The sequence below is a fragment of the Saccharothrix sp. HUAS TT1 genome, from assembly GCF_040744945.1.
Taxonomy (GTDB): Bacteria; Actinomycetota; Actinomycetes; order Mycobacteriales; family Pseudonocardiaceae; genus Actinosynnema.
This window is the reverse complement of record NZ_CP160453.1, coordinates 3,568,012-3,625,682: the sequence shown is the minus strand read 5'-3', so window position 1 is coordinate 3,625,682 and position 57,671 is coordinate 3,568,012. Positions and strand designations below refer to the sequence as shown.

Annotated in this window: 45 protein-coding genes and 3 pseudogenes (2 of these 48 only partly in view); 25 read left to right on the top strand and 23 right to left on the bottom strand. The window is 73.6% G+C overall.

Annotated elements, in window-relative coordinates; genetic code table 11:
* On the bottom strand, positions 1-92 hold the 5' portion of the coding sequence (fxsA, locus tag AB0F89_RS17755) for an FxSxx-COOH cyclophane-containing RiPP peptide (RefSeq protein WP_367137557.1). 76 nt of this gene lie to the left of the window's left edge; the window shows 92 of its 168 coding nt (coding positions 1-92); the start codon lies at positions 90-92; the stop codon falls past the left edge of the window.
* Positions 93-305: 213 nt separating this feature from the next.
* On the opposite strand from fxsA, the gene AB0F89_RS17750 reads away from it, so the two are divergent.
* The 5 genes from AB0F89_RS17750 to AB0F89_RS17730 all read left to right on the top strand — a co-directional run bounded on the left by AB0F89_RS17750 (position 306) and on the right by AB0F89_RS17730 (position 7,816).
* A complete protein-coding gene (locus tag AB0F89_RS17750) occupies positions 306-1,436 on the top strand; it encodes an FxsB family cyclophane-forming radical SAM/SPASM peptide maturase (RefSeq protein WP_367137555.1) in 1,131 nt (376 codons plus the stop codon).
* On the top strand, positions 1,433-2,575 hold the full coding sequence (locus AB0F89_RS17745; protein ID WP_367137553.1) for an HEXXH motif-containing putative peptide modification protein: 1,143 nt from the start codon (positions 1,433-1,435) through the stop codon (positions 2,573-2,575). Before AB0F89_RS17750 ends, AB0F89_RS17745 begins: the two co-directional genes overlap by 4 nt.
* 241 nt (positions 2,576-2,816) lie before the next feature.
* Positions 2,817-6,245: a TM0106 family RecB-like putative nuclease gene (locus AB0F89_RS17740; RefSeq protein ID WP_367138902.1), complete on the top strand. Its 3,429-nt coding sequence runs from the start codon at positions 2,817-2,819 to the stop codon at positions 6,243-6,245.
* A gap of 74 nt (positions 6,246-6,319) precedes the next feature.
* Positions 6,320-6,865, top strand: coding sequence for a snapalysin family zinc-dependent metalloprotease (locus AB0F89_RS17735; RefSeq protein WP_367137551.1), 546 nt, complete (start codon positions 6,320-6,322; stop codon positions 6,863-6,865).
* A 270-nt stretch (positions 6,866-7,135) separates the two neighbouring features.
* Positions 7,136-7,816, top strand: coding sequence for a hypothetical protein (locus tag AB0F89_RS17730; protein ID WP_367137549.1), 681 nt, complete (start codon positions 7,136-7,138; stop codon positions 7,814-7,816).
* 94 nt (positions 7,817-7,910) lie between these two features.
* On the opposite strand, the gene AB0F89_RS17725 is transcribed toward AB0F89_RS17730, so the two are convergent.
* Entirely contained in the window at positions 7,911-11,168 is a 3,258-nt protein-coding gene (locus AB0F89_RS17725; protein WP_367137547.1) for an NACHT domain-containing NTPase, read from the bottom strand.
* Positions 11,169-11,259: 91 nt separating this feature from the next.
* On the bottom strand, positions 11,260-12,330 hold the full coding sequence (locus AB0F89_RS17720) for an alkene reductase (protein ID WP_367137545.1): 1,071 nt from the start codon (positions 12,328-12,330) through the stop codon (positions 11,260-11,262).
* A gap of 107 nt (positions 12,331-12,437) precedes the next feature.
* On the opposite strand from AB0F89_RS17720, the gene AB0F89_RS17715 reads away from it, so the two are divergent.
* On the top strand, positions 12,438-12,941 hold the full coding sequence (locus tag AB0F89_RS17715; RefSeq protein ID WP_367137543.1) for a MarR family winged helix-turn-helix transcriptional regulator: 504 nt from the start codon (positions 12,438-12,440) through the stop codon (positions 12,939-12,941).
* On the opposite strand, the gene AB0F89_RS17710 is transcribed toward AB0F89_RS17715, so the two are convergent.
* The 6 genes from AB0F89_RS17710 to AB0F89_RS17685 form a co-directional block, all read right to left on the bottom strand.
* Entirely contained in the window at positions 12,925-14,445 is a 1,521-nt protein-coding gene (locus tag AB0F89_RS17710; RefSeq protein ID WP_367137541.1) for a glycoside hydrolase family 13 protein, read from the bottom strand. The two genes, AB0F89_RS17715 and AB0F89_RS17710, sit on opposite strands and share 17 nt — an antisense overlap.
* 24 nt (positions 14,446-14,469) lie before the next feature.
* Positions 14,470-15,309: a carbohydrate ABC transporter permease gene (locus AB0F89_RS17705; RefSeq protein WP_367137539.1), complete on the bottom strand. Its 840-nt coding sequence runs from the start codon at positions 15,307-15,309 to the stop codon at positions 14,470-14,472.
* Positions 15,306-16,175, bottom strand: coding sequence for a carbohydrate ABC transporter permease (locus tag AB0F89_RS17700; RefSeq protein WP_367137537.1), 870 nt, complete (start codon positions 16,173-16,175; stop codon positions 15,306-15,308). The genes AB0F89_RS17705 and AB0F89_RS17700 overlap by 4 nt, the downstream gene beginning before the upstream one ends.
* On the bottom strand, positions 16,175-17,530 hold the full coding sequence (locus AB0F89_RS17695) for an ABC transporter substrate-binding protein (protein WP_367137535.1): 1,356 nt from the start codon (positions 17,528-17,530) through the stop codon (positions 16,175-16,177). The genes AB0F89_RS17700 and AB0F89_RS17695 overlap by 1 nt, the downstream gene beginning before the upstream one ends.
* A 194-nt stretch (positions 17,531-17,724) precedes the next feature.
* Positions 17,725-18,726 carry a LacI family DNA-binding transcriptional regulator gene (locus AB0F89_RS17690; RefSeq protein ID WP_367137533.1) on the bottom strand — a complete coding sequence of 334 codons (1,002 nt, stop codon included), beginning with the start codon at positions 18,724-18,726 and terminating at the stop codon, positions 17,725-17,727.
* Positions 18,723-19,250, bottom strand: a complete 528-nt coding sequence (locus AB0F89_RS17685; protein WP_367137531.1) for a hypothetical protein — start codon at positions 19,248-19,250, stop codon at positions 18,723-18,725. The genes AB0F89_RS17690 and AB0F89_RS17685 overlap by 4 nt, the downstream gene beginning before the upstream one ends.
* Before the next feature lie 80 nt (positions 19,251-19,330).
* On the opposite strand from AB0F89_RS17685, the gene AB0F89_RS17680 reads away from it, so the two are divergent.
* From AB0F89_RS17680 to AB0F89_RS17660, 5 genes are all read left to right on the top strand, one after another.
* Positions 19,331-19,888, top strand: coding sequence for a hypothetical protein (locus tag AB0F89_RS17680; RefSeq protein WP_367137529.1), 558 nt, complete (start codon positions 19,331-19,333; stop codon positions 19,886-19,888).
* A gap of 682 nt (positions 19,889-20,570) precedes the next feature.
* Positions 20,571-23,351: a type 2 lanthipeptide synthetase LanM family protein gene (locus tag AB0F89_RS17675; RefSeq protein WP_367137527.1), complete on the top strand. Its 2,781-nt coding sequence runs from the start codon at positions 20,571-20,573 to the stop codon at positions 23,349-23,351.
* Complete coding sequence (locus AB0F89_RS17670; protein ID WP_367137525.1) at positions 23,348-23,554, top strand: hypothetical protein; 207 nt, start codon at positions 23,348-23,350, stop codon at positions 23,552-23,554. Before AB0F89_RS17675 ends, AB0F89_RS17670 begins: the two co-directional genes overlap by 4 nt.
* Before the next feature lie 85 nt (positions 23,555-23,639).
* The gene (locus tag AB0F89_RS17665; protein WP_367137523.1) at positions 23,640-26,579 is read left to right on the top strand and encodes an AAA family ATPase; all 2,940 of its coding nucleotides are present in this window, start codon (positions 23,640-23,642) and stop codon (positions 26,577-26,579) included.
* A 75-nt stretch (positions 26,580-26,654) separates the two neighbouring features.
* Positions 26,655-27,389: a peptidylprolyl isomerase gene (locus AB0F89_RS17660; protein WP_367137521.1), complete on the top strand. Its 735-nt coding sequence runs from the start codon at positions 26,655-26,657 to the stop codon at positions 27,387-27,389.
* A gap of 17 nt (positions 27,390-27,406) precedes the next feature.
* Here AB0F89_RS17660 and AB0F89_RS17655 read toward each other — a convergent pair whose 3' ends face one another.
* Positions 27,407-28,147, bottom strand: a complete 741-nt coding sequence (locus AB0F89_RS17655; protein WP_367137519.1) for a hypothetical protein — start codon at positions 28,145-28,147, stop codon at positions 27,407-27,409.
* 94 nt (positions 28,148-28,241) lie between these two features.
* Here AB0F89_RS17655 and AB0F89_RS17650 point away from each other — a divergent pair, with 94 nt between their 5' ends.
* Positions 28,242-28,901 carry an MOSC domain-containing protein gene (locus tag AB0F89_RS17650; RefSeq protein ID WP_367137517.1) on the top strand — a complete coding sequence of 220 codons (660 nt, stop codon included), beginning with the start codon at positions 28,242-28,244 and terminating at the stop codon, positions 28,899-28,901.
* A 10-nt stretch (positions 28,902-28,911) separates the two neighbouring features.
* On the opposite strand, the gene AB0F89_RS17645 is transcribed toward AB0F89_RS17650, so the two are convergent.
* Both AB0F89_RS17645 and paaZ read right to left on the bottom strand, forming a co-directional pair.
* Entirely contained in the window at positions 28,912-29,751 is an 840-nt protein-coding gene (locus tag AB0F89_RS17645) for an aldo/keto reductase (protein WP_367137515.1), read from the bottom strand.
* Positions 29,752-29,861: 110 nt separating this feature from the next.
* The gene (gene paaZ / locus AB0F89_RS17640; RefSeq protein WP_367137513.1) at positions 29,862-31,892 is read right to left on the bottom strand and encodes a phenylacetic acid degradation bifunctional protein PaaZ; all 2,031 of its coding nucleotides are present in this window, start codon (positions 31,890-31,892) and stop codon (positions 29,862-29,864) included.
* A gap of 133 nt (positions 31,893-32,025) precedes the next feature.
* Between paaZ and AB0F89_RS17635 the strand changes: the two genes are divergently transcribed.
* Genes AB0F89_RS17635 through AB0F89_RS17625 form a run of 3 tightly spaced genes read left to right on the top strand, consistent with a single transcriptional unit; the run spans position 32,026 to position 35,375 of the window.
* Positions 32,026-33,264, top strand: coding sequence for a family 16 glycosylhydrolase (locus tag AB0F89_RS17635; RefSeq protein WP_367137511.1), 1,239 nt, complete (start codon positions 32,026-32,028; stop codon positions 33,262-33,264).
* 31 nt (positions 33,265-33,295) lie between these two features.
* The gene (locus AB0F89_RS17630; protein WP_367137509.1) at positions 33,296-34,366 is read left to right on the top strand and encodes an acyl-CoA dehydrogenase family protein; all 1,071 of its coding nucleotides are present in this window, start codon (positions 33,296-33,298) and stop codon (positions 34,364-34,366) included.
* Positions 34,367-34,403: 37 nt separating this feature from the next.
* Positions 34,404-35,375 (top strand): MsnO8 family LLM class oxidoreductase, encoded by a 972-nt coding sequence (locus AB0F89_RS17625; protein WP_367137507.1) that lies wholly within the window; start codon positions 34,404-34,406, stop codon positions 35,373-35,375.
* Between the two features lie 41 nt (positions 35,376-35,416).
* Here AB0F89_RS17625 and AB0F89_RS17620 read toward each other — a convergent pair whose 3' ends face one another.
* Both AB0F89_RS17620 and AB0F89_RS17615 read right to left on the bottom strand, forming a co-directional pair.
* Complete coding sequence (locus tag AB0F89_RS17620) at positions 35,417-35,722, bottom strand: chorismate mutase (protein ID WP_367137505.1); 306 nt, start codon at positions 35,720-35,722, stop codon at positions 35,417-35,419.
* A gap of 38 nt (positions 35,723-35,760) precedes the next feature.
* Positions 35,761-36,660 carry a proteasome assembly chaperone family protein gene (locus AB0F89_RS17615; protein WP_367137503.1) on the bottom strand — a complete coding sequence of 300 codons (900 nt, stop codon included), beginning with the start codon at positions 36,658-36,660 and terminating at the stop codon, positions 35,761-35,763.
* Positions 36,661-36,830: 170 nt separating this feature from the next.
* On the opposite strand from AB0F89_RS17615, the gene AB0F89_RS17610 reads away from it, so the two are divergent.
* A complete protein-coding gene (locus AB0F89_RS17610) occupies positions 36,831-38,681 on the top strand; it encodes an ABC transporter ATP-binding protein (RefSeq protein ID WP_367138900.1) in 1,851 nt (616 codons plus the stop codon).
* Between the two features lie 133 nt (positions 38,682-38,814).
* Here AB0F89_RS17610 and AB0F89_RS17605 read toward each other — a convergent pair.
* Positions 38,815-39,132, bottom strand: a pseudogene (locus AB0F89_RS17605) (AMP-binding protein); the annotation flags it as partial.
* Between the two features lie 48 nt (positions 39,133-39,180).
* Between AB0F89_RS17605 and AB0F89_RS17600 the strand changes: the two are divergent.
* Positions 39,181-39,864 carry an aspartate/glutamate racemase family protein gene (locus tag AB0F89_RS17600; protein WP_367137501.1) on the top strand — a complete coding sequence of 228 codons (684 nt, stop codon included), beginning with the start codon at positions 39,181-39,183 and terminating at the stop codon, positions 39,862-39,864.
* Between the two features lie 29 nt (positions 39,865-39,893).
* Here the strand turns inward: AB0F89_RS17600 and AB0F89_RS17595 are convergent, their stop codons facing one another.
* Positions 39,894-40,394: a hypothetical protein gene (locus AB0F89_RS17595; RefSeq protein WP_367137499.1), complete on the bottom strand. Its 501-nt coding sequence runs from the start codon at positions 40,392-40,394 to the stop codon at positions 39,894-39,896.
* A 170-nt stretch (positions 40,395-40,564) separates the two neighbouring features.
* Between AB0F89_RS17595 and AB0F89_RS17590 the strand changes: the two genes are divergently transcribed.
* A complete protein-coding gene (locus AB0F89_RS17590; RefSeq protein WP_367137497.1) occupies positions 40,565-41,107 on the top strand; it encodes a hypothetical protein in 543 nt (180 codons plus the stop codon).
* 52 nt (positions 41,108-41,159) lie between these two features.
* Here the strand turns inward: AB0F89_RS17590 and AB0F89_RS17585 are convergent, their stop codons facing one another.
* Positions 41,160-42,011, bottom strand: a complete 852-nt coding sequence (locus tag AB0F89_RS17585) for a sugar phosphate isomerase/epimerase family protein (RefSeq protein WP_367137495.1) — start codon at positions 42,009-42,011, stop codon at positions 41,160-41,162.
* Positions 42,008-46,465 carry a ThuA domain-containing protein gene (locus AB0F89_RS17580; protein ID WP_367137493.1) on the bottom strand — a complete coding sequence of 1,486 codons (4,458 nt, stop codon included), beginning with the start codon at positions 46,463-46,465 and terminating at the stop codon, positions 42,008-42,010. Before AB0F89_RS17580 ends, AB0F89_RS17585 begins: the two co-directional genes overlap by 4 nt.
* Positions 46,466-47,187: 722 nt before the next feature.
* On the opposite strand from AB0F89_RS17580, the gene AB0F89_RS17575 reads away from it, so the two are divergent.
* Together AB0F89_RS17575 and AB0F89_RS17570 are read left to right on the top strand one after the other, a co-directional pair.
* The gene (locus AB0F89_RS17575) at positions 47,188-47,595 is read left to right on the top strand and encodes a hypothetical protein (RefSeq protein WP_367137491.1); all 408 of its coding nucleotides are present in this window, start codon (positions 47,188-47,190) and stop codon (positions 47,593-47,595) included.
* Between the two features lie 119 nt (positions 47,596-47,714).
* The gene (locus tag AB0F89_RS17570) at positions 47,715-48,305 is read left to right on the top strand and encodes a TetR/AcrR family transcriptional regulator (protein WP_367137489.1); all 591 of its coding nucleotides are present in this window, start codon (positions 47,715-47,717) and stop codon (positions 48,303-48,305) included.
* Positions 48,306-48,308: 3 nt separating this feature from the next.
* On the opposite strand, the gene AB0F89_RS17565 is transcribed toward AB0F89_RS17570, so the two are convergent.
* Together AB0F89_RS17565 and AB0F89_RS17560 are read right to left on the bottom strand one after the other, a co-directional pair.
* The gene (locus tag AB0F89_RS17565) at positions 48,309-49,400 is read right to left on the bottom strand and encodes a Gfo/Idh/MocA family protein (RefSeq protein ID WP_367137487.1); all 1,092 of its coding nucleotides are present in this window, start codon (positions 49,398-49,400) and stop codon (positions 48,309-48,311) included.
* Entirely contained in the window at positions 49,397-50,131 is a 735-nt protein-coding gene (locus tag AB0F89_RS17560; RefSeq protein WP_367137485.1) for a sugar phosphate isomerase/epimerase family protein, read from the bottom strand. Before AB0F89_RS17560 ends, AB0F89_RS17565 begins: the two co-directional genes overlap by 4 nt.
* 142 nt (positions 50,132-50,273) lie before the next feature.
* Here AB0F89_RS17560 and AB0F89_RS17555 point away from each other — a divergent pair, with 142 nt between their 5' ends.
* Together AB0F89_RS17555 and AB0F89_RS17550 are read left to right on the top strand one after the other, a co-directional pair.
* Entirely contained in the window at positions 50,274-51,044 is a 771-nt protein-coding gene (locus tag AB0F89_RS17555; protein WP_367137483.1) for a MerR family transcriptional regulator, read from the top strand.
* A complete protein-coding gene (locus AB0F89_RS17550) occupies positions 51,041-52,243 on the top strand; it encodes an alpha/beta hydrolase (protein WP_367137481.1) in 1,203 nt (400 codons plus the stop codon). The genes AB0F89_RS17555 and AB0F89_RS17550 overlap by 4 nt, the downstream gene beginning before the upstream one ends.
* Here AB0F89_RS17550 and AB0F89_RS17545 read toward each other — a convergent pair.
* The gene (locus tag AB0F89_RS17545; protein ID WP_367137479.1) at positions 52,240-53,433 is read right to left on the bottom strand and encodes an MFS transporter; all 1,194 of its coding nucleotides are present in this window, start codon (positions 53,431-53,433) and stop codon (positions 52,240-52,242) included. The genes AB0F89_RS17550 and AB0F89_RS17545 overlap by 4 nt on opposite strands.
* Before the next feature lie 112 nt (positions 53,434-53,545).
* Between AB0F89_RS17545 and AB0F89_RS17540 the strand changes: the two genes are divergently transcribed.
* A complete protein-coding gene (locus tag AB0F89_RS17540) occupies positions 53,546-54,481 on the top strand; it encodes a LysR family transcriptional regulator (protein ID WP_367137477.1) in 936 nt (311 codons plus the stop codon).
* Positions 54,482-54,559: 78 nt separating this feature from the next.
* On the opposite strand, the pseudogene AB0F89_RS17535 reads toward AB0F89_RS17540, so the two are convergent.
* A pseudogene (locus AB0F89_RS17535) lies at positions 54,560-55,000 on the bottom strand (MarR family transcriptional regulator); the annotation flags it as partial.
* A gap of 123 nt (positions 55,001-55,123) precedes the next feature.
* A pseudogene (locus AB0F89_RS17530) lies at positions 55,124-55,321 on the bottom strand (helix-turn-helix domain-containing protein); the annotation flags it as partial.
* A 221-nt stretch (positions 55,322-55,542) separates the two neighbouring features.
* Between AB0F89_RS17530 and AB0F89_RS17525 the strand changes: the two are divergent.
* Positions 55,543-56,208 (top strand): DUF4097 family beta strand repeat-containing protein, encoded by a 666-nt coding sequence (locus tag AB0F89_RS17525; RefSeq protein ID WP_367137475.1) that lies wholly within the window; start codon positions 55,543-55,545, stop codon positions 56,206-56,208.
* 43 nt (positions 56,209-56,251) lie between these two features.
* Positions 56,252-57,671, top strand: the 5' portion of a protein-coding gene (locus AB0F89_RS17520; RefSeq protein WP_367137473.1) for a DPP IV N-terminal domain-containing protein. It continues 857 nt past the right edge of the window; only the first 1,420 of its 2,277 coding nucleotides appear in the window; it begins with the start codon at positions 56,252-56,254; its stop codon lies beyond the right edge, outside the window.

The window sequence follows — 57,671 nt, the reverse complement described above, 5'->3', positions numbered from 1 at the left end:
CGCAGCGCGGTGTCCGGCAGATCGGCCAACCGGGCCAGGTCAACGCCCGTGACGTCCAGGAGTTCGGACTCCAGGACGGGTTCGGCAGTCATGTCCGACGTACCCCCTAACCGCAGTGCTGCGGGTTTACCGCAGTCGCCTGATTGCCGGCGATGCCGACAGCGCACTTCCCATCGTAGTGAACGACAACGGTTGTGGTGGGGAATCCTCCGATTGGCGGAGGTAGTGGGCGGCGGGCTGTGTTTGATTGCTCCTGGGGGAAAGATTGGCGGTGCGGTGGTGGGAATGTCCGGGGGGTCGGTGGCGTGAACTCGTGGAAAGGGTTGCCGTTCCGCCAGTTCGTGCTCAAGGTGCACAGCCGGTGCAACCTGGCGTGCGACTACTGCTACGTCTACGAACTCGCCGACCAGCGGTGGCGTTCCCGGCCGCGGGTGATGTCGCCCGACGTGGTCGCGCACACCGCCGAACGGGTGGCGGAACACGTTCGCGGGCACGGGTTGGCGGAAGTGGAAGTGGTGCTGCACGGCGGGGAACCGCTGCTCGCCGGCCGGGCCGCGATCGGGTCGTTGGTGTCGCGGTTCCGCTCGGTGGTGCCCGCGGTGGTGCGGTTCACCGTCCAGACCAACGCGACTTTGCTCGACCGCGAATTCCTGGAGCTGTTCTCCGCACTCGGCGTCCGGGTCGGGGTGAGCGTGGACGGCACGCCGGAAGCGCACGACCGGCACCGCGTGCGGCCGGACGGCACCGGGAGTTGGGCGGCGGTGCGGGCGGCGCTGACGTCGTTGCGGTCGTTCCCGGCGGTGTACGGCGGTCTGCTGTGCGTCGTGGACGTGGACGACGACCCGGTGCGCACCTACGAGTCGTTGCTGGAACTCTCACCGCCCGCGGTGGATTTCCTGCTGCCGCACGGCAACTGGTCGGCGCCGCCGCCGGGACGGGTCGCGGGCGCGCCCGCCACGCCGTACGCGGAGTGGCTGATCGCCGTGTTCGACCGCTGGTACGCCGAGCCGCGCACGCGGGTGCGGCTGTTCGAGGAGCTGCTGTCGGTGCTGCTGGGCGGGCGGTCCGGGGTGGAGGGGATCGGGTTGACGCCGTCCGCGCAGGTGGTGGTGGAGACCGACGGTTCGATCGAGGTGTCCGACATCCTGGCGTCCTCCTCCCCCGACGCCTCGGCGACCGGGCTGCACGTGGCGCGCGACCCGTTCGACGCGGCGCTCGACCTGCCGGACGTGCGCGCCGGGCGCTCGGGGTTGGCGGGGCTGTCCGGTGAGTGCCGCCGGTGCCCGGTGGTGTCGGCGTGCGGCGGCGGGCTGCGGGCGCACCGGTTCCGGGAGGGCGCGGGGTTCGACCGGCCGTCGGTGTACTGCCCGGACCTGCTGCGGCTGATCGGGCACGTGCGGTCGCGGGTCGCGGCGGACCTGGCGGCGCTGGCGTGACCGTCGCGCCGTTCCGGGTCCCCGAGGCCGACTTCGCCGCGCTGGCGCGTGGCGGTGGCGGGGCGTCGGCGGTGCGCACGTTGCGGCTGGCGCGGCGCAGCCGGACGTTGCTGCTGATCAGGTCGATCGCCGACGACCCGGCGGCGCGGCCCGCGTTCGCGCTGCTGCGCGAGGTGGCGCGGGTGGCGCCGGGGGCGGTGGACCGGGTGCTGGACCACCCGTCGGTCGGCGCGTGGGCGACGCGGACGGCGTTGGCGATGCGGCGGGGCGAGGACGCGCGGCCGGCGGAGCTGGCGTTCACGGCCGCGGCGGCCGCGGTGCGGGCGGGGGTGGCGGTGGACCTGGAGTTCCCGCCGGCGCCGGTGTTCGCGCTGCCGTCGTTGGGGGTGGTGGTGGGGCCGGGGTTGGCCTACTCGCCGTTGCCGGAGGTCGACCTCGGCGGGTGCGTGCTGCAGCTGGACCTGTGGGCCGGTGGCGGGGTGCCGGACGGGCTGCCGGTGGCGCGGTCGGCCGACGTGGCGGGGTGGCGGGCGGCGCTGCGCGCGGCGTGGGAGCTGCTGAGCCGGGACCACCCGGCGCTCGCGGCAGAGTTCGCCGAGGTCGTGACGGTCGTGACGCCCATGCCGTCGTCGCCTTCGGGCACCAGCAGCGCGACGGTGGCGGACGCGTTCGGCTGCGTGTTCCTGTCGCCGGCGCCGGACGCGGAGACGTTGGCCGTGACGCTCGTGCACGAGGCGCAGCACAGCAAGCTGGTGGCGTTGATGGACCTGTTCGCCCTGGTGGAGCCGGGGCGGGACGGGTTGTTCTACGCGCCGTGGCGGGAGGACCCGCGACCGGCGGCCGGTCTGCTGCACGGCACCTACGCGCACCTCGGCGTGGCCGGGTTCTGGCGGTCGCGCCCCGGTGCGGCGGCCCAGGCGGAGTACGCGCGCTGGCGTTCGGCGGCGTTGATCACGGCGGAGACCCTGTTGGGCAGCGACGCCCTGACGCCGACCGGAGCCCGGTTCGTCACCGAGATGGCCACCGTGCTGCGCGCGTGGTGCGCCGAACCCCTCCCACCGGCCGCGATCGCCGTCGCCGACGCCGAAGCCGCCGCCCACGAGGCCCGCTGGCGAGCCGCCCACGGCTCCCGAACGTAGAACTCACCGCTCCTGAACGTAGGACACGGTGGTCGTGAACGTACGACTCGCGCGGGCTGAACGTAGGACTCTCGCGAGAGTCGTACGTTCAGGGCCCGCGAGTCGAACACTCGGGACCCCCGAGTTCTCCGTTCGGGGGTGGGTGGTGGGGCGCAGTGTGGCGACTCGCCGGGTGTGGTGCGTGGGGTTGGTGGGGTTGGCGGCGATACTGCGCGCCATGCTCACCGCCGACGGCCACCTGGTGCACTCCCCCGCGGACCTGGTGGACCTGCTGGAGTGCGAGCACCGGAGCCGGTTGGCGCTGGCGCTGGCCACGGGGGTGGCCGGGGCGCCGGCGCCGGACGACCGGCCGAGCACGCTCGCCACGCGGCACGGGGTGGCGCACGAGCTGGCGGTGCTGGAGCGGTTCCGCCGCGAGGGCGACGTGGTGGAGATCGCGCAGCCCGCGCCGACGCACGAGGCGTTGACGAAGGCCGCGGCGCAGACGCGGGCCGCCATCGAGGCCGGGGCGCCGGTGATCTACCAGGCGGTCTTCTACGCCGACGGCTTCCACGGGCGCGCGGACTTCCTCGTGGCCACCGGGCGCGGTCACGAGCCGCACGACGCCAAGCTCGCCCGGCATGCCACCCCGGCCGCCGTCGTCCAGCTCACGGCCTACGCCAACGCCCTGGGCCGGCACGCCGGACCCGGCATGCACCTCCTGCTCGGCGACGGCACGACCAGGACGTTCCAGGTCGCCGACTTCCTGCCGCTGGTCCGCGACCTCCAGACCCGGCTCAGGGCCCGCCTCGCCGCACCCGCCCACCTGCCGGAACGCCTGTGGGACGACGAGCGCCCCGCCTGCGCCACCTGCCGGTTCGGCCGGCACTGCGCCACCGGCCGGGAGGCCGACCGCGACCTGTCCCTGGTCGCGGGCATCCGCACCGACCAGCGCCGCAAGCTCGCCGCCGCCGGCCTCGGCACGATCGACGCCCTGGCCAACGCCACCCGCGCCGACCGCCCGGCGACGATGTCCGCGTCGACGTTCACCGGCCTGCGCGCCCAGGCCGCGCTCCAGGTCATCCAGGACGACTCGCGCACCGAGGACGACCCGATCGGCAAGGTCGCCTACGAGGTCGTCGCGCCCGAGGCGCTGGCCGGGCTGCCCGTGCCGAGCCCCGGCGACCTGTTCTTCGACATGGAGGGCGACCCGTTCGCGCTCAACGGCGAGGGCTTGGAGTACCTGTTCGGCGTGGTCGACGGCGACGAGCGGTTCACGCCGTTCTGGGCGCACACCCGGCCGCAGGAGAAGGCGGCGTTCGAGCGGTTCGTCGACTTCGCCACCCGCGCCCTCGAAGAGCACCCCGAAGCGCACGTCTACCACTACGCGCCGTACGAGGTGAACGCGCTCAAGAAGCTCGCCGCCCTGCACGGCACGCGTGAGGACGCCGTCGACCACCTGCTGCGGTCCGGCGCGCTGGTCGACCTCTACGCCGTGGTGCGCAAGGCGCTGCGGGTGTCGCAGCGGTCGTACTCGATCAAGTACCTGGAACCGCTGTACATGCCCGACGCCCGCGCCGGCGAGGTGACCACGGCCGTCTCCAGCATCGAGGCGTACGAGGAGTTCCTGGCGCTGCGCGACGTCGACCCGGCCCGCGCCGAGGACGTGCTCACCGGCATCGCCGACTACAACACCTACGACTGCGTCTCGACGCTGCGGCTGTACCGGTTCCTGCTGGAGGTGCGCCGGGAGGCGGGCATCGAGCCGCACGTGGCCGAGCCGTCGTTCACCGCGGAGATCGAGGACGAGATCGCCGCCCAGCGCCGCGCCGAACGGGCCGAGCGCCTGGCCGCCGTGGTCGACCCGCTGCTGGCGGGCCTGCCGGACAACCCGGCGGACGCGACCGACGACGAGCGGGCGCGGGCGCTGCTGGCCGCCGCCGTCGGCTACCACCGGCGGGAGACCAACCCGGCGTGGTGGGACTTCTTCCGGCAGGTGGCGGCGCCGCTGAGCGAGCTGGAGTCCGACAGCGCGTGCGCGGTGCCGGTGTCGGTGCGGTCGCAGGACTGGGCGATGCCGTCCGGCCGGGTCCGCAAGGCCAAGCGCGAGGTGCGGGTGTGGTGCGACCCGGACCGGCCGCACCCGTTCGCGAAGGGCGACCAGGTCCGGCTGCTGTACCCCGGCACGCCCGCGAACGTGACGCGGGACGCCGTCGTGCTGGCCGAGTCGGCCGAGGACCTGGTGGTGCTGGAGAGCGTCGCGCCCGACGACGTGCACGGCGAGCAGCCCGTGGCGGTGCTGCCGGGCAGCCCGGTCCGGCCGACGCCGAAGGACGAGGCGGTGTACGACCTGGCGCGCGCGGTGGTGGACGGCCTGCCCGAGCTGCCGCCGCACCCCGGCGTCGACCTGGTCCGCCGCACGCCGCCGCGGCTGCGGACCGGCTCGCTGCCCCGCGGTGACGACCTGATCGCCGACGTGATCGCGGCGGTGGACGCGCTGGACGGCTCCACGCTGGCCGTGCAGGGCCCGCCGGGCGCGGGCAAGACCTACCTGGCGGGCCGGCTGATCGCGCACCTGATCCGGGGCGGGCGCAGCGTCGGCGTGACGTCCACCAGCCACAAGGCGGTGGAGAACGTGCTGAGCGCGGCCCTGGCGGCGGGCCGCGAGCTGGGCGTGGCGATCCCGACGGCGAAGCGGGCGAAGGGCGCGCCCGCGAAGGACTGCCCGTGGGAGCAGCCGCGCGACAACCCGGCGCTGGTGCGGTGGCGCGACGACCAGGGCGGCGGGCACCTGGTCGGCGGCACGGCGTGGACGTTCGCCAACGCCGCGCTGCGCGAGCAGCCGTTCGACGTGCTGATCGTGGACGAGGCCGGGCAGTTCGCGCTGGCCGACGCGCTGGCCGTGTCGACGTGCGCGCGCAACCTGGTGCTGCTCGGCGACCCGCAGCAGTTGCCCCAGGTCGTGCAGGGCACCCACCCGGCCGGGGCGGAGGCGTCGGCGCTGGGTCACCTGATCGGCGACGCCGACGTGATCCCGCCGGAGCTGGGCTACTTCCTCGACCAGACGCGGCGGATGCACCCGGCGGTGTGCGCGCCGGTGTCGAACCTGTCGTACGCCGGGCTGCTGCACGCCCACCCCGGCGCCGCCGAGCGCGGGATCGACGGCGTGCCGTCGGGGTTGTACGTCCACTCCGTGCCCCACTCGCACAACACCACGTCGTCCGTCGAGGAGGCGGGGGCGGTGGTGGGCGTGGTGCGGTCGTTGATGGGTCGCATGTGGACGGACGGGCCGAACGCGCGGGCGTTGGACGACTCGGACGTCCTGGTGGTGGCGCCGTACAACCTCCAGGTGCGCCTGGTGCGGCGCGAGCTGGAGAAGCACGGCTTCGAGCACGTGCGGGTCGGCACCGTCGACCGGTTCCAGGGCCAGGAGGCGCCGGTGGTGATCACCACCATGACGTCGTCGGCGGCGGTCGACCTGCCGCGCGGGCTGGACTTCCTGCTGTCGCGCAACCGGTTGAACGTGGCCCTGTCGCGGGCGCAGGCGGTGGCGGTGGTGGTGTGCTCGCCGCGGCTGGTGGAGGCCGACATCCGCGGCGTCGACCAGCTGCGGCTGGTGTCCGGGATGATCGGGCTGCTGGCCGACGCGCGCCGGTGGGCCATCGACGGGGTCTATGCCCAAGACGTATGACGCCCGGTGGTCACCTGCTCTTAACGTTGTGACACACGAAAACCTTCCTACCCTGCACCGAAGGAGATCGTGTGATGAAGGAAGCGCTGCGCCTCGTGGCCGGGGCGCTGTTCACGACCCTCGCACTGGTGGGGACCGTCCTGGTCGGACCGGCGTCGGCGGCTCCCGCGCCGCCGTCGGCCCTGGCCAGGACGGTCTACTACAGCGCCTCCGGCTACTCGGCGGAGGCCGACCAGGCCGCGCAGATCTGGAACTCCAGGGTGCCGAACCTGCGGATGGTCCGCGGCGGCAGCGCCACCATCCGGATCTACGCGACCACCGGCGGCGGCTCCCGCGCCTACCCCTGCGGGCTCGGGTGCGCCACCATCTACATCGACGCGCGGGACGTCGCGGCGGGCAACTCGTCGCTGCGGATCGTGACCCACGAGATCGGGCACGGCCTCGGCCTGCCCGACACCTACAACGGCATCTGCTCGTACCTGATGTCGGGCGGCAGCGCGGGCACGTCCTGCCGCAACCCGTACCCGAACGCCCAGGAGGCGAACCGGGTCAACCAGCTCTTCGCCGGCGGCTTCAGCGGCTCGACGCCCCTGAAGACCGACGTCTACGCGAGGGGCTGACCGAACCGGGCGGTGCGGTGGTCGGAGGCGGCCTGGCCGCCACACCGCCCGGTTCCGGCTCCGGGTTCGGGTTCGGTTCGGGTTCGGCAATGTGCGAACCAGGTAGGCGCGTCGAAGGCGTTGAGTCCTGTCGGGATTCCGAGGAGTGACGATCGGGCGGTTAGGTCACGATTCTGCCGAAAGTAGTTATCCAACCCCCGATCAGGCTGTGACCTGTCCCCCGATAAGGTGACGCGCGTTCTCCTCTGCCCTTCCCTCAGGAGCCCTCACATGCAGTTCGCCAGAGTCGGTGCCCTGGTCGGCGCCGCTGTCGCCGCCGTCGCCGCGACCGTCTTCGCCGCTGTCCCCGCCTCCGCGCACAACGCCAACTTCAGCGCCGGGTGCGAGGGCGAGAAGAGCAAGCTGATCGTGAACTTGGTGAGCTACGACAAGCACGACACCAAGAAGAACAAGGTCAAGATCACTCTCGACGGCCAGGAGATCGAGAACACCACTTTCGACAAGAACTTCAACCAGACCTACGTCCGGGACAGCAAGACCGCCCTGGTCTACTCCTACGAGGTCCTGGCCTGGAACGACCCGATCGACGAGAACAACAACAAGAACTGGTCCGTCCGGGGCACCTACACCGTGCCGTCGTGCGTCGAGGAGACGACGACCACCACGACCACCACGACCGAGGCGACGACGACCACCACCACGGTCGAGGCCACCACCACGACCGTCGAGACCACCACGACCACGGTCGAGACCTCGCCGGAGACCTCGGTGTCGTCCACGCCGGCGACCACGACCACCACCGACGCCGCGGTCGTGCCGGTGGCCGACAAGGGCGAGGACCTGGCCAGCACGGGCGCGAGCATCGCGATCCCGCTGGTCATCGGCGTCGTGCTGCTGGGCGGCGGCGCGGCCCTGCTGATCGTGCTGCGCAAGCGCGCGGCGAACAGCTAGCACCGGGCAGCTAGCACCGGACACCTCGGCCCCGGTCATCCTCCACAGCGGAGGGTGACCGGGGCCGAGTCGCGTCACGGCGCCTGGACCGGGGTCACCGCTCGATGACCGGCGCCAGCGTGACGCGGAAGGAGTCGGCCACGGCGAGGGCCGCCGCGCAGGTGGCCACGCTCTCCGGGTGCGCGTCCTCCCCCAGCAGCGCCCGGCAGTGCGGTTCGATCGTCGCCGACTCGTCGGAGACGTGCACGACGTCGATCACCAGGGGCACGTCCTCCGGCCGTTCTCGCAGGTCCTCGGCCTGCTCCTGGTCCACCAGGAGCGACACCCGGCCGCAGCTCTCGACCTGGTCGAAGAAGGACTCGGGCAGCGGGACGCCGCGGACGTCGTACGTGTCACGCCCCTCCAGCGGGTCGCCGCTGACGTTGCGCATCGCCGCGCAGTCCCCGTCGCTGATCCCGTCGAGCAGCGCGCCCGGCGGCAGCCGGCGGTCCGGTCCCCCGGCGCGCAGCCAGTTCTCCACCAGCTCCGCGGCGTACTGCTCGGGCAGCGCGGCCAGGTCGCGGTCGGCCGCGCCGAGCACCCGGCGGGGCCGGTCCGGGTCGACGTCGACCAGCGACCGGTCGTTGCCGACGAGCACCGCGCGGGCGCCGACGTCGTAGTACATGCTGGTCATCTCGTGCGCCGCGGTGCCGCGCAACCCGTCGGTGTCGGCGTAGAAGAAGTACAGGTACTGCGGGTACCTGCTGGCCTGCCGGGCGGCGACCACGCCTTCGAGTGCGCGGTGCCACTGCGCCGGCGCGAGCGCGTCGAACTCGCCGACCACCGTCATCGAGACGGGCTCCACCGTGGACGGGGGCGGCGGCGAGCCGAGTTCGGCCAGCAGCGCGGCGTCGCCGGGCGACCGCTCCAGCAGCTGCCACTCCTGGGGGTACAGGAAGGCGAAGCACCCGGAGTCGTCCTCGTCGTCGACCACCCGCACCACCCGGTCGTCCACGGCTTCCCACCCGGTGGCCCGGCACTCCTCGGGCTCGTGCGCCCACACCGGGACCGCCACGACGGCGGCCAGGACCAGCACCGTCAGCCCGGCGACCACGAACCAGGGCTCCGCGCCCTCGTCCGCGCTCGACGCGTCGTCGTCGGCGGTCGCCACGAGGCGTTCCTGCAACCGCACGTGCCAGAACTGGTAGCTCCCGTCCGCGACCCGCAGCAGGCCGCGCCGCCGCGCGTCCTCCAGGAAGGTCATCGCCCGCAGGGGCAGGAGGTCGTCCACGGCGACGACCACCCTGGCGACGACGAACCGGGTCCACGCCCGGGTGGTCAGCAGCGCCGCGGCGAACAGCACCGCCAGCACGGCGCTGACGGCGACCAGCGCGGGCCGGTCCCCGGGTTCGAGGGACCACGGGACGTGGGTGTCCAGCGGCGGGAGGTGCACGTTCACGACGGTCGGCAGGCCGACGGCCACCGCGACGCGCTGGCCCACGTGCCCGCCGACGGCCGCCCCCAGCGTCGCGGCGAGCACGCTGAACGCGCCGACCACCAGGGACGCCACCACGACCGCGGACAGCGCGGACCGGCGGTCCTGGCGCAGGAACTCCTCCGGGCTCGCCCGGCTCGTCCGGTCCGAGCGGGCCAGCAGCAGTTCGTGGAGGCCGACCGCCAGCCCGGCCACCACCGCCACCCCGAACAGCGCGGCGCCCAGCGCGACCACGTTGGTGATCTGCACGTACCCCGTGCCCAGGCGGGTCTGGAACGCGAGCAGCAGCGGCGTGCCGGGGGTCAGCACCAGCAGCACGCCGGTGCTGAAGCCGCCACCGAACCCGACGCCGCCGCGGTCCGCGGTCAGCAGGCCCCGGCCCGGCGGCCGGCGGGCGCCCACGAGCCACAGCGAGCCGACGACCACGCCGAACAGGGTGCCGAGCAGCGGCGGCGAGTTCAGCAGCACCGACACCGGGTCGCCGCTGTCGCTCGCGAACGGGTAGCCGGACGCCGACTGCACGACCAGGGCCAGCAACCAGACCGGCAGGCCGACGAGCAGCCCGAGGGCCGCCGCCGTCCACGGCGACAGCACCCGCTGCGCGAGCCGCCACCAGGCGATGTCCCGCTCGCCGTGGCGGTGCAGGTGCAGCGCCAGGTTGGTCAGCCACGTGCGGGCCCGCGCGGCCGTCCACGGCTTCGGCCGCCACCACGGCCCGGCGGGCGCCTCCTCCGGGTACACGGCGTCCACCAGGAGGTCGACCAGGTGGTCCTCGACGGCGTGCCGGTGGGTGAACCGGCCGGGTTCGACCAGCTCGGCCGGGTCCTTCGCCCGGTAGGCGGCGGTGGACAGCGACAGCATGAGCGGGGTGGACAGCGCGGTGCTCAGCGGGCTGTCCGGGTGCCGCTCGACGTGGCGCACCACCTCGGCCCACCGCGGTTCGCCCCTGAGGTGCGCCACGACGTCGTCGGGGCCGAGCGGGCGGATCTCCACGACCGGCGCGCGCAGCAGCACCGGCGCGCCGCCCGCCAGCCCGTCCTCGTACTCCGCGGTGCGGCAGGTGAGGACCAGGGGGCGGTCGCCGTCGAGGGTGTCGTTGACGCGGCTGATCGCCTGCCGGCGCACGTGCTCCGGCATCTCGTCCAGGCCGTCGAGCACGGGGGTGAGCAGCCGGCGGGCGAGCAGGGCGCGCGGTGTGCGCTCACGGCCGCCGTAGTAGGTCTGCGCGAGGGTGCGGACGATCCAGTCGTCGAGCGTGGTCTCGACCGGGTCCCAGGAGGACAGCGACAGGAACACCGGCACCTGCCCGCCCGGCGCCCACTCGCGCAGCAAACCGACGGTCAGCGTGATGGCGAGGAACGTCTTGCCCGCGCCCGGTTCGCCGAGCACCACCAGCCGCCTGCTGAGGCTCTGCCCGGTGAACGCGCGGGCGATCTTCTCCGCCGCCCGGTCCGGGTTGTCGTCCAGCCGCCCGTCGAGCTTGAGGTGGACCGAGCGGAGCCGGGTGTCGCCGCCGAGCAGCGACGCGGGGTCGGGCGCGACGTCCCGGTCGGTCTCCTTCCAGGACAGCGGGATGACCCGCGAGTCGCCGAAGCGCTGCCGCCGGTGCCTGATCTCCGGCTCCCACTGCTGGAGCAGTTCGACCACCAGCGCCTCGGCGGCCTCGTCCACCGGCGGCTGCGGTTCCTCGTGGCGCAGGTACAGCACGATCCCGGTGAACGCGGTGCCCAGCGCCACCAGCGCGGCCACGATGCTGCCGTAGGCGTCGTTGGCCTCCAGCGGGTTCGTCGCCAGGACGACCAGCACGACCACCACCACGACGACGGCCGCCGCACCCACGACCAGCAGCCGACGTCTCGGTAACTTGCTCCGGTCCACCGCGGGAGTTTGTCATCCCGGCGGCGGGTGAAGAAGGGTCCGGCCGGGACGCCCGCACTTCTGCGGACGCCCCGGCCGAGGGGGTGGACGCTCAGTTCGCGGTGGTCAGCGCGGGGTAGTCGGTGTAGCCCTTCTCGGCGCCGCCGAAGAACGACGACTGGTCGGGCGCGTTGAACGGGCCGCCGGCGGCCAGCCGGGCGGGCAGGTCCGGGTTGGCCAGGAACATCGCGCCGAACGCCAGCGCGTCGGCCGTGCCGTCGTCCAGCAGCCGCAGGTCGGCCGGGCCGGTGACGCCGTCCGGCGTGAACGGGTTGAGGACCAGGGCGCCGGCGAAGCGCTCGCGCAGCTCCAGCGTCAGCGCCCGCTCGTCCTGCTCGGCGATGTGCAGGTAGGCCAGGCCGAACGGGTTGATCGCGTCGACCAGCGCCGGGTACACCTCGTGGTGCGACTCCTCGGCGATGTCGTTGTACCGGTTCCCGGGCGAGATCCGCAGGCCGACGCGGTGCGCGCCGATCGCCTCGGACGTCGCGCGCACGACCTCGACCACGAAGCGGACGCGGTTGGCCACCGAGCCGCCCCACTCGTCGTAGCGCACGTTGGTGTTGTCGGCCAGGAACTGGTGCAGCAGGTAGCCGTTGGCCCCGTGCAGCTCGACGCCGTCGAACCCGGCCTCGACCGCGTTGCGGGCGGCGGCGGCGAAGCCTTCGACGGTCTCCCGGATGCCCTCGGGCGACAGCTCGGCGGGCGTGACGAAGTCCAGCATCCCGGAGCCGGTGTACACCGAGCCCTCGGCCCGGACCGCGGACGCGCCCACCGGGTGCAGGTCGCCGGGCAGCAGGCTGGGGTGGCCGATCCGGCCGGTGTGCATGAGCTGCGCGAAGATCCGGCCGCCCGCCTCGTGCACGGCGTCGGTGACCACGCGCCAGGCGGCGACCTGCTCGGCGGTGTGCAGGCCGGGCGTGTGCGGGTAGCCCTGGCCGGCGGCGACGGGCTGGATGCCCTCGCTGATGATCAGCCCGGCGCTCGCGCGCTGGGCGTAGTACTCGGCCATGAGCGGCGTCGGCACGGTGTCGTGGGCGCGGCTACGGGTCATCGGGGACATCACGATCCGGTTGGGCAGCTTGGTGCCCGCCAGGTCGAACGGCTCGAACGCGGTGCTCATGTCTTCCTCCGGATTGCTGTTACCTGTCCGAACAGTAATCCGAACTCGGAACATTCCTCACTACCCTGTGACGGCCCTCACTCCACACCAGCGGTAAACTCGGGAGCATGGCCACGACCGGACAAAAGCCCACGTCAGTCCGCGTCCCCGAAGTCGCCGAGCACGGCCGGGTCAGCCACGCCATCTTCCGCGTGGCCCGGCTGCACCGGATGCTGGCCGGTCAGCTGCTCAGGCAGGCAGGTCTGCACACCGGCCAGGAGCTGGTGATGATGCACCTGTGGGACTGCGGCCCGCAGCGGCAGGCCGACCTGTGCGCGGTGCTCGGCGCGGACTCGCCGACCATGACCAGGACCGTGCAGCGACTGGAGCGCGCGGGCTTCGTCCGCCGCTCCCCCGACCCGACCGACGGCCGCGCCGTGCTCGTCGAGCCGACCGCCGCGAGCCAGGCGCTGCGGCACGAGGTGGAGCGGATGTGGGGCGAGCTGGAAGCCGCCACGCTCGGCGACCTGGACGACGACCAGCAGGCCGAGACCCTGAGGGTGCTCGGCCTGCTGGAGTGCAACCTGGTGGCGCGGGTGCAGCGACCCGCCGCCGCTACCGGACCGTCCTGAGCCACACCGCGGTGTCCGGCGGCACGGCGCCGTCGGCGAGCGGGCCGCTGGCCAGCAGCACGCCGTCGTTCGCGGGCAGCGCGACCGGGTCGGCGGACAGGTTGAGCACGCACGCGAAGTCGTCGCCGCGGGCGAACGCGACCACGTCCGGCCCGAGGTCCAGCCACCGCATCGGGCCGTCGCCCAGCGCGTCCTCCGCCCGGCGCAGCCGGAGCACGTCGCGGTAGTGCGCCAGCATCGACTCCGGGTCGCCGGTCTGGGCGGCCACCGACAGCGACGCCCAGTGCTCCGGCCGCGGCAGCCACGACGGACCGTCGGCGCCCCACGGGATCGGCACCCGGCACCCGTCCCGGCCGCGGTCGGTGTGGCCCGACCGCACCCACACCGGGTCCTCGCGCAGCTCGTCGGGCAGGTCGTCGACCTCTTCGAGCCCCAGCTCCTCCCCCTGGTAGACGTAGACGCAGCCGGGCAGCGCGGTGGTCAGCATGATCGCCGCCCGCGCCCGCTTCGAGCCCAGCTCCAGGTCGGTCGGCGTCAGGTGCTGCCGCCGGCCGAAGTCGAACGACGTGTCCTCCCGGCCCATCCGCGACACGTGCCGCGTCACGTCGTGGTTGGACAGCACCCAGGTGGGCGGCGCGCCGACCGGCGCGTGCGCGGCCAGCGTGGCGTCGATGACCCGGCGCAGCTCGGCCGGTTCCCAGGGGCAGCACAGGAAGTCGAAGTTGAACGCCGAGTGCAGCTCGTCGGCGCGCAGGTAGCGGGCGAACCGCTCCGGGTCGGGCAGCCACATCTCGCCGACGAACACCCGGTCGTCCGGGTACTCGTCCAGCACCTTGCGCCACGACCGGTAGACGTCGTGCACGCCGTCCTGGTCGGAGTACGGCAGGTCGGCGTCCGGCCGGGAGAAGTCCTTGACCAGGCCGTCGGCCACGTCGATGCGGAAGCCGTCGACGCCCCGGTCCAGCCAGAACCGCAGGATCGACTCGAACTCGGCCCGCACCTCCGGGTTGGTCCAGTTCAGGTCCGGCTGCTCCGGGCTGTACAGGTGCAGGTACCACGAGCCGTCCGGCGTGCGGCTCCACGCCGGTCCGCCGAACCGGGACTGCCAGTCGTTCGGCGGCTCGTCGCCCTCGTGGAACCAGAACCGGTCCCTCCCCTTGCCCGCCAACGCCTCCTGGAACCACGGGTGCTGGTCGGAGCAGTGGTTGGGCACGATGTCGATGATCACCCGCAGGCCGACCGCGTGCGCCTCGCCGATCAGCTTCTCCGCCTCGACGAGCGTGCCGAAGACCGGCTCGATGTCGCGGTAGTCGGCGACGTCGTAGCCGCCGTCGGCCAGCGGCGACGGGTACCAGGGACTGAGCCAGATCGCGTCCACACCCAGCTCGGCGAGGTAGGGCAGCTTCTGCCGAAGTCCCGCCAGGTCCCCGATGCCGTCGCCGTTGCCGTCGGCGAAGCTGCGCGGGTACACCTGGTAGATGGCCGCACCGCGCCACCAGTTCATGTGGAATCCTCCCTCGGTAATGTGTCAGCCCTTCACGCTGCCGGCGGTGAGACCCGCCAGGACGTGCCGCTGGAACACCAGGAACAGGCCGATCATCGGCACGCTGGACAGCACGAGCCCCGCCAGCAGCAGGTTGACCGGTGTGTCGGGGGCGAAGCGCTGCAGCGCGACGCTGAGCGTCTGCCGCGCCGGGTCGGAGAACACCAGCAGCGGCCAGATGAAGTCCTTCCACGCGGCCACCACCGCGAAGATGGACACGACCGCCAGGATCGGCCGGGACAGCGGCAGCACGATCCGCCACAGCATGGTGAGCTGGCCGGCGCCGTCGATCCGGGCCGCCTCCAGCACCTCCACCGGGAGCTGGTCGAAGAACCGCTTGAGCAGGAACACCGTGAACGCGTTCGCCGCGCCCAGCAGCCACAGCGCCAGCGGGTTGTTGAGCAGCCCGAGGTCGGCGATGGTGAGGTAGGTGGGCACCAGCAGCACGGCCGCGGGCATCATCAGGGTCACCAGCATCATGCCGAGGATGCCCTTGCCCAGCACCGGCCTGAGCCGGGACAGGGCGTAGGCGGCGGGCACGTCGACCGCGAGCTGGACCGCCCACACGCCCACCGCGACGACGAGGGTGTTGAGGAAGTACCGGCCGAGGTCCATCAGGTCCCACGCCTCGGCGTACGTGCCGGGCGTCCAGGTCTGCGGCAGGATCGTCGGCGGCACGCGGGCCAGCTCCACGGCCGGTTTCATCGCGGAGACGACCACCCACAGCAGCGGCACCACGAAGACCGCGGTGAGCACGACGGTGGTGACCGCCAGCGCGACCTTGTAGCCGAGGCCCGCGCGTCCCGGCGCGATCAACGTCCTCACGCGTCCGCCTTCCGCGTCACCCGCAGGTACAGCGCGGTGAACGCGCCGAGCACCAGCAGCAGCAACAGGCTCAGGGCACTCGCGGTGCCGAAGTCGTTGTAGTAGAAGGCGTACCGGTACAGCAGGAGCAGCACCGTCACGGTGGAGTCCTGCGGCCCGCCGCCGGTCATCACGTACGGCTCGGTGAACACCTGCATGGTCGCGACGACCTGGAGCAGCAGCAGGACCAGCAGCACGAACCGGGTCTGCGGCACGGTCACGTGCCACAGCCTGCGCAGCACGCCCGCGCCGTCCAGCTCGGCGGCCTCGTACAGGTCGCCGGGGATGCTCTGCAGCGCGGCCAGGTAGATCAGCGTCGCGGTGCCCAGGTTGGCCCACGTCGACACGATCACCAGCGACAGCATCGACGTGTCGGCGCTGTCCAGCCACGCCGCGCCCTCCAGCCCGAGCCCGCGCAACGCGGTGTTGAGCAGGCCCGGGCCGGGGTCGTACATCCACTTCCAGATCAGCGCGGCCACCACCGGTGGCAGCATCACCGGCAGGTACACGACCAGCCGGAAGTACGCCTTGAAGTGCCGCAGCTCGTTGAGCACGACCGCGAGCAGGAACGGCACCACGAAGCCGAACACCAGCGCCAGCGCGGTGAACAGCAGGGTGTTGCGCCACGCCGTGGCGAACAGGGGGTCGGCGAAGAGGCGTTCGAAGTTCTCCCAGCCCACCCACGCGGGGTCGGTGACGAAGTCGACCTGCTGGAAGCCCAGCACGGCCCCACGCGCGATGGGGTACCAGGAGAACACCGCGAAGCAGATCAACGCGGCGGACAGGAACCCGTACGCGGTCAGGTTCTCCGCGACGCGGCGGCGCATCACTTGACCTGTGCCAGGACGGGGTTCACCTTGGCTTCCGCGTCGGCCAGGAGCTGGGCGACGTCGGCGTCGCGGTCGGTGAGCACGGCCTGCATGACGTTGTCCAGGATCGCGTACACCTGCTGGGCGTTCGGCGGTTCGATGTTGCCCTTGGGCGAGGCGTCCACGTAGGACTTGAAGTTGGCCACCGGCACGGTCGCCAGCTTCTCCTTCAGCTCGGCCTGCTTGGCGGCGATGTCACCGGTCCAGACGTCGGACACCGGCGGCACCGGCAGGCCGATGGGCTGGCCCTGGTCCTTGTAGCGCTGGAGGTTGCGCTCGAAGCGGTCCGGGTTGAGGAACTTCCAGGAGATCCACTTCAGGCCGGCCTTGATCTTCTCCGGCGACGCCTTCGGGTTGACCATGTAGCCCTCGCCGCCGATGAGCGTGCCCTTGCCCTCGGGGATGCCGGTCAGGCCGTAGTTCGCGTAGTCGCCCTTGAACTGGTTGACCAGCGTCGGCACGTTGTCCGGCGCGGCCAGGTACATGCCGAGCTGGCCCGCGCCCATCATCTGCTGGACGTCCTCGATCACCAGGAGCTGCTTCTCGCCCATGGTGTTGTCCGTCCAGCGCATGTCCTTGAGGTGCTGCAGGACCTCGCGGCCCTTGTCGTTGTTGAAGTCGGCGACCCACTTGTCGCCGTCCTGGCGGGCCACTTGGCCGCCGACGGAGTACATCCAGGACGTGAAGTGCCAGCCGCCCTGGTTGTTCTTGCTGTACTCGGCGAAGCCGACCTTCCCGCTGCCCAGCGCGGAGATCTTCTTGGCCGCCTCGCGGACCTCGTCCCACGTCTTCGGCGGCTGGTCGGGGTCCAGGCCCGCCTCGGTGAACAGGGCGCGGTTGTAGAGCAGGCCCATCGAGTAGTTGGCGGTGGGCACGCCGTAGACCTTGCCGTCCTTGCTGAAGACGTCGCGCAGCTCCTGCCGGATCGCGTCGTAGTGCGGCACGTCCTTGACGTGCTCGGTGATGTCCGCCGCCTGCCTGCGGGCGATGAGGTTCGCCGGGTCGGTGAAGTAGGCGTAGAACACGTCTTCGAGCTGGCCGCCGGCGAGCTTGGCCGAGAACGTCTTGGGGTCCATGAACCCCTCGTGCGGCTCGATGTCGATGTCCGGGTTGGCGGCCTCGAACTCGGCCACGTCCTCGTCGAAGACCTTGCGGTCGAACGCCTGGGTCTGCGGCGGCTGGCCGTTGACGGAGATCGTGACCTTGCCACCCGGCGCGGCGGCGTCGCCCGCGTCCGAGCAGGCGACGGCGGTCAGGCTCAGGCTGCCTGCCAGCAGCAACCCCGCCGCTCTGCGGAGGTTGGATGAGTTCATGGGGGCGGACCTTCCTCGGCTGTGGTGTGGCGCACACGGTAGGTCCGGACAACACATCTCCGCAAGATGTCTACGAAATCTCGCAACTTGTCGACATCAACTCGTAAGCTGACCGGGCGTTGTCGTCCGATAGCGCGCACACGACAACTGCCGCCCACCGGGTCGGTGGACGGCAGTCGAGGAGCGGCGTGGGGTCAGCGGGGCGCCGGGGCCGTGGAGGAGCGGACCACGAGTTCCGGTTCGAAGAGGAGTTCCTCGTCCGGCACCGGGGTGCCGGAGATCTGGTTGGCGAGCAGTTCGACGGCGGCGCGGCCCATGGCCTCGATCGGCTGGCGGACCGTGGTCAGCGGCGGTTCGGTGCACGTCATGAGCGGCGAGTCGTCGTAGCCGACCACCGAGACGTCGTGCGGCACCTTCAGCCCGTGCCGCCGCACGGCGCGCACCGCGCCCAGCGCCAGCGGGTCGGACGCGCACACGATCGCCGTCACGCCGCGGTGGAGCAGCCGCGTGGTCGCGGCCTGCCCGCCCTCCAGCGAGAACATGGCGTGCTCCTCGAACAGCTCGACGCCCGCCGCCTTCGCGCACGTGACCAGCGCGGCCAGCTTGCGCCGCGACGGCATGTGGTCCGACGGGCCGAGCACCGCGCCGATCCGCACGTGCCCCAACGCCACCAGGTGCCCGAACGCCTGCTCGACGGCCACCGCGTCGTCGCACGACACCCGCGGGAAGCCGAGGTCTTCGATGGCGGCGTTCACCAGCACCGCGGGCAGCTTGCGCCGCGTCATCTGCCGGTAGTGCTCGTGCGAGGCGTCCGCCTGCGCGTACTGGCCGCCGGCGAACACCACGCCGGACACGTGCTGCTCGAACAGCAGCTCCAGGTAGTCCGCCTCGGTCACGCCGCCCGCCGTGCGGGTGCACAGCACCGGGGTGAACCCGCGCTGGGCCAGGGCGTTGCCGACCACGTCGGCGAACGCCGGGAAGATCGGGTTCTGCAGCTCCGGCAGCACCAGGCCGACGAGGCGGGCGCGTTCGCCGCGCAGCTGGGTCGGCCGCTCGTACCCGAGCACGTCCAGGGCCGTGAGCACGGCCGACCGCGTCGCTTCGGAAACACCCGGCTTGCCGTTGAGGACCCGGCTGACCGTCGCCTCGCTCACGCCGACCTTCGCGGCCACTTCCGCCAACCGCCGTTGCGTCATGTAGCAACTATAGGGCAGGAATTACGCTCCGCTTGCGCGCGCTTGCACTCGTTTGCGAGTTCGACGGCCACCCGCAGCACGGCGGACGCCGGGACGACGCGGTCCACCAATCCGGTGCGCAACGCCTCGTCGGCGGTCACGCGGCGTGCCACCAGGACCCGGTCGCCGGTCACCCACCCGAGACCGCCGTCGGCGGCCAGCACCCGCCGGTCGCACGCCAGGGCCAGCTCCGCCGCCTCGCCGGACGGGCAGCCGCCGATCGCCGCGACGATCGGCACCGGCAGCTCCGCCAGCTCGTCGCGCACGCCGCGCAGCGCCGCCCCGATCGCTTCGCGCTGCGAAGGCGAGGCCGTGAGCAGTCGCTTCAAGTCGGTAGTGGACAAATCGGGCGCAATTCGGAGCACGGCGGCACCGGCGGCGATTATGGCGGGCAGCACCGCGCGCACGTCGGGCAGGACGGTGTCCGACGACCCGTCGAGCCGGATGACCGCGATCCCGCCGGCGATGTCGAGTGAGACGGTCATGAGGCCGTCATCGTGGCCGAGGGGTCGCCCGGTTGTCATGTTCCGCCCCACTATCGAGTGACACGGGGTACAAATCCCCTGTGAAGCGGTGGGTGGTGGCGGTGGCGCTGGTCGGGTTGTCCGGGCTGGCCGGGTGCGCGACGCCGGTGACGGGTCGGCCGGTGGCCGGGCCGACGTCGGCGGCGTCCGGGGCGGAGCCCGAGGTCGTGCGCTGGATGAACAACTTCTGCGGCGTGGCGAAGTACATGATCGCCTCGGGCGGGGTGACCTTCGACCAGACCCAGACCGATCCGGCGGCGGCGAAGAAGTCGGTCGGCGACTCCCTCGGCCGGGTGGTGAGCGTGCTGGACGTCGTGCTGCACGACCTGGACGAGCTGACCCCCGCCCCGACCCCGGCCGCCGACACCGCGGTCGAGGTCATCAGCGAGCCGCTGACCAGGGCGCGGGACAAGTTCGTCTCGGCGAAGTCCACCGTCGACGCCGCGCCCGAGATGACCCCGGACGTGTTCACCGCCGTGATCCAGGACATGACCGAGGCGGTCACGGTGATGAACGAGGCGGTGGAGAAGATGGGCGTGGTCTCCCTGCCCGACGAGTTCCGCGACGCCGCCGACGAAGCCGAGAACTGCGCCGCCTGACCGCCACCGGGCCTCACAGCCGGCCGCGGCGGGCGATGCTCTCGTCCGTCAGCCCGGCCGCCGGCAGCGACGCGTCCACCTCGCCACCCGTCCCGCACGGCCACCGGCAGCACGGCCACCCTGGCGTCCACCACCGCCGGCTTGAACGGCAGCGTCGGCGTCCCCCTGGCCCGCTCCCCCGACGCGACCAGCTCGCCGATCTCGGCCGGCCGCCCCGGCAGCTCCACGCTCGACCGGTCGTGGATGACCCGTCTCCGCACGTGCCCCCGCCGGGTGTCGACCCCCATCGCGGTGTGCTCCTCCACCGGCGAGAGGTACGGCGGCTGGTTGAGCACGCACACCTCGTCCCGCGCGCCCGACCCCCACCCGCTGAGGCGCCGGTTCCCGGTTTCGACCGGGCCCCGACCCGCCGCGCCACTCGCCCCGACCGCGTTCGTCACCTCCCGGCAAGGTGCTGGTGACCTGCGACGAAGCCCTTCTCCGCAGATGTGCGGTCCCAGCTCTCACCGGCCGGCAAATCTGGGGGCACGACCCCCATGTGCGCCGCCGTGCGCCGTGACACGTTGTGCGCGTGTTCCCCTCCGCCGTCGACCGGCCCCCCGCAGCGTGGTGGCTCAGCGGCGTGCGCGGGGACCCCCAAGAGCTGGTCGTCCCCCGTGGACGGCCCTCATGGGCCGCGTTCGTGGAACGCGCCACCACGACCGCGGCCCGTGCAGACTTCGCCGGCGGCAGCTGGGAGGAGGCGTTCGCCTTCGCCCTGAGACCCCTGGTGCGCACGGCGGTGGCGCGCGACCCCCGGCTGGACGCCGACTTCGCCCGCGCGCTGGGCGGGCGGCTGGTCCGCGTCGCGGCCCGGACCCTCGTGCTGGAGCTGAACCTCGACCGGGTCGCCGGTCGGCTGGTCGGCGACACGCCGCAGGAGCGGTTCGCCGACTTCGTCCGGCACGTCGACCTGACCTCGCTGTTCGCCAGGTACCCGGTGCTGGCCAGGCTGCTCGGCCAGACCTGCCTGAACGCCGTGGAGGCGCAGCGCGAGCTGCTGGACCGGTTCGCGCTGGACCGGCCGGCGATCGTGGCGGCCCTGCTCGACGGCCGCGACCCCGGCCCGCTCGCCCGGGTGGAGACCGGCCGGGGCGACCCGCACGCCGGTGGCCGCTCGGTGGCCGTGCTGACCTTCGCCGACGGCCGCCGGGTCGTCTACAAGCCCCGGCCGGTCGCGCTGCACCAGGCGTTCGCGGACCTGGTGGCGTGGTTCGACGGGCACACCGACCTCGGCCTGCGGCTGCCGCGCGCGGTCTCCCGGCCGACCCACGGGTGGCTGGAGTTCATCGAGCACGCGCCGTGCGCGGACCTCACCGAGGTCGGCCGGTTCTACCACCGGCTCGGCGCGCTCATCGCGCTGCTGTACGCCGTGGACGGCACCGACATGCACTACGAGAACCTGCTCGCGGCGGGCGACCAGCCGGTGCTGGTGGACGTGGAGACGCTGTTCCACCCCACGGTCGGCGTCCAGACCGACCCGGCGGTGCGGGCGTTCGCCCGGTCCGTGCACCGGACCGCCGTGCTGCCGCTGGTGCTGCTCGGCGAGCACGGCGCGCTGGACATCGGCGGCACCGGCGGCGACCACGGCGACCGGCTGCCCGCCGACGGCGTGGCCTGGCTGCACCCCGGCACCGACCGGATGCGCCTGGTGCGCAGGCCCGCGCCCGTGCGGCCCGCGCACAACCGGCCGGTGCTGGACGGCCGGCAGGCCGAGCCCGCCGACTACCAGGGCGCGCTGCTGGCCGGGTTCGGCGTCGGCTACGACGCGATCTGCGAGCACCGCGCCGAACTCCTCGGCCCGGACGGGCTGCTGGCCGGGTTCGCCGACCTGCCCGCGCGGTTCGTGCCGCGGATGACCCAGCTCTACGCCACGCTGCTGGAGGAGTCCACGCACCCGGACGCGCTGCGCGGGGCCCCGGCCCGCCAGGACGCGCTGGACCTGCTCTGGGACGACTCGCCGGACCAGGACCTGCTGCCCGAGCTGGTGCCGCACGAGATGACCGACCTGTGGGCGGGCGACGTGCCGCTGTTCACCACCCGGCCGGGCAGCCGGGACGTGTGGACCTCCACCGGCCGCCGGCTGCCCGACCTGCTGCCGCTGTCCGGGCTGGACGCGGTCGCGGCCAAGGTCGAGAGCCTGGGCGAGGTGGACAAGCACGACCAGCAGTGGCTGGTCAGCGCCGCCCTGGCGAGCCGGCCGCGGCCGGTCGAGCACCGCACCGGCGCCGGGGTGCCCGCGCCGCTGGAGGCGGGCGTCCCGGACCCGCAGCGGCTGCTGGCCGCCGCGTGCGGCATCGCCGACGAGGTGCTGGCGCACGCCACCGCCGACGGCGGCCGGGTCAACTGGGTCGGCCTGGAGCTGGTCGACGACCGGCACTGGACGGTCGCGCCGATGGGCGCCGGGCTGTCCAACGGCTACACCGGCGTCGCGCTGTTCCTGGCGCAGCTGGGCAAGCTGACCGGCGCCGCCCGCTACACCGAGTACGCCCGGGACGCGCTCGCGCCGATCCCCGGCCTGCTGACCGCGTTCGCCGAGGACGCCGAGATGGCGGTGGCCGTCGGCAGCGGCGCGTTCCACGGGCTGGGCGGCATCTGCTACGCGCTGGCCCGGCTGGCGAACCTGCTGGACGACGACGGGATCCGCGGCTGGCTGCGCACCGCCGTGGACGTCGCCGCCACCGTCGAGGCGATCGGCGAGGACCCGGCCAACCTGGTCGAGGGCTGGGCGGGCGGCCTGGCCGCGATGCTGGCGGTGCGCGCGGAGTCCGGGCTGCCCGCCGCGGGCGCGCTGGCCCGCCGGCACGCCGACCGGCTGCTGGCCGCCGCGCCCGGCGGCGACGGGTTCGCCCGCGGCCGGGCGGGCGTCGGCTGGGCGCTGCTGCGCTACGCGCGCGCCGCCGGCGACGACCGCTACGGCGTGGCGGGCCGGGCCAACCTGCGGGCCGACCACGCGCTGCGGCAACGCCTGCTGGACGTGGCCGAGGCCGACCACAGCTGGTGCTCCGGCCTGTCCGGCGCGGTGCTGGCGCACGCCGCGCACCCCGGCCAGCCGGTCGACGCGCACACCCTGCACCTGGACCGGTGCCTCAACGCCCTGGCGGTGCACGAACCGCTCCGCGACCTCAGCCTGTGCCACGGCGAGCTGGGCGTGGTCGAGTCGCTGACCGTGCTCGCCGAACGCGGGCACGCCCTGGCGGCGGCCATGCAGACCCGGCGTGCTGGACTGGTGCTCGGAGCGCTGGAGCAGTACGGGGCGCGCTGCGGCACGCCCGGCGGCGTGCCCTCGGCCGGGCTGCTGACCGGGCTGTCCGGGATCGGTTACGGCCTGCTCCGCCTCGGTTTCCCCGAGCAGGTGCCCTCCGTGCTCCTGCTCGGCGCCACGCACGACAACACCCAACCCCGCGAGGAGAACACCCGATGAGCAACGCCGACCACGAGGTCACCACCTGGGACGAGGACCAGGACGGCGACCACCCCGCGGGTGAGATGGCGCTGTCGCGCACGACCAGGACCGGGGCCCGTGCCCGCGCCCTGGCCGGTCTCACCCTCGCCGTCGGGGCCTACGCCGTGGTGGCCGCCAACGCCAACAGCATCACCGTGAGCGCGCCCGGCCTGAACGCCTAGCCGGTCGCAGCGCCGCCGGACTGCCCGCCCTCTGGGGGTGCGGGCAGTTTGGTGTGCGGTCGATCAGCTTGACTATGGTCGTCCCATGCACACCCGCGCGCCGGTCGTGGTCGGCCGCGACGAAGAACTCCGCGTGCTCGACCGGGTACTGACCGACGCCGAGGACCGGCGCGGACGTGCCGTCTTCCTCGTCGGGGAAGCGGGCATCGGGAAGACCAGGTTGGCGCGCTTCGCCGCCGGCGCCGCCTTCGACCGCGGCATGAGGGTGCTGCGCGGGCGCGGCAGCACGATCGGGCCGATCGTGCCCTTCCGGCCGCTGGCCGAGGCGCTGATGTCCCTGCTGCGCACGGGCGACGGCCCGGACCTGCGGGAACTCGGCCCGTACCAGCCCGCGCTCGGCGCCCTGGTGCCCGAGCTGGGCCGCGAGCGGTCCGGTTCGGAGGAGCAGCGCCAGGCGCAGTCCGTGGTCGTGCTGGCCGAGGCGGTGCTGCGGCTGCTGGCCGTGGTCGGCCGGGACCGGCCGTGCCTGGTGGTGCTGGAGGACCTGCACGACGCGGACGCCGAGACGCTGGCCGTCGTCGACTACCTGGTGGACAACCTGGACCAGGTGCCCGCCGCGCTGCTGGTGACCACCCGCGCCCACCCCGGCCCGACGCTCGACGTGGTCCGCCTCGCCGCGCAGCGGGAAGCCGGCGTGCTGCTGGAACTGCGCCGGCTGACCGAGCCGCAGGTGCGCCGGATGGTCGCCGCCTGCCTGGAGGTCGACGCGGCCGAGGTGCCCGACGAGGTCGCGGCCCGGATGTGGGCGGACAGCGCGGGCAACCCGTTCGTGGTCGAGGAGATGCTGCACGGCCTGGTCAACGGCGGCCTGCTGGTGCGCGGTCCGGGTGGCTGGCAGGTGCTGGGCGAGCTGCGCATCGACGTGCCGTCGGCCCTGGTGCGGTCCATCGCGCACCGCACCGAACGGCTCGGGCCGCAGGGCCGCGAGCTGCTGTCCGTCGCCGCCGTGCTCGGCCACCGGTTCCCGCTGTCGGTGCTGCGCGAGGTGACCGGCCTGGACGACCGCAGCCTGCTGTCCCACCTGCACGCGGGCGTGGCCGCGCAGCTCGTCACGCCGGACGAGCCGGTGCCGGACTGGTACGCGTTCCGGCACCCGCTGACCGCCGAGGCGCTGCTGGCGCAGTTGCCGCCGCCGCACCGGGCCGAGCTGTCCCGGCGGACCGCGGACGCCGTGCGGGAGCTGCACCCCGAACTGGAGGGCGAGTGGTGCGCGCTGGTGGCGTCGCTGCGGCTGGACGCCGGGCAGACCGCGGAGGCGGGCGCGTTGCTGGCCGAGGCCGGGCGGCGGGCGCTGGCCGACGGCGCGGCCGGGTCCGCGGTGCGGCTGCTCGACCACGCGCACCGGCTGCTGGCCAGCGGGGTGGACGTCTCGGTCCGGGCCGACGTGCTGGCCTCGCTGCTGCCCGCGCTGGCCGAGGCGGGCCAGTTCGAACGGGCGTTCGCGCTGGTCGACGCGGTGGCCGAGCTGAGCGCGGCCGGGTTGAGCCGGGTCCGGCGCGGGGAGCTGCACACCACGTTCGCGCAGGTCGCCAACGTGGCCGGCCGGTGGAACGACAGCATGGCGCACGTGGAGGCGGCCCGCGCCCTGCTCGGCCCGGACGCCGACGACGAGCACACCGCCCGGCTGGACGCGGTGGCCGCGCTGACGACGTTGCACGTGGAGCTGCCGGACCGGATCGCCTCGGCCGAGTTCCTGGCCAGGCGGGCGGCGGACGCGGCCAAGCGGGTGCCGCTGCCCCAGGTCGGCTGCGAGGCGTGGCAGCTGCTGGGCGTGCTGGCGCGGGAGCGCGACCTGGGCGAGGCGGCGGAGTGCTTCCGGCACGCGCGTGACCTGGCCGAGGAGCACGGGCTGCCGATCCAGCGGCTGTACGCGGTGAGCAGGCAGGCCGGGCTGGACTGGCTGGCCGACGGCGTGGCGACCGAGCTGGTCGAGGCGCGGGAGGAGGCGTTGCGGCTCGGCGCGATCAGCGTCGCCTACGGCGCGGAGTCGATCCTCGGGCTGGACGCCGTGCTGCGCGGCGAGTACGACGCGGCGGCGGGCAGGCTGGCGCGGATCGTCGCGGACACCCGGCGGTTGCAGCTCGAACACCTGACCCTGTACGGGCTGATGGCGCAGGCGACGGCCGCCGCGCACCAGGGCAGGCGGGCCGAGATGGACGCCGCGATCGAGGCGTTCGACGCGATCGGCGGGGTCGGCTCGCAGGAGCGCCCGCTGTGCTTCGGGTTGGCGCGGGCGTTCTGCGCGCTGCTGGAGGAGGACCGCGCGACGGCCGGGCAGGACCTGGCGCGGGCGATGGCGCACGAGGCGGAGACGCCGACGGTGTACCACCTGTCCGGGCGGCACGGGCTGCGGCTGCTGCTGGACGCGCTGTCCGGCGCGGTCGACCTGGACGGCTACCGGGAGGTGACCGCCTCGGCGGCGGCCCGGATGCGCTGGAACCGGGGTTTCGCGCAGTTCGCGCTGGCCGTGCTGCTGGGCAGGCTCGGCCGGGAGGAGGAGGCGGCGCAGGCCGTCCGGGTGGCCCGCGAGGCGGCCTCGATCCACCCGCTGGCCAGGCACCTGGGGCTGCGGCTGGTGGCGGAGGCGGCCGTGGTCGACGGCTGGGGCGAGCCGGTGGCCTGGCTGCGCGGCGCGGAGGAGTTCTTCCACCAGGCCGGCCTGCCCGCCGTGGCCAGCGCGTGCCGGGGCCTGCTGCGGCAGGTCGGTGCCTCGGTGCCGCAGCGGCGGACGGGCTCCGACCAGGTGCCGCGCGAGCTGCGGGCGCTGGGCGTGACGGTGCGGGAGTTCGAGGTGTTCCGGCTGCTGGTGGGCCGGTTGGGGAACAAGGCGATCGCCACGCGGCTGCACATCTCGCCGCGGACGGTGGAGAAGCACGTGGCGAGCCTGATCACGAAGACCGCCCTGCCGGACCGGGAATCGCTCTGCGCCTACGCCGCTTCGCTCGGGCCCGTCGACCGGACCTGACCGGACCTGACCGACCTGGCCGGACCCGCCGACCGGCCCTAGCTACCGCGGTGATCGTCCGCTACACCTGGTCGGGTGAAGATCCTGGTGGCAGTGGCGCTGATGATGGCCCTCGGCGGCGGGGTGGCGCAGGCGTCCCCCTCGACCGGCGGGGCGACCGGAGCAACCGAGGCGACCGGCGCGACGGGCGTGACCCGCGGCCCGTGCGCGTACACCGTGACGCCCGACGAGCCGGCCGCGCGCCCGGTGCCGCTGCCGCCCGACCCCCGGCACACCCCCGACCGCGGCCACCCGGTCGTCCTGCTGATGACCAACCAGGGCCCGGTCCCGCTGGTCCTGGACCGCGCGCAGGCCCCCTGCACCGTGCAGAGCTTCCTGCACCTGGTCCGCAAGAAGTTCTACGACGACACGACCTGCCACCGGCTCACCGCCTACCCGACCCTGAAGGTCCTCCAGTGCGGCGACCCGTCCGGCGCCGGCGAGGGCGGCCCCGGCTACCGGTACGCCGACGAGCTGCCGACCGACCTGCCGCCGGCGCCGAACGACCCGACCGGCGAGCGCCGGATCTACCCGCGCGGCACGCTGGCCATGGCGAACGCGGGCCCGGACACCAACGGCAGCCAGTTCTTCCTGGTCACCTCGGACTCCGTGCTGCGGCCCAACTACACCGTCTTCGGCCGGATCACCCCGGCCGGGCTGGCCACCCTCGACCGGGTCGCGGCCGGCGGCATCGCGCCGAACCCGGACAGCGAGCTGGACGGCCGCCCCGCGCTGACCACGGACATCCGCCGGGCCCTGCGCTTCGGCTAGCCACCTGGGCCTGGTCGTCAGGACACGGGCGCGGTCACCCGGATGTCGGCGTTCCAGTCGGTGAAGCGGTGCACCGTGCGCTGGAAGTCGTTGTCCTCCAACGTCTTCAGCACCTGCTCCACCCGCACCGGCAGGTCGCCCGGACCCACCCACACGGTGGCGGACGCGGTGAAGCCGGACTCGTACGCCGCCAGCAGCTGCGCGCGCCGGGTGCCCGCGGGCGTCCGCTCGGCCTGCACCCGCAGGTCGACCAGCACGGTGTACCGGCGGGTCGGCACGCCGTCGACCAGCTCGTCGCCCGTCGTCACGAGCAGGCTCCCGGCCAGCGCCTCGACCACCACCGCCGGGTCGACCTCGTCGGCCAGGCCCGCCACCGTGGTGTCCGCGTGCACGGGCGCCCGGTCGGCCAGGTCGAGCCTGGTCCACGGGCCGCCGTCGGTGCGCGAGTAGCCGGCGTCCTCCAGCACCACGACGTCGGTGGACGAGTCCTCCCGGGCCGACACCAACCGGCCGTCCGGGGTGCGCAGCAGGTCGCCGTCCAGCGTCACCCGCAGGCCGGTCATGGTGGTCTCGGACGTGAACCGGACGGACCGCTGCCCGTCGGCGCGGGCGGTCAGGTCGGTGACCAGCGCGGCGCTGTCGGCCGCCGCCGGGCCCAGGGTCGGCGTCGGCAGGCCCGTCCGCTCCGCGCAACCCGCCAGGGCCCCGGCGACCGGCAGCACAGCGGCCAGCACCAACGCGACGACGGACTTGCGCATGACTCCCCCCGCGGCCGGTGAACAAGGCCATCCTCCCCCACCCGCCGCGACAAAGGGCGCCAACCCCGAAACCGGCTCGGCTAACGTCGGTCCCATGCCTCACGTGCTCACGATCAACGTCGGCTCCCGCGTCGACCTCGACCAGGCCCAGCTGGGCCACACCGGCATCGTCAAGCGCCCCGCGGCCGGCCCGGTGGACGTCCGCGCGCCGGGCGCGCGGGGCGAGGGCGGCAGCGGCCTCGTCGGCGACCACATCTCGGACCTGGCCCACCACGGCGGCGACGACCAGGCCGTCTACGCCTACGCGCGGGAGGACCTGGACGGCTGGTCGGCGGAGCTGGGCCGCGACCTCGGCCCCGGTCTGTTCGGCGAGAACCTGACCACGGTCGGCGTCGACGTGTGCGGCGCGCGGATCGGCGAGCGGTGGCGGATCGGCGGGCTGCTGCTCCAGGTGACGAGCCCGCGCATCCCGTGCCGCACGTTCGCCGGCGTGATGGAGGAGCGGGGGTGGGTGAAGACGTTCACCCGACGGGCACTGCCCGGCGCCTACCTCAAGGTCCTGGAGCCCGGCACGATCGCCGCGGGTGACGGGATCGACGTCGTGCACCGGCCGGACCACGACGTCACGGTGGCGGTCGTCTTCCGCGCCCTGACCCTGGAGCCCGAGCTGCTGCCGGACCTGCGCCCGGCCCTGGCCGACCTGCCCGACAAGCTGCGGAGCCGGGTCGAACAGCGGCAGTTCGACCCGGCTTAGCGCGGAGCGGTCAGGCCAGCGCGGACAGCTTCCCGAACTCCTCGTCGGTCAGCTCGATCCCGGCCGCCGCGACGTTCTCCTCCAGGTGCGCGATGGACGAGGTGCCGGGGATCGGCAGCACGACCGGCGACTTGCGCAGCAGCCACGCCAGCGCGAGCTGCGCGGGCGTGGAGCCGTGCTCCCGGGCCGCCTCGTCCAGCACCCCGCCCGGCCGGGCCAGCTCGCCGGTCGCCACCGGGAACCACGGGATGAACGCGATGCCCTGCTCGGTGGTGGCCTCCAGCACGGCCTCGTGCTGCCTGTTCGCCAGGTTGTAGAGGTTCTGCACGCTGACGATCGGCGCGACCGCCCGCGCCGCCTCGAGCTGGTCCACGTCCACCTCGGACAGCCCGATGTGCCGGATCTTCCCCTCCTCCTGCAGCTCGCGCAGCTCACCGACCTGGTCCTCCAGCGGGAAGTCCGGGTCGACGCGGTGCAGCTGGTAGAGGTCGATGCGGTCCAGGCCGAGCCGGCGCAGGCTGGTCTCCACGGCCTGCCGCAGGTAGGCGGGCTTGCCGAGCACCGGCCACTCGTTCGGGCCGGTGCGCAGCAGGCCGCCCTTGGTCGCGATGACCAGGTCCTCCGGGTACGGGTGCAGGGCCTCCCGGATCAGCTCCTCGTTGATGTGCGGACCGTAGGAGTCCGCGGTGTCGATGAAGTTGACGCCCAGCTCGACCACCCGGCGCAGCAGGGCGATCGCGTTGTCGCGGTCGGCCGGGTAGCCCCAGATGCCCTCGCCGGTCAGCCGCATGGCGCCGTAGCCGAGCCGGTTGACGGTCAGGTCCCCGCCCAGCGCAAAGGTCTCAGACACCTCAGGTGCTCCTCGAAGCTCGTTGAGAATCGGTCTCCCTCCGCGCCAACCGGGCGGGGCGCGGCGGTGTTCCCGTTCCCGACGACTTCTTGGTCACGCCCGCTTCCCGGTCACGCCTGCTTCTTGGCCACCAGCGTCAGCACGTCGTACTTGGCCACCGACTCGCCCTTCTGGTTGACCAGGTCGGCGTCCCAGCGGACCTCGCCGTACTCCTGGTCCTCGCGCGGCGTGATCTGCTTCGCGGTCAACGTCACGGTCAGCTCGTCGCCGGGGAACGTCGGCGTGAGGAACCGCAGGCTCTCCAGCCCGTAGTTGGCCAGCACCGGCCCCGGCTCGGGCGAGACGAACAGGCCCGCCGCGAACGACACGACCAGGTAGCCGTGCGCGACCCGGCCGCCGAAGAACGGGTTCGCCGCCGCGGCCTCCTCGTCCGTGTGCGCGTAGAACGTGTCGCCGGTGAACTCGGCGAAGTGCTCGATGTCGGCGAGCGTCACGGTCCGCGGCCCGGCCACGACGGTGTCCCCGATCCGCAGCTCGCGCAGCGACTTGCGGAACGGGTGCACGTCCGACTCGGTGCGCGGCGCGCCCGCGACCCACCGCCCGGTGACCGCGCTGAGCACCCGCGGGCTGGCCTGCACGGCGGTGCGCTGCATGTGGTGCAGCACGCCCCGGATGCCGCCCATCTCCTCGCCGCCGCCCGCCCGGCCCGGCCCGCCGTGCACCAGCATCGGCAGCGGCGAGCCGTGGCCGGTGGACTCCTTGGCGTCGTCCCGGTCGAGCACCAGCACCCGGCCGTGCCACGGCGCCACGCCGAGCACGACGTCCCGGGCGAAGTCCGCGTCGTGCGTGACGACCGAGCCGACCAGGCTGCCCGCGCCGCGGGCGGCCAGCTCGACCGCGTGCCCGGCGTCCCGGTAGGCCATCAGCGTGGACACCGGCCCGAACGCCTCCACCTCGTGCGGCTGGGCGCGGTCGGGGTCGGCCTTGAGCAGCACGGGCGACAGGAACGCGCCGCGCTCGGCGTCGGCGTCCACCACGTCCACCCGGTCGAGCGAGCCGTAGACGACGTCACCGGCCTCCAGCAGCGCCTTCAGCGACCGCCGGACCTCCTCGCGCTGCTCGACGCCCGCCAGCGCGCCCATCCGCACGGTCTCGTTGGCCGGGTTGCCGATGACGACCTTCGCCAGCCGCGCGGTCGCGGCGTCGGCGACGGCGTCCAGCAGGGGCGCGGGCACCAGGGCGCGCCGGATCGCGGTGCACTTCTGGCCCGCCTTGACCGTCATCTCGCTGACGAGCTGCTTGACGAACAGGTCGAACTCGGGGGTGCCCGGGGCCGCGTCCGGGCCGAGGATCGAGCAGTTCAACGAGTCGGCCTCGGCGTTGAAGCGGACGCTGTTGCGCACCACGGTGGGGTGCGTGCGCAGCACCTGGGCGGTGGACGCGGAGCCGGTGAAGCCGACCAGGTCCTGGCCGGTCAGGTGGTCGAGCAGGTCGCCCGCGCTGCCGGTGACCAGCTGGAGCGAGCCCTCCGGCAGCAGGTCCGAGGCGAGCATCAGCTCGACCAGCTTCTCGGTGATGTAGGCGGTCTGCGACGCGGGCTTGATCAGCGACGGCACGCCGGCGATGAACGCGGGCGCGAACTTCTCCAGCGGACCCCACATGGGGAAGTTGAAGGCGTTGATCTGCACCGCGACGCCCCGCAGCGGGGTGGCGACGTGCTGGCCGACGAACGTGCCGCCCTTGCTCAGCGGCTCCACCGCGCCGTCGACGAACACCTTGTCGTTGGGCAGCTCGCGCTTGGCCTTGCTCGCGTAGCCGAACAGCACGCCGATGCCGCCGTCCACGTCGATCAGCGAGTCGGTCCTGGTGGCGCCCGACCTGGCGGACAGCGCGTACAGCTCGTCGCGGTGCTCCCGCAGGTTCGAGGCCAGCGCCTTGAGCAGCGCCGCGCGCTGGTGGAAGGTCAGCTCCCGCAGCGCCGGGCCGCCGACGCGCCTGCCGTGGTCCAGGGCCGCCGCCATGTCGACGCCCTGGGACGAGATCCGGGCGATCTCCTCGCCGGTCACCGCGTCGTGCAGCGGGGCGCCCTCGGTGGACGGCGCGTGCCAGCGCCCGGACACGTAGCTGCGCAGCATGGCCATGGGTGTCGACCTCCTCGTCGGGCCGGTGGGTGTCCCGGCATGAGGACAGTAAAGCGCCGTACTTTCATCGTGACTTGATTAAAGGCTATGCAGTAAGTTCTGGCTGGCCGTCGCCAGAGTGAAGGGAGTGTCGATGAGGACACGAGTGGTGGTGAGTGCGGTCGCGCTCGCCTTCGGCGCGCTGGCCGTGCCCGCCGCGCAAGCCGCCCCGGCTTCCAACGCCGCCGCCGACGTGGGCACCATGGCGGTGACCTTCGCCGAGGAGTTCAACGGCCCGGCGGGCACCAGGGTCGACGCCTCGAAGTGGAACACCGAGGTCGGCGACAACAACGGCAACAACCGCGAGCACCAGTACTACACGACGTCGGCGAGCAACGCGTCGATGGACGGCGCGGGCAACCTCGTCATCACCGCCCGCAAGGAGAACCCCGGCAACTACAACTGCTGGTACGGCCGCTGCCAGTACACCTCGGCCCGGATCAACACCGCGGGCAAGTTCACCACGACCTACGGCAAGGTCGAGGCGCGGATGAAGATGCCGCGCGGCAAGGGCATCTGGCCCGCGTTCTGGATGCTCGGCCAGGACATCAACTCCGGCAACCCGTGGCCCAACAGCGGCGAGATCGACATCATGGAGTTCCTGGGCCACGACCTCGACACCGTGTACGGCACCATCCACGGTCCGGGGTACTCGGGCGCGGGCGGCATCGGCCAGCCCTTCAACGGGCCGAACTTCGCCGACGGCTTCCACACCTTCGCCATCGAGTGGACGCCGAGCGGCATCGCGTGGTCCGTGGACGGCAACGTCTACCAGCGCCGCACGCCCGCCGACCTCGGCGGCCGGCAGTGGGTGTTCAACAAGCCGTTCTTCATCATCCTCAACCTGGCGGTCGGCGGCGAGTGGCCGGGCTACCCGGACGCGAGCACCACGTTCCCGCAGCAGTTCGTGATCGACTACGTGCGGGTGTCCACGGCGGACGGCAGCCAGCCCACCGGCGGCCGGATCACCGGCATCGGCGGCAAGTGCGTCGACGTGGCGGGCGCGAACCCGGCCAACGGCACGGCGGTCCAGCTGTGGGACTGCAACGGCACGGCCGCCCAGCAGTGGTCGCGGCCGGGTGACGGCACGATCCGCGCCCTGGGCAAGTGCCTCGACGCGGCGTCGGGCGGCACGGCCGACGGCACGCTGGCGCAGTTGTGGGACTGCAACGGGACCGGCGCGCAGAAGTGGGCCGTCAGCGGCGCGAACGACATCGTGAACATCCAGGCGAACAAGTGCCTGGACGCGTCGAACAACAGCTCCGCCAACGGCACCAGGCTGCACCTGTGGACGTGCACCGGCGCCGCGAACCAGAAGTGGACCGTCTCCTGACGTGACGGTGCATGATCACGGTGTGCACACCTTGATCAGAGCGGAAGCGACCACGGCCGACCGCGATCGTCGACTCTCCCCGGCGGTCGTGGCGGCGTTGGTCGAGGCGGGCGCGACGCGGATGCTCGCGCCCGCCTCTCTCGGCGGCGGTGAGGTCGACCTGCCGTCTTGGGCGGTGGCCGTCGAGGACCTGGCCAGGGCCGACGGCTCGGCCGGGTGGACGGCGATGACGACCAGCGCGACGTCGTCCCTGGCGTGGTACCTGCCACCGGACGCGGCCGCCGAGGTGTTCGGGTCGCCGAAGTCGGTGATCGCGGGCACCGCCGCGCCGGTCGGCCGGGCGGTCCCGGTGGACGGCGGGCACCGGGTCGACGGCCGGTGGGGCTGGGGCAGCGCGGTGCCGCTGTGCGACTGGGTCGTCGGCGGCGCGCTGACCCCGGAGGGCCCGCGGCTGATGATCTTCCCGGCGGCCGACGTGACGGTGCACGACACCTGGCACGCGGCCGGCCTGCGGGCCACCGGGTCGCACGACTGGGAGGTGGCGGGCGCGTTCGTGCCCACCCGCAGGCAGGTGTGGCCGCCCGCGCTGCGGGTGCCCGGTCCGCTGCCGACGTTCCCGTTCTTCGCGTTCCTGGCCGTCGGCGTGGCGGCGGTGGGCCTGGGCATCGCGGCGCGGGCGGTCGAGGAGGTGGAGGCGCTGGCGGTGGTCAAGACGCCCCAGTACGCGTCGGCGGTGCTCGCCGAGCAGGTCGGGGCGCAGCACGACCTGGGCGTGGCGGAGGCCCGGCTGTCGGCGGCGCGGGCGTTCCTGCACGCCGAGGTGGCGGCCCGCTGGGCGGACGCGGTGGCCGGCTCGCCGGGCTCGGTGCGGGACCGGGCGCGGTTGCGGTTGGCGTGCTCGCACGCGGCGGCCGAGGCGGCGTCGGTGACGCGGCTGGCGTTCGACCTCGGCGGCGGCAGCTCGGTGTTCGAGGACGCGCCGTTGCAGCGGTGCCTGCGGGACGCCCACGTGGCCGCGCAGCACTCGATCGTGTCGCGCCGGTTGTTCGAGACCTACGGGAAGGTCCGGCTGGGCGTGCCGACCGACACCAGCAGGCTCTGAGGTCCGGAATGCCGCCCGGGTCCGGGTCGTTGACCCGGTGGTGAGGCTTTCGGTGCTGGACAGGTCGCGCGTGCGCGCCGGGCACGGCCACCCCGAGGCGCTGCGCGACACGGTCGCGTTCGCCCGCGAGGTGGAACGGCTCGGCTACCACCGCTTCTGGGTGTCCGAGCACCACGGCGTGCCCGGTGTGGCCGGTTCCGCGCCGACCGTGCTGGCCGCCGCCGTGGCCGCCGCGACCTCCGCCATCCGGGTCGGCACGGGCGGCGTGATGCTGCCCAACCACCAGCCGCTGGTGGTGGCCGAGCAGTTCGGCGTGCTGGAGTCGCTGTTCCCGGGGCGCGTGGACATGGGCCTGGGCCGGTCGGTCGGGTTCATCGAGCCGGTGCGCCGGGCGCTCGGGCACGACAAGGGGGACGCCGACGAGTTCGGCCCGAAGCTCACCGAGTTGCTGGGCTACTTCACCGGCGACCAGGCGGTGCGCGGCTACCCGGCCCACGGCCTGCGGGTGGCCCCGTTCGTGCTGGCCACCGGGGCCGGGGCGCGCGTGGCGGCGGCTCACGGCGTCCCGCTCGTCATCGGCGGGTTCCGCGGCGAGGACGCGATGGTCGAGGCCGTCGCGGCCTACCGGGCGAGGTTCCGCCCGTCGGTCTGGGCGACCGAGCCGTACGTGGTGGTCTCCACGACGGTCGCCGTGGCGGACACCGCCGAGGACGCCTGGCGACTCCTGCTGCCGGAGGCTTGGGCGATGGCCCACTCGCGCACCCGCGGCGAGTTCCCGCCGTTGAGCGCGCCGGACGACGTCCTCGCCGAGCCGATGACGGAGCGTGAGCGCACGCGGTTCGAGCAGGCGTTGCACGGGCACGTCCACGGCACGCCGTCGGAGGTGGCCAAGGCGCTGGACGCGCTGGTCGACCGCACGGCGGCCGACGAGGTGCTGGTCACCACGAGCACCTACGACCGGACCGCGCTGCTCGACTCCTACCGCCTGCTCGCCGACCTGTACCTCTGACCTCGACCGCTTGGCCCGGCTTCCACCCGGCCGGCTCGGGCTCAGCCGCCCTGGCGGGTTTCGGCGTGCCTGGCCAGCTCGAACTCGATGAACGCGCCGATCATCGCCCGCCAGACCGCCTCGGCCACCGCGGGCTCCAGCCCGGCGGCCGCGGCCCGCTCGCGCACCGACTCGACCACCGCGGCGACCCGGTCCGGAGCCCGGACCGCCCGGTCGTCCGACTTGAACGACGCGGCGGCCCGCACCAGCTCCTGCCGCCGCGCCAGCAGGCCCACCAGCTCGGTGTCGATCACGTCGATGCGGGCGCGGACGTCGGCCAGCGACGTCGGGGGCGTGGGTTCGGGCACGGCGCCATCATCCACGACCCCCGGTCGGTCAGTGCCGGTCAGTGGTCGCGCTGCTGCTCGGCCAGGAAGCGCTCGAACTCGGCGCCGAGCTCGTCGGCGCTGGGCAGCGGCTCGTCGTCGGGCAGCAGGAGGTTGTCCGACGCCTCGGTGAACGCGTCGTACTGCCGCTCCAGCGCCTCCACCACCTGCGCGACCTCGCTCGACTCCGCCACCTGGCGGGCGATCTCGGCGTCCGTCCGGCTCGCGGCCTCGTTCAGCGCGGCCGCCTGGATCACCAGGCCGGTCGACTTGGTCAACGAGTGCAGCAGGCCGAGCGCGGCGGTCGGGTAGGTGCCCTGCGCCAGGTAGTGCGGCACGTAGGCGGCGAAGCCCATGGCGTCGTGACCCGCCTCACCCAGGCGCAGCTCGATCAGCGCCGACAGGTTGCCCGGCACCTGCACCCGGTTGAACGGCGAGCTCTCCACGACCAGCTCCGGCCGGGTGGCGTGCGAGATGACCGACAGCTTGCGGGTGTGCGGCACGCCCATCGGGATGCCGTGGAAGCTGACGGCCAGCCGCAGCTCCCACCGCTCGACCAGCGACCGCACCGCCTCGGTCACCGCCTCCCACCGGCGATCCGGCTCGGGGCCGGTCATCAGCAGGAACGGGGTGCCGACCGCGTCGTGCAGCAGGTGGACGACCAGCTCGGGCTTGTCGAAGGACTCCCACCGGTCGGTGGCGTAGGTCATCGTCGGCCGACGGGCGCGGTAGTCGATCAGGTCGTCGACGTCGAACCGGGCGATCACCCGGTGCTCGTGCACCTCCAGCAGGTGGGCGACGAGCGCCCCGCCCGCCGCGCCGGCGTCCATGAAACCGTCGAAGTGGTGCAGCAGCACCGCTCCGGTCAGGTCCGGGACGTCGGAGTCGACCTCGAACAGATCCTCCGGGTCCAGCGCCACCGCGTGCCTCCCCAAGTGCTCACGTGCCAGTCTCCCCCGGTCAACGCCGGGCGACCGCTGATCCATTCCCGGATCGGCCGGAAAGGTTCGCGCGGGGTTGCCCGAACCTTGACCTCCAGTCGAGTCCAGGTCCTACGTTGCCTGGCATGGACATGGAGACCACCGCGTGGATGTCGCTCTACCACGTGACGAACGCGCAGGACGACAAGCGGCCGTTCTCCGCGGCCACCTTCCGCCGGATCTGGGCGTTCGCCCGGCCGCACCGGGTCCGACTGGCCCAGTACCTGGGGCTGAGCGTGGTCGTGGCGGTGCTGGCGGTGGTGACGCCGGTCCTCGCGGGCCGGATCGTGGACTCGATCGTCAACGGCGCGGCGTACCGGGTGGTGCTCGTGCTCGCGGCCGTCATCGCCGGGATCGCGCTCCTGGAGGCGGCGCTGGGCCTGGTCGCGCGGTGGCTGTCGGCGAGCATCGGCGAGGACCTGATCCTCGACCTGCGGACCACGGTGTTCGACCACGTGCAGCGGATGCCGATCGCGTTCTTCACCCGCACCCGCACCGGGGCGCTGGTGAGCAGGCTGAACAACGACGTGATCGGCGCGCAGCGGGCGTTCAGCGACACGCTGTCCAGCGTGGTGGGCAACCTGGTCACGCTGGCGCTGACGCTGGTGGTGATGATCAGCCTGTCCTGGCAGATCACGCTGCTGGCGCTGGTGCTGCTGCCGGTGTTCGTGGTGCCGGCGCGGCGGATGGGCGCCCGGCTGGCCCGGCTGGAGCGGGAGGCGGCCAACCACAACGCGACGATGAGCACGCAGATGACCGAGCGGTTCTCGGCGCCGGGCGCGACGCTGGTGAAGCTGTTCGGCCGGCCCGCGCACGAGTCGGACGAGTTCGCGCGGCGGGCGCGGCGGGTGCGGGACATCGGCGTGCGCACGGCCATGGTGCAGACCGTGTTCCTGACCGCGTTGACGCTGGTGTCGGCGCTGGCGCTGGCCGTGGTGTACGGGCTGGGCGGGTTCTACGCGCTGGCCGGCGAGCTGGACGCGGGTTCGGTGGTGGCGCTGGCGCTGCTGCTGACCAGGCTGTACGCGCCGCTGACGGCGCTGGCCAGCGCGCGGGTCGAGGTGATGAGCGCCCTGGTGAGCTTCGAGCGGGTCTTCGAGGTGCTGGACCTGCGGCCGCTGATCGCCGAGCGGCCGGGCGCGCGGTCGGTGCCGGACGGTCCGGTGTCGGTGGAGTTCGAGGGCGTCCGGTTCGCCTACCCGGCCGCGGACAAGGTGTCGCTGGCGTCGTTGGAGGAGGTGGCGGTGCTCGACAACCGGGGTGGGGTCGAGGTGCTGCACGACGTCTCGTTCCGGGCCGAACCGGGCCAGGTGGTGGCGCTGGTCGGCTCGTCGGGCGCGGGCAAGTCCACCATCGCCTCGCTGCTGCCCCGGCTGTACGACGTGGACTCGGGCGCGGTGCGGCTGTCCGGTGTGGACGTCCGCGACCTGACCGCCGACTCGATCCGCGACGCGCTGGGCATGGTCACCCAGGACGGCCACCTGTTCCACGAGTCGATCCGGTCGAACCTGCTGCTCGCGCAGCCGTCGGCGACGGAGGAGGAGCTGTGGGAGGTGCTGGGCCGGGCGCGGCTGGCCGAGCTGGTGGGGTCGCTGCCGGACGGGCTGGACACCGTGGTCGGCGAGCGCGGCTACCGGCTGTCCGGCGGTGAGCGGCAGCGGTTGACGATCGCGCGGCTGCTGCTGGCCAAGCCGCGCGTGGTGATCCTGGACGAGGCCACCGCGCACCTGGACTCCACGTCGGAGGCCGCGGTGCAGGCGGCGCTCGGCGAGGCGCTGCACGGCCGGACGGCGGTGGTCATCGCGCACCGGCTGTCGACCGTGCGGGCGGCCGACCTGATCCTCGTGGTCGAGGGCGGCCGGGTGGTGGAGCGCGGCACGCACGCCGACCTGCTCGCCGCCGGCGGCCGTTACGAGGAGCTGTACCGGACCCAGTTCGCCGAGGAGGCGCGGACGCCGTAGCGCCTGCGCGCGCTCCACGGCGTCCGCGTCGGCGAGGCCGAGGACGTCGACGGCCCGCTCGCGCATCTCCACCTCGCGGACCTTGCCGGTGACGGTCATCGGGAACTCGTCGGCCACGTGCGCGTACCGGGGCGCAGCGGGGGCGCACCTCGGCGATCATCCCGGCGTAGTCGGAGGTCTTGAACTCCCGGGCCGCGACGAGCGTGCGCACGCCGGACCGGTTCAGCACGTGCTCCAGCTCGTGCGCCCGGTACGACGGGTTGACGGTGACCAGGATCGCGCCGATCCGCGCGGTGGCGTGCTGGACCACGACCCACTCGGCCCGGTTGGGCGACCAGCTGCCGACCCGGTCGCCGTGCGCGGCGACGGTCCGGTCGAGGTTCGCGCCGGTGGTGTCGCCCGGCAGCGGCACGTCCGAGATGCCCGAGGAGCAGCTGAGGTGCGCCACCAGGGGAAAATGCCGCAGCTCCGGGCGGTGCGAGGCGGCAGAATCACGGCCATGCGAACCATCGGCTTGATCGGCGGGATGAGCTGGGAGTCCTCCGCCGAGTACTACCGGCTGCTCAACGAGGAGACCCGGCGCAGGCTGGGCGGGCACCACTGCGCGCCGAGCCTGCTGCTGACCGTCGACTTCGCCGAGGTCGAGGAGCTGCAGCGGACCGGGCAGTGGGAGCGGTCGGGCGAACTGCTCGCCGAGGCCGCGCGCAAGCTCGAAGGCGCGGGCGCGGAGCTGGTCCTGCTGTGCACCAACACCATGCACAAGGTGGCCGACGCGATCACCGACGCCGTCGGGGTGCCGTTCGTGCACATCGTGGACGCCACCGCGCGCCGGTTGACCGGGTACCGCACCGTCGGCCTGCTCGGCACCCGGTTCACCATGGAGCAGGACTTCTACCGGGACCGGATGCGCGAGCACGGCATCGAGCTGGTCGTCCCGGACGAGCCGGACCGCACGCTCGTGCACGACGTGATCTACCAGGAGCTGACCCGCAACCGGGTCGAGCCCGCCTCGCGCGCCGCGTACCGGGACGTGATGGCGCGCCTGGTGGACCGGGGCGCGGAGGCGGTGATCCTCGGCTGCACCGAGATCACGCTGCTGGTCGACCAGTCCGACAGCGGCGTGCCGCTGGTCGACTCGACCCGCCTGCACGTGGAGGCGGGCGTCGACCTGGCGCTGGCCTGACCACCGTCCCCGGCGCCCCGGTCCCCCGGTCAGGCGAGGGCGGCGTCCGCGCAGTCCGCGCCGACCGCCGCCGCCGCGGCGGACGTCGCGGCGGTCGTCGTCACGGGCGGGCCGGCGGCCGCGCCCCTGGTGCCGGAGCACGAGTTGGTGGAGACCACGCCGTCGGAGGCGTCGCCGAAGGCGAACACCAGGTACTTCACACCGACCGAGAGCCCCAACCCGCACATCGACGTCGCGTAGTTGGTCGTCACGGACACGGTGGCGGGCACGTCGCCCTTGTACTCCTGGTCGACCTCGACGGTGTAGTCGTAGAGGTCGTCCCAGACGTAGTCGGGCCGACCGCCCTCGACGACGGTGGACGCGACCACGGTGCCGCTGAACACGTGCTGGGCCCGCTCGTAGCGCTTCGGCTCGGTGTCACCGGGGTAGCAGCTGCAAGCGCTGGCCGTGCCGGTGAGCACGGCGGTGGTCAACCCCGCCGCCAGCACGGCGGCGCCGATCGCGTGAGCGAGGAAGCGTAAGCGCGACAATGGGAACTCCCCTGGTCAGGTGACGGGGGCGGTGTCCTGCCAGCATATCCGCCGAGCCCCCGCTCCACACTCGGCCGAACGCCGTCCGGGACGCGTCCGGACCCGGCGAACCCCCGGCCTCGGGGATCTCCCCGAGGCCGGGCGCCGCCGGATGCGGCAGAGTGGACGGCATGGAGCTGACACCGCGCGCCCTGTTCGGCCTGGCGAGGACGACCGTCGAGACCGCCGTGTCCGTGCCCGGCCGAGTGCTCGACCTGCTGGGCGCGGCCGAGGCCGTGGTCCGGCGCGCCGACGGGATGGTCACCCGCACCGAGCGCGTGCTGGCCGAGACCGAGGCGCTGGTGGAGCGGGCCAGGGCGGTCACCGCGGCGGCCGAGGGCGTGACGACCGACGTCGGCCGCACCGCCCGCACGTCGCGCGAGCTGCTGGACTCCTACGCCCCGATCGCGCGGACGGCCCAGCCGCTGGCGCAGCGGTTCGTGGACGACCTGTCGCCGCACGAGGTGGACGCCGCCGTGCAGCTGGTCGACCAGCTCCCGGTGCTGACCAAGCACCTGATCGACGACGTGCTGCCGATCCTGGCCACCCTGGACCGCGTCGGACCGGACATCCACCAGCTGCTGGAGGTCACCAACGACGTCCGGCAGGCGATCCAGGGCATCCCCGGCTTCGCCTTCATGCGCCGTCGCGGCGAGTCGAAGGAAGACGACTAGAGCGCCCTGCGGGCACGGCCGGGGAGCCGTGCCCGCCGCGTTCCGCGACGTGTCAGAAGCGGAGGTTCACGAGGTAGTCGTAACCGACCCGGGCCGTGGTGAGGGCGTCCGCCGGCTGGTCGTTCTCCACGATGTGCTCGACCACGTCGGCAGCCCGGAAGATCCGCGCGAAGTCGATCGTGCCGGTGCCGGGGTCCGCGAACGACCCGTCCGCCGCGCGGTCCTTCACGTGGAACTGCCGCACCCGCGGGAAGTGCTCCCGGTACAGCCGCACCGGGTCGACGCCGCCGACCACCGCCCAGTACAGGTCCAGCTCCAGGTGCACGTTGCGCCGCGACGTGCCCGCCGTGATCACGTCGAACGGCCGCACGCCCTCCACGGCCGCGAACTCGTGCGCGTGGTTGTGGTAGCCGAGGCTGAGGCCGGCGCGCCGCAGCCGACCGCCCGCCTCCTCCAACCGCTCGGTGAACGCGCGCCACTCGGCGAGGGTCCCGTAGTCCACCCACGGCACCACCACGTACTTGTTCCCCAGCGCGTGCGCGTCCGCGATCACCTGGTCGAGGTCGCCGTCGATGCCGACGTGGCTGGACGTCGCCCGCAGCCCGCACCGCCGCAGCACGCGGGCGAACTCGGCGGCGCCGCGGCCGTACGTGCCGGCCAGCTCGACCTTGCGGTAGCCGATGTCGGCCAGCGCCGACAGCACGGGCTCCGGCTCGTCGCCCATGATGCCGCGCAACGTGTACAGCTGGATGCTGATCGACTGCTTCGGCACCCGCCGACGCCCCGGGCCGCCCGCCGGACCCCCGGCGGCCGAGGCGGTGGCGGGCAGCGCGACGGCCGCGCTCGCGGCGAGGGCGGTGGTCAGCAGCGTGCGGCGGGACGGCATGGGCGATTCCCCGGTCATCTGGTCAGCTCCTTGATGCGGATGTTGCGGAACCACACGTCGTCGCCGTCGCCGTGGTTCTGGAGGCCGATGTGGCCGCTGGTCAGGTCGCGCGCCGGGTCGGTGCCGGTGAAGTCGTTCACCAGCACGCCGTTGAGGAACACCCTGATGCGCTGCTTGGACACCACGATCTCGTAGGCGTTCCACTCGCCCGGCGGCTTGAGCGCGGCGTCCCGGGCGGCGAGGTCGGCGGACTGGAACGAGTAGATGGCGCCGGTGGTGCGGTCCGGCGCGTCGGTCGCGTCGATCTGCACCTCGTAGCCGTTGTCCACGGCCACCCACGGGTCCGCGCCGGGGTCGGGGAAGCCGACGAACACGCCGGAGTTGTCGTCGCCCGCGACCTTCCAGTCGAACCTGAGCCGGTAGTCGGAGAACTCCTCGTCGAACCACAGCAGCCCCAGCCCGCCCTCCGAGCGCAGGGTGCAGTCCTCCTCCGCGAACCGACCGGGACCGGCCTGCTGCCACCCGGTGACGCCCGTGCCGTCGTAGAGGCTCCGGTAGCCCCGCTCCGGCTGGACCGGCGCGCAGGACCCCGCCTGCCGGTAGCGCAGGTACCTGATGGTGTCGACGTCGTACAGGGCGCCGGCGCCGCCCTTGAACACCAGGTACAGGTCGCGGACGCCGGTCAGCGCCACGGCCCGCGGCGCGAGGTCCAGGTAGAGGTCCCAGCTGCCGGTGACCGGCACGGTCAGCGGCTCGTGCACCAGCGGGCCGGTCGGCGAGTCGGCGCGCGCCTCCAGCGTGCCGCCGACGCCCGCGGACGAGATCCGGTAGCCGATGCCGGCGACCTTCGCCAGGTCCACGTCCGCGTACGACACCCAGTCGCCGTCGTTGATCTCGCCGACCCGCTTGCCGCCCTGGGCGGTCTCCCGGTCGTAGACCTCGACGCCCTGCCGGTCGGTCAACGCCTCCGCGGGCACGTCCGCGGCGGTGACCGTGCCCGCGCCGCGGAACGTGATCGTGTCCAGGTCCAGCAGCACGCCTCGGCCACCGCTGAACACGAAGTACAACCGGTGCGTGCCGCCGGGGTCGGTGATGTCCGCCGGCGCGATGTCGGTGTGCCTGCGCCAGTCGCCGGTGCCGGTGACCGGGGTGCTGAGCAGCCTCGGTCCGGTCGGCGAGTCGAGCCGCGCCTCGATCGTGCCGCCCGACGTGGCCGACGAGACCCGGTAGCCGATGCCCGTGACGCCGGCCAGCGAGACGCCGTCGAACGCGATCCAGTCGCCGTTGTGCACGTTGCCGACCTGGCTGCCGCCCTGCGCCTCGGCGGCCGGGACCACCTTCGTGCCCCGTTGCGCGGAGTGCGACTCGGCGGGCGTGGCCCGCACCGGTTCCCAGGTCGGCGGCGCGACGCCGGTGGTGAACCGGACCGCGTCCACGTCGAACAGGCTGCCGGAGCCCTTGAACACCAGGAACAACCGGTGGCTGCCGCCGGGGTCGGTGATCGGCGACGGGGCGAGTTCGACGTAGTCGTCCCACCCGCCGGTCGACGGCACGGGCGCCTGCTGCACCAGCGGGCCGGTCGGCGAGTCGACGCGCACCTCGATCGTGCCGCCGGAGCCGCCCGAGGACACCCGGTAGCCGATCGCCGTGACGCCGCCCAGGTTCACCGGGTCGAACGCGATCCAGTCGCCGTCGTCGACGTAGCCGACCCGCTTGTCGCCCTGCGCGGTGCCGGCCTCGACCACCTGGACGCCCCGCATGGCGGTGAAGAACTCGGCCTGCTTGTCCTTCGGCTGCAGGACCACCTCGTCCTCGCCGGTCAGCGCGGGCGCGCCGGGCGCGCCGCCGTCGGTGTAGGACGCGTTGATGACGCCGAAGATGTTCGAGTCGACGCCGTGGCCGCCGTCGGCGGGCGTCGGGATCACGCCCTCGCAGCCGGTGGCGCGGGTCAGCGGGTGGCCGTGGCCGTCGTGGCCGAGGATGTACTCCACGGTCACCTTCGAGCAGTCGACCGGGCCGTCCTCCGGATCGGTGACGGTGACCGAGAACGGCACCTGGTCGCCGAAGCTGAACACCCGGCCGTCGGCGGGCGCGTTCAGCACCACCGCGGGCGCGGTGTTGCCGACGTTGACGACCACGCTCGCCGAGCCGACCAGGCCGGTCGGGTCGGTGACGGACAGCTTCGCGGTGTACTGGCCGGTGGTGGTGTAGGTGTGGCTGACCGGGCCCGCGGTGGTGGAGTCGGTGGCGCCGTCGCCGTCGAAGTCCCACGCGTAGGTCAGCGGGTCGCCGTCCTCGTCGGCGGTGCCGGCGGGGTCGAGCGCCACGGTCAGCGGCGCGGGGCCGGACGTGCGGTCGGCGGTCAGCTTCGCGACCGGCGTGTGCCTGCCCTTGGTGTGGTCGATGCGGTAGACCGCCGAGTCCGCCGCGCCGCCGAAGTAGCCGCTGCCGTAGTCCAGCACGTAGAGCGAGCCGTCCGGGCCGAACTCCAGGTTCATCGGGCGGGTCAGCGTCATCGAGTCGAAGAACGGGGTGATCGCGCCGCGCTCGCCGTCCGGGCCGACGTCGATGGTCTTGATCCAGCCGCGGTCCCACTCGTAGGCGAAGGTCCGGCCGTCGAAGTGCTCGGGGAACTTGGTCGGGCTGTCCAGGTCCGGGTCGAAGTCGTAGGTGGGCCCGCCCATCGGCGATTCGCCACCGCCGCCGAACTCGGGCACCGACCCGCCGTCGTAGGGGATCCAGGCGGGCTGGACGGGCGGCAGGTCGACCAGCCCGGTGTTGTGCGGGCTGGTGTTCTTCGGCGCGGCGCAGTCGAAGGCGTCGCCGGAGGTTCCCGTGGCGAAGTCGTGGTCGACGTACGGGACGTTGTCGCCGACGCAGTAGGGCCAGCCGTAGTTGCCGGGCTGCTTGACGAGGTTGAACTCGACGCTGCCGCCGGGGCCGCGGGCGGGGTCGGCCGAGCCCGCGTCGGGGCCGTAGTCGCCGAGGTGGATCCAGCCGGTGGCCTTGTCGACGGCGAAGCGGAAGGGGTTGCGGAAGCCCATGGCGTAGATCTCGGGCCGGGTCTTGTCGACGCCGGGCGCGAACAGGTTGCCCTCGGGCACGGTGTAGGCGCCGTCGTCGGCGACGGTGATGCGCAGGACCTTGCCGCGCAGGTCGTTGGTGTTGGCCGAGGAGCGCTGCGCGTCGAAGGCGGGGTTGCGGTCGGCGCGCTCGTCGATCGGGGTGTAGCCGTCGGAGGCGAAGGGGTTGGTGTCGTCGCCGGTGGACAGGTACAGGTTGCCCGCCGCGTCGAAGTCGATCTCGCCGCCGGCGTGGCAGCACAGGCCCCGGTCGGCGGGCACCTGGAGGATGCGCTGCTCACTGGCCAGGTCGAGCACGCCGTCGGTGGTGAGCTTGAAGCGGGACAGCTGGTTGTGGCCGCGGAAGCGCTCGAAGTCGGCGGCCGTGCCGTTCTCCGGGGCGTCGCCGGCCGGGGTGGACAGCGGTGGCGCGTAGTAGAGGTAGAGCCAGCGGTTGTCGGCGAAGTCCGGGTCCACCGCGACGCCCTGCAGGCCGTCCTCGTCGTGGTTGTAGACCGGGACGCGTCCCGCCAGCGTGGTGGTCGCCTCCGGGGTGGTCAGCCAGACCCGGCCGTCGCGCGAGGTGTGCACGACCTCGCGATCCGGCAGCACGGCCAACGCGATCGGCTCACCGGTCTTCTCCTCGCCCAGCGCGAGGGTGACCTGGTCGAAGTCGGAGTCGACCGGCGGACCGGCGGTGGGCTCGCAGTCGGCGGGCGCGACGCCCAGCGCGTACCGCAGGCCGCCCAGCAGGTGCTCCCGGAACGCCGGGTCGGCGTAGGACTCCTTGGTGTGGCCCATGCCGGTGTACCAGGACCGGCCCTGGCCGGGCGTGTGGCACCAGGAGATCGGGTGGTCGCCGGCCGGGTCGGTCGGGGTGTAGCTGGACTCGTCCAGCGACGCCAGCACCTTCACCCCGGACCGGGGGTTGGACTGGTAGCTGTACCACTCGTCGGTGCGGTTCCAGGTCTGCGGCAGGTGGGCGGTGGACGGGTGGTCGTGGTCCTCCACCTCGACGTCCGCCGCCTGGATGTCCGGGTGCGACTTGAAGTAGGAGCCGACCAGCCGCCCGTACCAGGGCCAGGAGTACTCGGTGTCGGCGGCGGCGTGCACACCGGCGTAGCCGCCGCCGTTCTCCACGAACCGCTCGAACGCCTGCTGCTGCGCGTCGTCCAGCACGTCGCCGGTCGTGGACAGCCACACCACGGCGTCGAACCGGGCCAGGTTGGCGTCGGTGAACGCGCCCGCGTCCTCGGTGGCCTCGACGGTGAAGCCGCCGGCCGCGCCCAGCTCGGTGATGGCGGCGACGCCCTCCGGGATCGAGTCGTGCCGGAAGCCCGCCGTCTTGGAGAAGACCAGGAGGTGTTCGCCGTCGGGGTGCGCCGCTGCGGGAGTCCCCACCAGGGTCATCGCACCCAGGGCGGCGGTCAGAGCTAAAGCGGTCGGACGGCGGAGGGTGGTGGGTGGTCTGGTTCCGAACGTGTTGCGCTGACGTCGCACCGCTGTCTCCTCGTTCGCACGACTTGCCTGGCGGACGGTGGTCTGTGGTCCAGCTCACAGACCCGAGCTGGGCGCAATTCTGTTCAAAGTCGACCTAAGTTGGCAAGACTTTCGCTTATTCTCGACAAAAGTCATGCACGGACGGTCGAAAGTGGGCGGCGACGAGCACGGACCGTCAACACCGGGCGGATGGCCGGCGGTGACCCGCAATGGTCGGGTGGAGGTGCTGCCCTGCGGACACGCCGCGCACGTCGCCGGGACGCGCGGCTGCGCGCACCTGGTCGCCGAGCGGTCCCCGGACCACTGCGGGTGGTTCACCGGGGTCGGCCTGGCGTACGGCACGTGGACCGAGGCGGGGTGCGCGGCGGAGCCGGTGGACGCCCGGTGCGTGGCCGCGCTGCCCGGCGGGTGGCTGGTGCCGACCGAAGCGGGCCTGGTCGAGGTCGACGGCGGGGGCGCCCGGTTCGTCGCGCCGGTGTCGGTGGCCGCCGAGCCGCCGGACGGCCTGTTCGGGCGCCGGTCCGAAGCCGGAGCACTACCTGGACCACTTCCACGGCGCGCTGCTGGTCGACCCGTCGGGCCGGTGGCTGCTGGACGACGGGTGGCCGTGGAGCCCGTCCGGCGTCCCGGTCGTGCACGACCTGGCGGCGTGGCTGGGGGGCGACCGGCACGCCACCGAGCACGGCCTGCGCCTGACCGCGCGGGACGAGTGGGACCGGCCGGTGGCGTGGGTGGACGACCGGACGGCCGCGCTCCAGCCGATCGGCCGGTCCGACCGGCCGCCGGTGCCGGGCGTCGAGGTGCACGACGTGGTGACCGGCCGGCGGCTGTCGGCGTTCGCCGGTCCGGCCGGGCGGATGTGGGGGCACGCCGGGCTGCTCTACGTGGGCACGGCCGCCGGGCTGGAGGTGTGGGACCCGGCCGACGGCGCGCGGACCGGCGTGGTCGAGGGCTTCGCGCCGAACGCGCAGAACCCGCGCACGGGCCGGTTCGCCGAGGTGTCGGGCGGCCGGCTGACGACCTGGACACCGACGCCGTGACACCGGACGGCGGCGCGGGCGCTTGACGCGCACGACGGGGTGAGGCGGGTGGCGCGGCGGTCCGGGGTGGACTGCCGGGTGGGGCATGATGTGCGCGTGCGCGAGACGACGGCGGGCCCGTGACCGGCGGCTACCTGAAGGGCCGGCTGCGCCGCGAGGACATCATCACCGCGGCCGTCGCGGTCTACGGGGAGGCCGGCTACCACGGCTCGTCGCTGCGCGAGATCGCCAAGCGCGCCGGGATCACGCACGCCGGGCTGCTGTACTACTTCCCGACCAAGGAGGCGCTGCTCGCCGCCGTCCTCGAACGCCGGGACGCGGAGGACGCCGAGCGCGAGCAGCTGCAAGCACCGCCCGGTCTCGACGTCCTGCGCCACTTCCTGGCCCTGGCCGAGCACAACGTCCGCCACCCCGGCATCGTGGACCTCTACTCCCGGCTGGCCGCCGAGGCCGTCGCCGCCGACCACCCCGCGCACGACTACTTCGTCCGCCACTACCGGGCGGCCCGCGAGGGCGTGGTGGACTCGTTCCACGCCCTCGCCGAGCGCGGCGAGCTGCGCGCCCACGTCGACCCGCCGACCGCCGCGCTCACGTTCATCGCGCTGATGGACGGCCTCCAGGTCCAGTGGCTCACCGAGCCGGCCGAGGTGGACCTGGTCGGCGCGCTGCGGTCCTACCTGGCCGGTCTGCTCACCGTCCCCCTCGACTGACCGTCACGTCCGGCTGCGCGGGTCCCAGTCGACCGGCAGCGGGGGCGGCGGTTCGACGGTGCTGGCGACGTCCACCGGACGCCCCTCGGCGATGGACTCCTCGATCGCGAGCATCGCGTCGAGCACGTGGTAGGCGAGCGCGCCGGACGCCCGTTCCGGCTCGCCCGCCCGGATCGACCGCGCCAGCTCCAGCACGCCGGTGCCGCGCGACGCCGGGTGCCCTTGTGCCGCAAGCGTTTGCCCGCCGTCGGGCAGGTGCAGCTCGGTGGCGCCGTCGAACCGGTTGGGGTCGGGCAGCACGGCGGTGCCCAGCGTCCCGCCGACCTCCACGAAACCCGTGCGCGTCAACGCCGAGTCGAAGCTGAACAGCACCTGCGCCGCACCGCCGCGCTCGAACTCCACCATCGCCGCGACCGTGGTCGGCACGGTCACCGCGAACTCGACGCCCGCCCGCGGCCCGGACCCGATGACCCTGGTGTCCCGCGACCGGCCGCCGGTGCCGGTGACCCGGCGGATCGGGCCGAGCAGGTGCACCAGCCCGGTCAGGTAGTACGGCCCCATGTCGAGCAGCGGCCCGCCGCCCGCCTGGAACAGGAACTCGGGCGCGGGGTGCCAGCTCTCCGGGCCGGGGATCTGGAACAGCGCCAGCGCGGTGCGCGGCTCGCCGATCACCCCGGCGTCCACCGCCCGCCGCGCGGTCTGCCACCCCGCGCCCAGCACGGTGTCGGGCGCGCACGCGACCCGCAGGCCCCGGCTCGCGGCCAGGTCGAGCAGCGCGCGGACGCCGGCGCGGTCCAGCCCGAGCGGCTTCTCCACCCACACGTGCTTGCCCGCTTCCAGCGCGGCGCGGCTCACCTCGACGTGCGCGGCCGGGATGGTCAGGTTGACCACCAGCCCGACGTCGGGGTCGGCGAGCAGGTCGGCCACGCCGCACGCGCGCGGCACGCCGTGCCTGGCCGCCTGCGCCGCCGCCCGCTCCGGGTCGAGGTCGGCGACGGCGAGCACCCGCACGTCCGGGAACGTGGTGAGGTTGGCCAGGTAGGTGTCGCTGATGGTGCCCGCGCCGACGACGCCGACGCCCAGCGGCGCGGTCACGCCCCGACCTCCGCGAGGAACGCGCGGCTGGCCGCGATCCCGGCGAACACGTCGCCGTCGTAGGCGTCGAACTCGACCACCCGCAACGCGTCCGGCGCGGCGGCCAGCACGTCGGCCACCGGCACCCGGCCCTGCCCGGCGGGCACCTGGCCGGAACCGTCCCGCGCGAGCCCGCCGTCCTTGACGTGGATCGCGTGCACCCGCCCGCCGAGCCGGCGCAGCAGCGCGGGCGCGTCCTCACCGCCGACCGTGGCCCAGTAGGTGTCGACCTCCAGCACCACCGCCGGGTCGAGCCGATCGGCCAGCACCTCGAACGCGCTGCGGCCGTCGATCCGGGACGCGAGCTCCCACCAGTGGTTGTGGTAGCCGACGCGCAGGCCGTGGTCCGCGGCGACCTCTGCGGCGGCGTTGAGGGCGGACGCGGTGGCGGCGACGTCGGCCGGGTCGCGCCACCGCTCGGGGTCCACGAACGGGTCGATCACGACCTCGACGCCGCAGTCCGCGGCGGCGGCGAAGACGGCGGCCTGGTCGGCGCCGATGAGCTGGGCGTGCGCGGTCGGGGCGGTGATGCCCAGGTCCGGCAACGCGGTGCGCAGCACCTCGGCGTTCTCCAGGACCCCGTAGGGCTCGACCCGGGTGAAGCCGATCGCGGCGAGTCGTCGCAGGGTGTCGAGCGGGTCGGCCGCGAACGCGTCGCGGACGGAGTACAGCTGCACGGACGTTGTGCTCATCCCGGCTCCTGACGTCGATGTCAGCGCGTGGAAGCGCTCCCACAGATTTCTACCACTTGGTAGAAATGTCCGCCAGGGGCGTTCCCACCGCCGAGGGACAGGAGTTGAACCTGACGCCGCGTGAGGTCCTAGGGTCGGTTCCGTGAGCACGAAGGAGCCCCGCTGGAGCGTCGGCGCACTGGCCGAGGCCGCCGGCATGACGGTGCGGACGCTGCACCACTACGACCAGCTCGGCCTGCTCCGACCGAGCGAGCGCACCGCGTCCGGGCACCGCCGCTACACCGAGGCGGACCTGCACCGGCTCTACCAGGTCCGGCTGCTGCGCAGGCTGGGCATGTCGCTGGAGGAGATCGGCGACGTGCTGGCCGACACCTCCGACCCCGGACCGCTGGCCGACGTGCTCGCGGTCCACTTGGAACGGCTGGACGAGCAGGCATGGCGGCTGAACGCGCTGCGCCGCCAGACGAGGGGTCTGCTCGTCCGGCTCACCGCCCCGACCCGGCCGGACTCGGACAAGCTGCTGGCCCTGCTGGGCAGCACGACCATCTTCGACCAGCACCTCACCCGGGAGCAGCGCGACCTGCTGGACCAGCACGCCGCCGAGGTCGGCCCGGAGGCGCGCGAGCGGCTGGACGAGGAGTGGCCCGCGGTGCTCGCCCGGGTGGTCGAGCACTACCGCGCGGGCGCCCCGGTGACGGACCCGGCCGTCCGGGAGACCGCTCGACGCCTGGCCGGCGTCGGCGAGACGTTCGCCGCCGGCGATCCGGACATCCTGCGCTCGATGTCCGCGTTCTTCCGCCGCCACGGCCGCGGCGTGCTGCGGGACGTGCTGCCGGGCCAGCGCTTGGACGACCTGGGCGACGACTTCTGGGACTACCTGGGTCGCCTGCATGCGACATCGTCGGACGAATGACCAAAGGGGGGAACGTGTTCCGCAGGACGAGTCTGCTCATCACAGCCCTGGCGCTGCTCGGCGGGAGCCTGACCGACGTCGCCGGGGCGGAGCCGGGGTTCACCGCGCGGCTGCCCGCGCCGACCGGCCCGCACCGCGTCGGCGTCACCGCGCTGCACCTGGTGGACGCCGACCGGCCGGACCCGTGGCTCGCGGGCGTGCCGCGCGGGGTGGTGGTCTCGGTGCACTACCCGGCGCTGCACGTCCGCGGCCACCCGGTCGCGCCGCAGTTCACGCCCGCCGAGGCCCGGCTGCTGCCCGCGTTCGTCCCGCTGCTCTACCCGGCGCTGCCGACGAGCGGGATCGACTGGGGCGCGGCCCTCACCCACTCGCACGTGGACGCGCCCGCGCAGCCCGTGCGGCGGCCCGTCGTGCTGTACAGCCCCGGCCTGGTCGACCCGCGCGCGCTGGGGGGCTCCGTCGCCGAGGAGCTGGCGAGCCGGGGCTACGTGGTGGTGACGGTCGACCACCCCGGCGAGACCGCCGTGGTCGAGCTGCCCGGCGGTCCCCGGACGTTCGGGCTGCCCGGCGTCCCGAGCACGGACCCGCGGCTGTACCGGGACGTGATCGCCGCCCGGCTCGCCGACACCGACCTCGTGCTCGACCGGTTGGCGGTCCTGGCGGCGGGCGGCAACCCCGACGCGGAGGGCCGGGCGCTGCCCGCGAACCTCGGCCGCGCTGTGGACCTGCGCCGGGTGGGCGTGTACGGCCACGGGTTGGGCGGCACGATCGCCGCCGAGGCGATGCACGAGGACCACGAACGCCGGATCGACGCGGCGATCGACATGGAGGGCCTCCTGGACTACCACCCGGAACAGCCCGGTCAGGACGGCGAGCTGCTGCCCGTCGCCAGGGACGGCGTCGACCGGCCGTTGCTGCTGCTCGGCACCGAGGGCTTCCAGGACGACCGGTACCGGCGCGGGTGGTCGGCGGTGCTCGCCCACGGGTGCGCCCGGCAGCACGTCATCGCCGGTGCCGACCACTGGGCGTTGACCGACTTCGCCGCCGTGGTCCCGCAGCTGCACGCCGCCGGCCTGGTGGACGACGCCGGCCGCGACTCGCTGGTCGGCCCGCTCGACCCGGCCGTGTCGGTGCCGACCGTGCGCGGCCTGGTGGTCTCGTTCTTCGACCGGCACCTGCGCCGGGCCGAGCGCTGCTAGAGGGCCTTCGGCAGCAGCAGCGGGGTGGCGAGGAGGAGGACGCCGGAGGCGGTGATCGCGGTGAGCGGGCTGGTGAGGGTCGCGAGGACGCCCCAGATCGCGGTGAGGAGCGCCTGCGCGAGCCTGCTGCCGGTGCTCCACGCGCCGAGCACCCGCGCGGTGCGGTCGGCGGGGGTGCGTCGCAGGCGCTCGGTCGCGTTGACGGGGTTGAAGACGCCCATGCAGGTGATCAGCAGCGCCTCCACGACGATCACCGTGAGCAGCCCGGTGACGCCGGGGTGGGCGAGGGCGAGGCCCAGCGGGAAGAACGCGCGCAGCCGGCCGGCGGCGATCAGCACCCGGCGCCGGCCGTGGCGGGCGACGAGGCGCGCCGACAGCCGGGCCCCGACGAAGCCGCCGAGCGCGGGCACGCCGAACGCCAGGCCGTACTGCCAGGCGGTGAAGCCGTACTCGCCGAGCAGCAGGACGGCCAGCAGCGGGACGGTGGCGCTGATCAGGCCGCCGACCGCCGCGGAGTTGGCGAACAGCAGCCGCAGCACGGGGTCGCGGAGGACGAACCGCCAGCCTTCGAGCAGGTCGGCCCCGCGCGACCGGCCGACCGGGGCGCGGGGCGCCACGACGTCGTGGCGGAGGCGGCGGACCCCGAACGCGGACAGCAGGTGGCTGAGGGCGTCGGCGGCCACCGTGACGACCGGGCCGAGCAGCCCGATCAGCACCCCGCCGAGGGGTGGGCCCGCCGCGGTCGCCACCCACGCCGTCGCCTCGAACCGGCCGTTCGCGACCAGGAGGCGGTCGCCGGGCACGAGGTGCTTCAGGTAGGCGCCGGACGCGGCGGTGAACGCGATGCCCGCCGTCCCGGTGACGATCGAGACCGCCAGCAGGTGCCCGTAGGACAGCAGGCCGAGCAGGTGCGCGCCCGGGACGCTCGCCAGCGCGAGGAAGCGGACCAGGTCCGTCGCGACCAGCACCGGCCGCTTGGCCCGGTGCTCGACCCACGGCCCCAGCGGCGCCGCGACGAGCGCCGGGACGACGAGCCCGGCGGTGGCGAGGAGCGAGACGGCGAACGGCGGCGAGTGCAGCACCTGGACCGCGATGAGCGGGAACGCGCCGAAGGCGATCCACGTGCCGCACGTGCTCACGGCGTAGGCCGACCACAGCCGACCGAAGTCGGCCCCCAGTTCCGCGCGCACAGGACTCCCCCACAACCGGCAGTTGGACTCCCGAAGCACAGCAGCCATACCCGAACACGATCAAACAACCAGATCCACAACCATTGGTTGTGACTGCCTAGGCTGTCGTCCCGTGGACACGGAAGCGGTGCGGTCGTTCGTCCGGGCGGCCGAGCTGGGGCAGCTGGGGCACGCCGCCGACGAGCTGGGCGTGACCCAGCAGGCGGTCTCGAAGCGGATCGCCGCCCTGGAGCGGGAGCTGGGGGTCCGCCTGTTCACCCGCACCGCCCGGGGGGTCGAGCCGACGCTGGACGGCCAGGCGTTCCTCCCGCACGCCCGCGGCATCGTCGCGGGCGTCGAGCGCGCCGTCACCGCGATCAGGCCGGGCTCGCGGGCACTGCGCGTCGACGTCCTCGGCTACCGGAGCGCGCAGGCCGCCGTGCTCCACGACTACTGGCGGGCGCACCCCGGGACCGACCTCGACGTGGTGACGTTGAAGACCGGCGACCCGCACGTCGCGGTCGCCGCCATCCGGGCGGGCGACGTGGACGCCTCCTTCCGCACCGTCACCGACCCGGCCGCGCTGCCGCCCGACGTCCGGATGGCGCACCTGCTCGACTTCCCGCTGGAACTCCTGGTCGGCCCCCGGCACCCGCTCGCCGGCGCGCGCACGCTGACACCGGACCTGCTGCGCCCGCACCGGATCTGGGTGCCGGGCATCGCGCCGCGCAGCGAGTGGGCGGAGTTCTACGACCAGCTCGCCGCCGGGCTCGGCCTCCGCGTCGACGGCGCGGGCCCGAACTTCGGCGTCGAAGCCCTCTTCGACACCCTCGCGGACTCCGCGGACGTGGCCACCCTGGTCGGCGCCCGCGACCGCCTGATCTGGCCGGGCGGCTACGACCTGCGCCGCATCCCGGTGGCGGGCCCGACGATCGCCTACCCGCTGTCCCTCCTCTTCCGGCGGGACGACCCGCCCGCCGGCCTCCGGCCGATCATCGACCACTTCCGCGGCCTGGCGGCGCCTCCCGAGCCGACGTGGCGGCCGTCCTGGGCTCGCGGCGACGGCTAGCGACCGGGCGGGAGGTGTTCCAGCGGCAGGCGCACATTGGTGATCCCGTCGGCGACACGTGCGTCCGCCGCCTTCGGCTCACCCCCGGTCGGCCGGCGCCGGGTCCTGGTCGCCGTCGCCCGAGTCCGCGCCGGAGCCCGAGGACAGGATCTCGCGGGCCTGCTCCGCGGCGCGGGTGATGCTCTCGCCGACGAAGTCCACGAAGCGGGCGATGTTCTCCAGCCGGGTGGCGGCCGGGGTGCCGGAGCCGAGGACGCCGACGCCCAGCCGCGCGGTCTCGGCGAGTTCGGCGTGGGACCGGGCGGCGGCGATCATCGACTGGTACCAGACGTCGCTGTCGGCGACGTAGCGCTCGCGGCGGCGTTCGTCGCGCGTCCGGCTGACCAGCCCCTGGCCCTCCAGGAACGTGATCGCCTTGGAGACCGACGCCGGGCTGACCTGGAGGCGCCGGACGAGTTCGGCGGCGGTGAGGCTGCCCGCGTCGGTGGTGTAGAGGCTGGTCAGCACCCGGGACATCATCTTCGGCAGGCCCTGCCGCATGAGCAGGGCGGTGAACGCCTCCTCGTACTCGCGCACGGCCTCGGCGTCGCGCCCGTCGGCCCGCGGTGGGGCCTGCGGCCCGCGCGGCACGGCCTGCCTGCGCCGGTGCGCACGGCGTTCGGTGGCGTGGTGGGCCAGGTCGGCGCGGTAGGCGGCGGGACCGCCGTTGCGCAGCACCTCGCGGGTGACCGTCGAGGTCGGCCGGTCGAGTCGCCGGGCGATCTCCGCGTAGGGGTGGCCGTCGGCCAGGCCCAGCGCGATCTGCCGGCGTTCCTGCTGGGTGAGCCTGCCTCCCGGCATCGCGATCTCCTCCGTACCCGTCGGGACGCCCAGCATAGCGTTCACTCCTCTTCCATTGCAACGATCGACAGCCGATCATTGCATTAGATTCACAGTTGTTGCAACGATATCAACGCTTTTAACTGCACAAACATCCTTCAAGCGCAACGCGACTGTTGCCGGAAACCATGAACGCAACGTAGCTTTTCCACTATCAGAAACAACGAGCCGAGGAGAGCGCGATGCAGACCTTCGCCACCCCCGCCCCCATCTCCGCCGTCATCGACATCCCCGCCGGGCGCCTCCGGCTGATCGCCGCCGACCGGGCCGACACCGCGGTCGAGGTCCGGCCCGCGGACGCCTCGAAGAGCCGCGACGTGAAGGTGGCCGAGCAGACCTCGGTGGCCTACAGCGACGGAGTCCTGCGCGTCCACGCCACCGCGAAGAACCAGTTCCTCGGCAGCTCCGGGTTCATCGAGGTGACCATCCAGCTGCCCGCCGGCTCGCACGTCGAGGCCAAGGCGGCCGGCGCGGACTTCCGGGGCGTCGGACGGTTCGGCGACGTCGCCTTCGAGGGGGCGCACGGCTCGATCAAGGTCGACGAGGCCGCGAGCGCCCGCCTCACCACGCAGGCCGGCGACGTCGCGGTCGGCCGCCTCGACGGCCCGGCGGAGATCAGCACCGGCAAGGGCGACATCCGGGTCGCCGAGGCCGTGCGCGGCACGGTCGTGCTGCGCACCCTGTCCGGCGACGTCTCGATCGACGCCGCCGCCGGTGTTCCCGCCTCCTTGGACGCCGGCACCGCCCATGGCCGGATCGACAACGCGCTGCTGAACACCGGAGGCACCCCTGAGCTGGCCATCCACGCGACGACCGCGCACGGCGACATCGCCGCACGCAGCCTCTGAACCGACCACCGCAGCACCGACCGACACGGGGGAACGAGAGCCGATGACCACCGCAGAGGACTACCGAGCCGCGGAACAGCTGTTCCGCCGTCCCGTCCGCCCCGGCGAACTCGTCGTCGGCGACAAGGTCCGACCGCGGTGGATCGACGGCGGCGCCCGGTTCTGGTACCCGGTCGCCGACGGCGGCGGCAGGCGGTTCGTGCTGGTCGACCCGGCGGCCGGCACCCGCGAACCCGCCTTCGACCACGCCCGGCTGGCCGCCGCGCTGGCCGAGGCGTCCGGGCAGCCGGTCGACCCCGCGGCCCTGCCGTTCGACGCCATCGAGCCGACCGGGGACGCGGTGGGGTTCGGCGCGTTCGGCGAGCACTGGCGCTGCCGCCTCGACTCCTACACCTGCGAGCGGGCCGAGTCCGCGCCGCCGGGCAGCCCGCTGGACGTGCCGTCGCCCGACGGGCGGTTCGCCGTCTCGCAACGGGGTCACGACCTGTGGGCGCGTTCGCTGTCCGACGGCCGGGAGTGGGCGTTGACCACCGACGGCGAGCCGCACCACGGGTACGGCCCGGGCCCGGAGGCCACGGGCAACAGCACGTTGCTGCGCAAGATCGGCCTGCCGCACCTGCCGCCCGCGGTGGCCTGGTCGCCGGACTCGACCAGGGTGCTGGCGCACCGGACCGACGAGCGCGACGTCCGGCGGACCCACCTGGTGGAGGCCAGGCCCGCCGACGGCGGCGCTCCCCGCCTGCACACCCAGCGGTACGCCTACGCCGGTGACGAGGTCCTGCCGCGGGCCGAGCTGGTGGTGCTGGACGTCGCCACCGGCGCGGTGGTCCGCGCGCAGGCCGAGCCGCTGCTGATGCCCACCCTGTCGCCGATCACGGCCCAGTGGGCGTGGTGGGCGCCGGACGGCTCGGCGGTGTACTACCTCGACCGGCCGCGCGACCCGCGCACGCTCTCCCTGCGCCGGCTGGACCCGGTCACCGGCGAGGTCACCACCGTGCTCGGCGAGACCGGGGAGACCCGGGTGGAGCCCAACCAGTGGCTGTTCGAGCCGCCGATCGTGCGGGTGCTCGCCGACGAGGTGCTGTGGTACTCGCAGCGAGACGGCTGGGGGCACCTCTACCGGTACGACCTGCGCACCGGCGAGCTGCTGGGGCGGGTCACCTCCGGCGAGTGGGCGGTGCGCGAGGTGCTGCACGTGGACGAGGTCGGGCGGGTGGTCCACTTCACCGCGTCCGGGCTGGTCGAGGACGACCCGTACCGGCGCACGGTGTGCCGGGTCGGGTTGGACGGCTCCGGCTTCGCCCGGCTCACCGACGACGAGCTGGACCACGTCGTCACCACGTCGGCCAACGGGGAGTGGCTCGTCGACTCCGCGTCCACTGTGGACACGCCGCCGGTGACGACGGTCCGCGACCGGTCCGGGCGGGTGCTGGTCGAGCTGGAGCGCGCCGACGTCGGCAGGC

What these genes read in the sequence shown, in the direction of transcription:
- AB0F89_RS17735 (WP_367137551.1), top strand. Translation starts at nt 6,320, where the DNA reads ATGAAGGAAGCGCTGCGCCTCGTGGCCGGGGCGCTGTTCACGACCCTC.
- AB0F89_RS17730 (WP_367137549.1), top strand. Translation starts at nt 7,136, where the DNA reads ATGCAGTTCGCCAGAGTCGGTGCCCTGGTCGGCGCCGCTGTCGCCGCC.
- AB0F89_RS17720 (WP_367137545.1), bottom strand. Translation starts at nt 12,330, where the DNA reads ATGAGCACCGCGTTCGAGCCGTTCGACCTGGCGGGCACCAAGCTGCCC.
- AB0F89_RS17715 (WP_367137543.1), top strand. Translation starts at nt 12,438, where the DNA reads ATGGCCACGACCGGACAAAAGCCCACGTCAGTCCGCGTCCCCGAAGTC.
- AB0F89_RS17710 (WP_367137541.1), bottom strand. Translation starts at nt 14,445, where the DNA reads ATGAACTGGTGGCGCGGTGCGGCCATCTACCAGGTGTACCCGCGCAGC.
- AB0F89_RS17700 (WP_367137537.1), bottom strand. Translation starts at nt 16,175, where the DNA reads ATGCGCCGCCGCGTCGCGGAGAACCTGACCGCGTACGGGTTCCTGTCC.
- AB0F89_RS17695 (WP_367137535.1), bottom strand. Translation starts at nt 17,530, where the DNA reads ATGAACTCATCCAACCTCCGCAGAGCGGCGGGGTTGCTGCTGGCAGGC.
- AB0F89_RS17690 (WP_367137533.1), bottom strand. Translation starts at nt 18,726, where the DNA reads ATGACGCAACGGCGGTTGGCGGAAGTGGCCGCGAAGGTCGGCGTGAGC.
- AB0F89_RS17685 (WP_367137531.1), bottom strand. Translation starts at nt 19,250, where the DNA reads ATGACCGTCTCACTCGACATCGCCGGCGGGATCGCGGTCATCCGGCTC.
- AB0F89_RS17670 (WP_367137525.1), top strand. Translation starts at nt 23,348, where the DNA reads ATGAGCAACGCCGACCACGAGGTCACCACCTGGGACGAGGACCAGGAC.
- AB0F89_RS17665 (WP_367137523.1), top strand. Translation starts at nt 23,640, where the DNA reads ATGCACACCCGCGCGCCGGTCGTGGTCGGCCGCGACGAAGAACTCCGC.
- AB0F89_RS17655 (WP_367137519.1), bottom strand. Translation starts at nt 28,147, where the DNA reads ATGCGCAAGTCCGTCGTCGCGTTGGTGCTGGCCGCTGTGCTGCCGGTC.
- AB0F89_RS17650 (WP_367137517.1), top strand. Translation starts at nt 28,242, where the DNA reads ATGCCTCACGTGCTCACGATCAACGTCGGCTCCCGCGTCGACCTCGAC.
- paaZ (WP_367137513.1), bottom strand. Translation starts at nt 31,892, where the DNA reads ATGGCCATGCTGCGCAGCTACGTGTCCGGGCGCTGGCACGCGCCGTCC.
- AB0F89_RS17635 (WP_367137511.1), top strand. Translation starts at nt 32,026, where the DNA reads ATGAGGACACGAGTGGTGGTGAGTGCGGTCGCGCTCGCCTTCGGCGCG.
- AB0F89_RS17610 (WP_367138900.1), top strand. Translation starts at nt 36,831, where the DNA reads ATGTCGCTCTACCACGTGACGAACGCGCAGGACGACAAGCGGCCGTTC.
- AB0F89_RS17600 (WP_367137501.1), top strand. Translation starts at nt 39,181, where the DNA reads ATGCGAACCATCGGCTTGATCGGCGGGATGAGCTGGGAGTCCTCCGCC.
- AB0F89_RS17590 (WP_367137497.1), top strand. Translation starts at nt 40,565, where the DNA reads ATGGAGCTGACACCGCGCGCCCTGTTCGGCCTGGCGAGGACGACCGTC.
- AB0F89_RS17585 (WP_367137495.1), bottom strand. Translation starts at nt 42,011, where the DNA reads ATGACCGGGGAATCGCCCATGCCGTCCCGCCGCACGCTGCTGACCACC.
- AB0F89_RS17580 (WP_367137493.1), bottom strand. Translation starts at nt 46,465, where the DNA reads ATGACCCTGGTGGGGACTCCCGCAGCGGCGCACCCCGACGGCGAACAC.
- AB0F89_RS17560 (WP_367137485.1), bottom strand. Translation starts at nt 50,131, where the DNA reads ATGAGCACAACGTCCGTGCAGCTGTACTCCGTCCGCGACGCGTTCGCG.
- AB0F89_RS17550 (WP_367137481.1), top strand. Translation starts at nt 51,041, where the DNA reads ATGACCAAAGGGGGGAACGTGTTCCGCAGGACGAGTCTGCTCATCACA.
- AB0F89_RS17525 (WP_367137475.1), top strand. Translation starts at nt 55,543, where the DNA reads ATGCAGACCTTCGCCACCCCCGCCCCCATCTCCGCCGTCATCGACATC.